This window comes from Streptomyces aurantiacus JA 4570, assembly GCF_000414115.1.
Lineage (GTDB): Bacteria > Actinomycetota > Actinomycetes > Streptomycetales > Streptomycetaceae > Streptomyces > Streptomyces aurantiacus_A.
This window is the reverse complement of sequence record NZ_AOPZ01000316.1, coordinates 1-57,671: the sequence shown is the minus strand read 5'-3', so window position 1 is coordinate 57,671 and position 57,671 is coordinate 1. Positions and strand designations below refer to the sequence as shown.

The following is a 57,671-nucleotide window of genomic DNA, read 5'->3' as shown; positions in this document are numbered from 1 at the left end:
CACGGGTACGTCCGGACGGCGCAGGGGGCGCGGGTCGTCCGGGTCACCCAGGAGACCGCCGGGCAGGCTCCCGGGCTCACCGCCCACGAGGTGCACGCCCGCCATGTGGGACGGCTGGTGGCCGGCGGGGAAATCCGCGACGACGACGCCGTCCCGCTCGGGGCGCTCGGACTCCTCGACCCCGACGCGCTGCGCACGCCGGTCGGGCGGATGTCGCAGGGGCAGCGGCGGCGCCTCGACCTGGCGCTGGCGCTGGCGGGACGGCCCGGCGTCATCCTGCTCGACGAGCCGACAAATCACCTGTCGTCGGTGCTGGTCGACGAGCTGACCGACGCGCTCCGCCGCACGAGCGCGGCCGTCGTCGTCGCCACGCACGACCGGCAGCTGCTGCGCGACCTCGCGGACTGGCCGCGGCTGGAGGTGGGTTGATGCCCGGATGACGACCGAATGACATCCGCATCACGCCCGGTAGGCGCCGGTGAGCGCCCACTTCTCCCCTCCCCTCCGCCCGTCTCATGGCCCTGGGAGGCGACGGGCCGCCGCCTCCCAGGCGCCCGCGTCCCGGCCGCGGGTCGGCTCGTAGCGCGTCAAGGGCTGTGTGCGTACGACGAGTTCGCGCATCGCGGCCCGGTCGTCGACGAGGCCCTGGGCGCGGGCCTGCACGAGGACGTTGCCGAGCGCGGCGGCCTCGGCCGGGCCGGCGACCACCGGCACCCCGCAGGCGTCGGCGGTCAGTTGGCACAGCAGGCGGTTGCGCGCCCCGCCGCCCACCACGTGCACGACGTCGACCGGGTGGTCGGCGAGCCGCTGGGCGTCCTCGACGGCGCGGCGATGGGCGAGGGCGAGCGAGTCGAGGATGCAGCGGGTGATCTCGGCGCGGGTCACCGGCGCGGGCTGCGCGGTGGCCCGGCATGCCTCGGCGATCCGTTCCGGCATCCGGCCCGGCGCCAGGAACACGGGGTCGGAGGCGTCCACGACCGACCGCAGGCCGGGCACGGCGGCCGCTTCCCGCAGCAGCCGCACGACGTCCGACTCGCCCCAGGAACGCATGCACTCCTGGACCAGCCACAGGCCCGTGATGTTGCGCAAATAGCGGACCGTCCCGTCGATGCCCAGTTCGTTGGTGAAGTTCGCGGCCCGGCTCCGCTCGGTCAGGACGGGCGCGTGGAGTTCGAGCCCCGCGAGGGACCAGGTGCCGGTGCAGATGTACGCGAAGCGCTCGCCCTCGGTCGCGGGGACGGCGGCCACGGCGGACGCGGTGTCGTGCGAGCCGACCGTCGTGACCGGTGTCTCGTGTCCCGTGAACTCGGCCGCGTGGGCCAGCAGTCGGCCTGCCGGGTCGCCGGGGCGACGCAGCGGGGCGAAGAGGGAGAGGTCGATGCCCAGGGCGCCGGCCACCGTGTGCGCCCAGGTGCCCGTGCGTGGGTCGATCAGCTGGGTGGTGGAGGCGTTCGTGAGCTCCGTGCCCTGCTCGCCGGTCAGCCAGTACGTGATGAGGTCGGGGATGAGCAACAGGCGTGCCGCTGCGGCGAGTTGCTCCGTACCTTGGGCGGCCAGGAGTTGGTAGAGGGTGTTGATGGGCGTGTCCTGGATGCCGGTCTCGGCGTACAGCCGCTCCGCGGGAACCGTCGCCCACGCCCTTTGCGCCATGCCGTCGGTGCGTGCGTCGCGGTAGTGGACCGGATTGCCGAGCAGCCGGCCGTCGCCGTCGAGCAGGCCGTAGTCGACGCCCCAGCCGTCGATGCCGATCGAGTCCACCCCGCCCGCCGCGCGCAGGCCGTCCAGGACGCCCGCGTACAGACCGAGCACGTCCCAGCGCAGTCCCTCCGCGAGGCGGACCGGACGGTTGGGGAAGCGGTGCGCCTCGGCGAGGCCGAGGGTGTCGGGGCCGACGCGGCCGACCATGACGCGTCCGCTGGACGCCCCCAGATCGACCGCGGCGAACGCCCCCGTACGCCCAGCCCGTCCGGCCCCTGCACGCCTCGCGCTCTCCATACCTCCCGTGCTACCCGCGTCTCCCGCCCACGAAGATCCCCGAGCCGCGCACCACGTTGACGATGTCGCCGCCCAGACCCTGTTCCGTGCCTCAAAACCCGGTGGAGTCCTCCGATCTTGCTGGTTAGGGTCGCGGGATGAGTACGCGTACCTTCCGTATCACCGTCCGCGGTGTCTTCGACCAGCTCAGCGCCGATCAGCGGGCCGAACTCCTCGCTCGCGCCGCGGAACACGACATCCTGCGCGCGGCCTTCACTCCTGAGGGGCACCTCAGCTACGACCTGGTCGCGCGGTCCGTCTTCACCTTCCGCTTCCTGGACTCGGGGGAGGCGGAGGAGGACATCCTGGAGGCGACGGAAAGCGCCGAAGAGGCGGCGAAGGCGTGGCTGGACGAGCGGGGCTACGGCTACAAGAACCTGCGGGCCCAGGCCGAGGACCTGTCCCAGGCACCGCTGGGCAAACGGCAGCGCCGCGCCGCCGCCCAGAAGAAGGTCTGATCCCACGGCGGCTGGGTGGCGATGGCGTGCGCCACGTCGGAGCGGCCGTGGGCGGTGAGGGCGTGCGGCAGCACGCTGGTGCCCAGGGCGCCCGTGGCGGCCTGATGGTTCCGGGGCGCCGCACTCCAACAACCGGTCAGCACCGCCTCACGGCGACCGACGGCGGCTGCGTACGAGCAGATACAGGAAGTACGGCGTGCCGATCACAGCCGTCATGAGGCCGGCGCCGAGCTGGGCCGGGGCGATCACCGTGCGGCCCACCAGGTCCGCCGTGCACACGAGGATGGCGCCGAGGAGCACGGCGACCGGCACCACCCTGGCGTGCTGCCGGCCCACGAGGGCGCGGGCCGCGTGCGGCGCCACCAGTCCGACGAAGCCGATCGTGCCCGCGGCGGCCACGGCGGTGGCGCTCAGCAGGACGCTGAGGACGAGGAAGCCCAGGCGTCCGCGGCCCAGGTCGAGGCCGAGCAGCCTCGGGGTGTCCTCGTCGAGCGACACGAGGTCGAGTTCGGTGCGCCGCATGACCGCGACGGCCAGGCCCACGGCGAGGACGACGGCGAGGGGCACCACGTCGGGCAGGGACCGCCCGTAGGTCGAGCCCGAGAGCCAGGTGAGCGCCTTCGTCGCGTTGAACGGGTCGGTGAGGATGATGAGCAGGCTGATGACGGCGGACGCCCCGGTGGCGACGCCGAAGCCGACGAGGACGAGCCGGTTCTGCTGGAACCCGCCCCTCGCGGCGAGGCCGAAGACGAGGACCGAGCTGACGGCGGCGCCCGCGAAGGCGCCCGCGGCCAGGCTCCACGACCCGACCGCGGGCACCGTCGTCACGAGCAGGACGGCACCGACCGCGGCACCGTTCGTCACGCCCAGGACACCTGGTTCGGCGAGGGGGTTGCGGGTCACGGCCTGGATGAGGGTCCCGGCGAGGGCGAGCGCCGCACCGGCGAGCAGGGCGGCGAGGACGCGGGGCACCCGGGTGTCGAGGACGAAGGTGAGGGTCTGACCGGCCCGCCCCTGTGCCCAGTTCACGACGTCGCCGAGCAGGAGTTTGCTGTCGCCGAGGAGCACGGCGGCGATCGTCACGCCGACGAGCACGACGGCCAGAACGGCCGTCGTGGTGACGAAGACGGCCCTGCTGCGGATGCGCAGCCGGTCGGCCTGGACGGCGCCGCCCGGGTCCCGGACCCTGGCGGCCATGACGATCAGGAAGAGGGCGCCGACCAGGCTGGTGACGACGCCGGTCGGCACGGCCACCGACCGGTCCGCCGACACTACGGCGCGCAGCAGTACGTCGGAGCCGAGCACGAGCGCCGCGCCGGTGAGGCCGGCGAGCGGCAGACTCGCCCGCGAGCGGGTGAACGCGCGGAACCTGCGGGCCAGGGGGCGCACGAGGGCCGGGGCGCACAGGCCGACGAAGCCGACGGGGCCGGCGAGGGTGACGGCGGCGGTGGAGAGCAGGGCGGCGAGCACGACGGCGGTGACGCGGGTCGCCCGGACGGGGACACCGACTCCGCGCGCGGCATCGTCGCCGAGCGCCAGGGCGTCGACCCTGCGCGCGAGCAGCACCAGGCCGACGAGGCCGACGGCGCAGATCGGAAGCATCTGCAGCACGCCGTCGAAGCCGTTCTGCGCGATGCTGCCCTGGTTCCACTTGTAGAGGCCGTCCGTCTGCTGGGGGAACAACAGGAGCAACCCCTCGGTGACGGCGGTGAGGCCGAGGGTGAGGGCGCTGCCGGCGAGGACGAGCCGGACCGTGCCGGCGCCCAGGCCGGACAGGCCGAGGACGACGGCCGCCGCCACGAGACCGCCGGCGAACGCGATGCCGGAGGAGGCGAGCAGCGGGAGCGAGATGCCGGAGGCCGCGGCGAGGCCGAGGGCGAAGTAGGAGCCCGCGTTGACGGCGAGGGTGTCGGGGGCGGCGAGGACGTTGCGGCTGACCGCCTGCAGGGCGGCGCCCGCGATGCCGAGTACGGCGCCGACGAGCAGCCCCGCGGTCATCCTCGGCAGCCGGGAGGCGATGACGACCGACGCGTCGGCCGGGTCGGCCCGGCCGGTGAGCGCCTTCCACACCTCCGGGGCGCCGACGGCGGCCGTGCCCTGCGTGATGTCCACGACCGCGAGCGCGGCGACGAGGAGGACCAGTGCGGCCGTCACCGCGACCGCGCCCGTGCGGGAGGCGGCTGTCGACGGACGAGCGGTGGGGGTGGTTGCGGTGACGGCCATGGCGCTACTTCTTCGTCAGGGCGTCGACGACGGAGTCGACGTACTGGTTCATCGACTCGGGGCCGCCGAACATCCAGATGCCGTCGGGCAGTCGGTGCACGTTGCCCTTCTTCACGAACGGCAGCGACGTCCACACCTTGTCCTTGGCCAGGACGCCGTTGAACGGGGTGCTGGTCTTGTCGCTCTTGTTGCCGATGTAGGCGAACTGCACGTCCTTGTCGAGCTTGGTGAGGCCCTCGACGTCGGTGGCGCCGAGGCCGTAGCTCTTGTCGCCCTTGACCTTCCAGGCGTTCTTCAGGCCGATCTTCTCGTTGACGGCGCCGATGAGGGAGCCGCTGGTGAACGGCCTGATGGAGACCTGGTTGGAGGTGACGTAGCCGTCGGCGAAGGCGTAGTCCGCGCCGCCGAGTCCGGCGTCGGCGAGCGCCTTCTTGCCCTCGGCGAGCTTGGCCTCGAAGTCCTTCTTGAGCTTCGCGGACCGCTTGGTGGTGCCGGTGGCCTTGGCGATGAGGTCGAGGTTCTCGGTCATCCGCCCGATCGGGTCCGCGGCGTCGGCGGGGCGGATCGCGAGGACCGGGGCGACCTTGCGCAGCTGCTTCACGGCGGCCGCGGGCAGGTCGGTGGTGGCGAGGATGAGGTCGGGCTTCAGGGACGCGACGGTGTCCATGCTCGGCTCGCCGCGCGTGCCGATGTCCTTGGGGTCGTTCTTCAGCGGGACGGCCTTGTCCCAGGTCTTGTAGCCCTTGACGTCGGCGACGCCGACCGGGTCGACGCCCAGCGATATCAGGCTCTCGACCTCGTTCCACTCGGTGCCGACGACCCTCTTGGCGGGACCGTTCAGTTTCACCTTCGCGCCCGTGGCGTCGGTGAGGGTGAGGGATTCGGCGCCCTTCTTCGCGTCGTCGTCGGAGGGCTCGGTGGTGCCGCAGGCGGACAGGGTGAGGGCCGCGGCGGTGGCGGCCGCCGCGGTGATCAGGAGGCGTCTCATGAGGTGGTGCTGAGCCTTTCGCTTCGCGAGTGGTGTCGGCCGATGGCGCGGGTGCGCAGATGGCCGGTGAGGGGGTCGGTTCCGACCTCGATACGGATGCCGTACGTGGCGGTCAGCCGCTGCGGTGTCAGTACGTCTTCGGGGTCGCCGTCCGCGACGACCCGTCCCGCGTCGAGCAGGACGATCCGGTCGGCCACGGCGGCGGCCTGGTCGAGGTCGTGCAGGACGGCGCCGACGGCGATCCCGTGGTCGTCGGCGAGATCCCGTATGAGGTCGAGGAGTTCGACCTGGTATCGGAGGTCCAGGTAGGTGGTCGGTTCGTCGAGCAGGAGCACGCCGGTCTCCTGGGCCAGGCAGCCGGCGAGCCAGACGCGCTGGAGCTGTCCTCCGGAGAGGTGCTCGGCGCCGCGTTCGGCGAGTTCGGCGACGCCCGTCATTTCGAGCGCGCGGTCCACCGCGGCCCGGCCGTCCGGGTCCGCTTTGCCCCAACGGCCCCGGTACGGGTAGCGGCCGAATTCCACCACGTCCCGCACGGTCAGCCCGCTGGGGGTGGGGCGCCCCTGGGTGAGCAGGGCGACGCGGCGCGAGAACGCGCGGGGGCTCAGGGCCAGGCCGTCGGTGTCGCCGTCGATGACGAGCGTGGCGGCCCTGGGCCGCTGCAGCCGCGCGAGCGTGCGCAGCAGCGTCGACTTCCCGCTGCCGTTCGGCCCCACCAGGACCGTCACGTCGCCCGGTCGCAGCGTCATCGAAGCGTCGTGTACGACATCGACGCCTTCGTACGCCACGGTGACACCCGTGGCCGACAGTTCATGACCCTGGGGGCGCGTGGCCGCGGCGGTCTCTTCACCTTCATGCACGCCGTGGAGGTTAGCCTAACCTTACCGAGCAGCGAAACGGGCCCCACATTATTTCCGCAAGGAGAAATCCAGCCAGTCTCACGAACCCCCCGTCCGAGCCACCCGTCGGACTCTGCCCCACCGCCATCGCCGACCACGACCAGCTTCGGCCGGACGCCTCCGCCCCTGCCGAGTCATTGTCAAGATCTTTGGGCGGTCCAGTCGCCATCCGGCGATCGAACCGCCCAAAGCAGGCCGGGCATGCTGTCGTGCGGCTAGCCGACCAACTCGCAGGCGGCCAGGGCAGTGCCCTCGATCCGGGCGCGGATCTTGGCGAAGGCGGTGTCGCGAGAGGTTGAGGTGTCGTCGGCGAAGGGCGAGAATCCGCAGTCGTCGCAGGTGCCGAGCCGGTCGGCGGGCAGATGGCGGGCAGCGGCCAGAACCCGGTCGCGGACCTGCGCAGGGGTCTCGACGCGCGGGTCGATCGGGTCGGTCACCCCGACGAACACGCGGGCCTGGCCGGGTAGATGATCGGCGAGGATACCGAGGACTTTGTCCGGCTCCGGCTCGCTGGCCAGCTGGACGTAGAAGTTTCCGGCCTTGAGCCGCAGCAGCGCGGGCAGCAGGCCGGCGTAGTCCACGTCGAGACTGTGGGTGGAGTCCTGGTCACCGCCGGGGCAGGTGTGGACGCCGATCCTGGCCTGCTCGGCGGCGGAGAAGCGTTCCAGGACACGGTTGTTGAGCGTGATGAACTGCTCCAGCAGGCCCCCTGACGGGTCCAGCTTCAGCGCGAGGCGGGCCTCGGTGAAGTCGAGCTGGACGCTGTGTGCGCCGGCGTCCAGGCAGCCTCGGATGTCGGCCTCGGCCTCGGCGGTGAGATCGTCCAAGAAGGCTTGGCGGGGATAGCCGTCGATGCCGTCCGCCGGATAGAGCAGGCTCAACGCCGAAGGGGCGATGACAGCTTGCTTCACAGGGACGGTCGCGTGCAGGCATGCGGCCCGCAGATATCGGTCGGCGTGCACGGCGTAGCGCAGCGGTCCGGCCGTCAGGCGGGGCAGCTGTCGCTGATGTCCGTCGGCGAAGGGAATGACGACGCCATCGGGTGCAAGGTGATCCAGCCCGGCGAGAGGGTACGTGACGAAGCTGGGCTTGGACTGTTCGCCGTCGGTGACCACCGGCGAGCCGAGCTCCTCCAGACGCCGGATGGTGTCACGGACCGCACGGTCTTGAGAGGCAGCCAGTTCCTCGTCGCCGATCCGGCCGGCTGCACGGGCCGCCACGGCGGCGAGCAGCTCAGGGGGGCGAGGGATGCTGCCGATGGGTTCGGTGGGAATCCCCACGGAGGCCGCGGTCACGGCTGGATCTCCAGCTGCGCCTGACCGCTGCTGCCTTGGAGGCCGGAGGTGAGGCATTGCGTGGGCAGCTGGTTGGGCAGCGCGGCAACCGTCCGCTGTGCCGAATGTCCCTCGCCGCGCCCTTCGGCGACCCGGCCCGACAGCCTGACGACGAGAACGCCGGCGACACGGAGCGTGGTGCTGCTGCTGTAGGTGATCAAAGACCGCTTGCCGTCGGCATACCGCACGTCTTCCGTGAGGCGGGAGTTGGTCAGGGCGACGCAGGATGCCTCCGGTGACACCCCCTCCAGCGAACCGGTGGCTGACATGGTCCGGCCGGGCGCGACGGTGCACTCGTACCGGGCCTCTGTGTGAACGCGGGTCTCGCGCGGCGTGAGGGTCAGGGGCGGGTTGTACGTGCTCTCACTGTGCCCCGTGCACAGGACACCCCCGCTGTGCCTGGCTGCATCGGCCTGACTGGCTGGAGCCTACGCCCACGTCGAGCCCATCAGAAACAGGGAGCTCAAGGCCATTGCCGCACCACGTCCACCGATCATGCGCCCTCCAGGTATCCGGATTCACTTCTGGCCCATGGCTGCCCATGACGGCCCTTGGCCGCCCCCGCGGCCCCCGGCTTGTCGTAGCGCGCCCTCCGCGCCCCTTCGTCTCGTGCGCCGAGAAGTGCGCGCTCGTGCATCACGTCACCGCAGGACAAGCAGTCGCGAGCGCCTGGAACCCGGGCGTATCGGGTATGGCTGGCAGAACGCGATCACAGATCCATGTGCGTGAACTTGGCAGAAGGAACATCGATGGACGACATCACTGCGAAGCGACTCGTCTTTGCCATGCTGGACGCGGACGGCGACGGGGTCATCTCGGCGGACGAATACTTCGCGCGCGCCGAGCGAGTGGCAGCGGCGACGGGGCGCACCAAGGACGACCCCCTGGTCATTGCCGCACGCACCGCCGGTGAGCGGGCGTGGGCGGCGATGGACGCGGACGGCGACGGAGGGGTGACCTTCGAGGAGTACGAAGCATGGGCCGGGGCCGATGCGTTCGACACCGTCTGCGAGCCCGTGCTCGGCGGACTGTTCGACCTCGCCGACACCGACAAGGACGGTGCCCTGGACCTGGCGGAGTTCACGACGCTGCGCACGGCGCTGGGGAACCCGGCCGGCAATATCAAGGCGGCGTTCGCCGTGCTGGACACCGACGGCGATGGACGGATCAGCCGGGACGAATACCTCGCCTCGGTCCGCGCCCACGTCAGCGGGGGACAGTCCCCCATGGGTGAAGCCCTCTACAGTCTCGGAACAGCCGAAGCGACATGAGGGCTGGGCCTCGGGTGCGTGCCCAGACACACGGCGCCGTGCCAATACTCGTTCTCGGGTCATACGCCGATGCCCCAGTTCGGCATGGTGGGCCGAACCAGGGAGAGCCTCCTGGCGGCGTCACCGACCAGAGGCCCGAGCTGTTCGAGCTTGTCAGGGAGGCGCCGGAAGACACCCCTCACCGGAGAAACGCGAAGACAGCGGTGTGAGGCCGAGCAACCCGGTCACCGCACGCGCGGTGAGCCCGTGCCATGCGGCCGCCCGCCGGAGCATGGCGTGGCCGCTGCCCCGCACTTCCACGAAGCTCGCGTGCGCGCCCGCGGTTCTGGCCCGGGCGCAGAAGTCGACGGACGCCTGCGGGTCGGTCACGCGGTCCCGGTCACCGTGGAGGAGTACGACGCGTCGGCCGTCGAGGTGCCGCACCGGATCCTCCGGAGGGCACCACGGGGCAAGCCCGACGACTCCCCGCACGCCGGGGGCCCCGCCCGCGCGCAGGGCGGCTCGGGCGCCCATCGAGTGGCCCACCAGGACGGTCGGCAGGTCACCCGCGATCTCGGCCAGTTCGCTCAACGCGGCCTCGGCGTCGCGGGCCGCGTCCGCGCGCTCCCCGTTCCAGCCGCGGCAGCGGTAGCGGACCCGCCCGATGAGCACGGCGTGCTCCGCCGTGGCGCGGCGGGCGGCCCGTTCGAAGGGGAGCATCCGGACGGCGGGGAGATTCCACGGGCCGGGCGCCGACGTGCCGTACTCGTGTCCGCCGTGCAGCAACAGCACAGCGGCACGCGCGCGGGGACCGGTCCCGGTGAGGCAATGGAACTCCTTGCGACTACGGACAATCTACAGGCCCCTCCCCCGGTGCACGCGGCTGCCCGTCGGAGGCGCTCCGGCGCCGGGGCCGGCCGTCTCAACTCCCGTACGTATTCATGGCCGTGGGGCTGCTGTTCGAGGAGTGGTCCGGCGCTGTACCGTCTGCCACGACCTTTGGTGGCGAGGATAGGAACGGCGTATGACCAGCCCCCTGGACAGAGTTGACACCTCTACGGCGCACTCCGCTCGCGTCTACGACTACATCCTGGGCGGCAAGGACCACTATCTCGTCGACGTCGAGGCGGGCGACGCCATGTGCCGGCACTGGCCGTCGCTGCCCGTGCACATGCGGGAGAACCGCCGGTTCATGCACCGCGCGGGGCGATTTCTGGCCGAGGAGAAGGGCGTTCGGCAGTTCCTCGACATCGGGACCGGGCTGCCGACCGCGCCGAACCTGCACGAGGTGGTGCAGAAGGCGGCACCGGAGTCGCACGTGGTCTACGTGGACAACGATCCCATCGTCCTCACCCACGCCCGCGCCCTGCTACAGAGCTCGCCCGAAGGCGCGACCGCCTACGTGGACGCCGACATGCACGATCCCGACGCCATCCTGGACAGCCCCGAATTCAGTGAACTGCTGGATCTGGACAAGCCGGTCGGCCTGATGATCATCGGCATGCTGCACTTCATCCTGCCGCCGGACGACCACCGTCTGGTGCGGCGCCTGCTCGATCCGCTCCCGTCGGGCAGCTTCCTGGCGATGACGATCGGCACCGCGGACTTCGCCCCGGAGGAGGTCGGCCAGGTCGCCGAGGAGTACGCGCGGCAGAACATGCCCATGGCGCTGCGCGACCTGCCGACCGCCACCTCGTTCTTCGACGGCCTTGAGCTGGTCGAGCCCGGCGTGGTCCAGGTCCACAAGTGGCGGCCGGGCGACGGGCAGCACGCCGTCGACGACCGGGCCATCGCGATGTACGGGGCGGTGGCGCGCAAGCCCTGACCCCGGCGCCGCACCACAGCACTTCCCTCCCCACACACTCTCGGTTCCGTACGGAGCCGAGGCCCCCCACAAGTGAAGTGAAGGGACAGCAATGCTGCATCACATACGGCTGGGAATAGCGAGTACCGCCGTCGCGGTCGCCCTGACCGCGGCACCGGCGGCGAACGCCCTGTCCGCGCCGGAACCGGCGACGGCGAAAGACACGTCGGCGGTAGTGACGCTCCGCTACGACGACAGCCGGGCCGCGGGCTGGGAGGCGGCGATCACGGCCGGTGTCGCCTCGTGGAACTCGAACGTCGAGAACGTCAAGCTGGTCGAGGCCGCGCCCGGCACCCGGGCCGAGATCCAGATCGTGGCCACCAGCGGCTGGCCGCAGGCCACCCTCGGCCCGGTCCGCCCGGGTGGCAGGGCTCAGGTCCAACTCGGCCAACAGGCGGTCACGCAAGGCCACGACAAGAACCGTATCGCCGCCCACGAACTCGGCCACAACCTGGGCCTGCCGGACACCAAGCCCGGCCCGTGCTCCCAGTTGATGTCGGGTTCCAGCGCGGGCACCAGCTGCAAGAACGCGGTGCCCGACGCGGCTGAGCAGGCCCGGGTCGAGCGCGCCTACGCGGGCGGCGCCGCACACGCCCCAGCCGACGGCCGCATGCTGGTGGACGCGCGATAGCCGCACGGAAGATCACAGCGCACGGTGCCTGACCGCGACACACGCGGTCAGGCACTCGCCCCAAGGCGTGTCCGGTGGGTCAGCCACCAGACCGTGAACGAGTCGGCTCCAGCTCCTTCCTCAGGAATTGCTCGAACCGTGACATGACCTGCCGAAGCGCGTCGAGGGAATGTGCCGCCTGGGCGTCCCACAGCCTGTCGGCGCTTCCGCCGACGAGTGGCGTTGAAGCGGTGGACTGCTGGAGTGCGTGGACGATATGACTGCTCGTCAGAACTCGCGTCAGCCAGGCTGCGGGAAGGGAGCGTTCCGCAGCGACGCCGCAGGCGAAGGAGCCCAACGACTTGCCGACCAGCAGGCGACAGGAGCCCTCTTCGGCGTCGATCGCTTCGACGGTCTGCCTCTCCACCCAGGTGACTTGATTACGGCCCGGGCGAAGTGGAGCAGTGGTCGGGCGGGTGAATAGCCGGTTCCTGGCAGCACGAGGGCCACGCGATCCCTGTTAGGCCACGCCCGGCGTCGGCGCCGTGTCGGCGTACGCGGCCAGGCCGTCGGCCATCCGCTGCATGAAGCGGGTCAGATACCAGCGCCAGAACGGCCCCGAGAGGGGAAGCTTCGGCTCGAAGGTGGCCGACCAGGTGATGTCGGTGCCGCCCTGCGGGGTTTCGGCCAGCTCGACGGTGCCCCGGTAGGAACGGAACGGGCCACCCGCGTTCTCGTAGCCGAACCGCCGGTCGGCGAGCAGCTCGACGATGTTCTCGCGGGCGGTCGCCCGTCCGGTACGGAACACGCGTACGTCGCCGACCTCCTGCGGGAGGTCGGGATCGCCTCCCCCTTCGATCTCGGCGGAGTCGATCGGCGACCACGAGGGCCAGGTGGCCGCGCGCAGGAGCACGGTGAACACGGCTTCGGGCTTCGCCGGTGAATGTGAGGTCACGGCATAGGTGTAGGGCACGCCGCCACGTTAGGACGGCGTGCCCGGGGCGGGACATGCGCGAAATTGCTCCCCTGTCGACGCGTTCTTGCGGAACACCGACGGCCGGACGCCGACATGCGCCAGGAAGACCGAGGAGAGACCTCCCGGGCTGGAGAAGCCGCAGCGTTCGGCGATCTGCCCGACGGTGAGGTCGGTACGGGCCAGCAGCCGCCGCGCCTGCTCGATCCGCAGCCGGGTCAGATACCGATGCGGTGTCTCGCCGGTGGCTTCGCGGAACACGCGGATGAAGTGGTAGACGCTCAAGTGCACTTCGGCGGCGATGTCGGCGAGCGTCAGCGGATGGGCCAGGCGGTCCCGCATGATCGCGATGCCTTGGCGTACCGCCGCGCGGTCGGGACCCGGCGGGCGGTGGTCGCGGCCCCGCGTCAGCAGATGGGTGGCGAGGAAGGCGGCCGCTGATTCCGCGTACACGTCTGTCGCGCCCTCCGCCCCCGGCAGGGCGCGCACGACGTGTTCGACGAGTGCGTCGCCCGCGCCCAGCCCGGCGGACAGCGCCTCGAAGTCCGGCGCGGGACCGCCGAGTTCCGCAGCGGCCCGCTCCACGGTCGCCCGCGGAATGTGCACCTGGACGCTGCTCATCGTCGTCGTCGAGCGGTAACTGCGCACGGTCGAGTGGCCGGGGACCATGAGCTCCAGACGGCCGGGGGCCCAGCGCCGACGCGTCGGCCTGCCGTCGGCGCGCGTCCGCATCTCCGCGGTCCCTCCCGTACAGAGGACGAGATGCAGATCGGACACTCCGGGAAGGTCGAGGTGCTCCACCTCCCGCGCATGGGTGAAGCTCTGCACCAGCAACGACCGCCAACCGGCGTCCTGCCAACTGCAGTACGTACGCCGCACGAACCGTGCCGTGTCGACATCGGCGTACGGAGCCAGATCGAAGTCGGACGTGTCGAACACGCCTCAAGTCTAGGTTCCCGGCGGCGCGTGCGGATCCGCGCGGCTGACCGTCCGGCACGCCCGCGCGGATGCCGAGTGCCGACGCGCCTCCGCCTCTACTCCCGGCAGAGGCAGAAGGGGTGCCCCGCGGGGTCGGCGAAGACACGGAAGCCGCGTTCGCCGTCCTGGTCGTCCAGGTCGAGTGCCTTCGCACCGAGGGCGAGGACCTCTTCCTGGGCGCGGTCCATGTCGGTGACGGTGAAGTCGAGGTGCAGTTGCTGCGAATCGGAGGACGCCTGGGGCCACTTGGGCGGCTGGTGGTCGGCGGCGCGCTGGAAGGAGATGCGGTGCCCGCCGGGGGCGTACAGGTCGTACCAGTCCTCGTCGTACTGCTTGATCTCGCCGCCCAGTACGGCCGCGTAGAAACGGGCCAGCGACTCCGGTTCCCGGCAGTCCAGGGCGACGAGGGTGTACGTCGCGATCGCCATCGGGCTCTCGCCTCCTATTCCGATCCTATTCCGAGGTGGTCCGGCTGTTCCGGAGGTGGTCCGGCTGTTCCGAGGTGCTCCGGCCGTCCTTTCGGCGGTGCACTGTTCGGTTGCCCCGATTTCTGCACCGTAAGGGGGCGGGGTGCGGCACGGTCGCCCGGTCAGGCGCTCCGCCGGTGCCTGCCGGACGCGGCCTTCTTCGCCGGGCCCTTCTTGGCCGGGCTCTTCTTAGCTGTGGTGTTCTTGGCTGTGGTCTTCTTCGCCGCGGACTGCTTGGCCGCGGACTGCTTGGCCGCGGTCTTCGTCGCCGCTGTCTTCTTTCCCGCGGTCTTCTTCGCAGCCGTCTTCCTGGCGGTCCGGTCGGGGCCGGTCTTCTTCGCCGCCCTCTTCTTCGGCTTCAGTTCGTGCACGTCCGCGTCGGACTCGCCACGCGTCTCGCGGGCCCGCTGCACGGACTGCTGGAGTGCGGCCATGAGGTCCACGACCTCGCCCGCCGGCGCTTCCTCCGTCTCCGCGCGAGGCGGCTTCTTGCCTTCCGCCTTCGCGTGGATGACCTCCTCCAGCGCCTGTGTGTAGCGGTCGGTGGCCCACTCCGCGCCCTCGATGCCTTCGTCGCGGGTCATGGAGTCGATGAGCTGCACGGCCTGGTCGATCTCGCCGTCGTCGACATCGATGTCCTTGGGGGCAAGGCTCTCCGGGGAACGGATCTCGTCGGGCCAGCGCATGGCGTGCAGCACGATGGCGTCGTCGCGGATGCGGAGCAGACCGAGCCGCTCCCGGCCGTGCCAGGCGAATTTCGCCACCGCCGCCTTCGCGTTCCGCTCCAGGGCCTTGCGCAGCAGCGTGTACGGCTTCTCGGCGACCTTGCGGTCCGGCTCGAGGTAGTAGCCCTCCCGGATCCGGATCGGATCAATGCTCTCATAGGGGACGAACGCGGCGATCTCGATCGCCTTGGCCGTCGGCAGCGGGATCTCACGGAGCTCCGCGTCGGACACCGCGACGAGGGTGTCGCCGGACACCTCGTACCCCTTGCCGATCTCGTCCTGGCTCACCTCCCGGTCCTCGATCTCGCACACCTTGCGGGTACGGATCCGCCCCATGTCTTCCAGGTGATATTGGTGAAAGCGAATGGAATGGTCCTCGGTGGCGGCGACCACCTTGATCGGAATCGTGACCAGGCCGAAGGTGATGGCGCCGGCCCATACGGGGCGGGGCATGACGAACCTCCCAGACAGCCCCGAGACCTCCAGGCTAGGAGTGTCTTCCCCGGTTCGCACACGCAGCGGCGAAGATCTTGCTCCGGCCCGTTCCGGACCGGCATCGCCGCCGCGTGCCCGGGGCGCAGCCGGCCCGGTGTCCTGCGCGCGCCTCGGGGCCGGTCACGCCGCCGCGTGAGCGGGGCCCCTCTCGCGTCCTCCGGGGTGGCGGTGGCGCCACACCCAGAACACGGCACTAGCCACCAGCGCCCAGGCGGCGAGGACGAGGTAGGGGAAGGCGTGCTGGTGGCCGTTGAAGTAGACCGCCGTGTGCTGGGCGTTGACCGAGGCGCCCGGTGGCAGCCACCGGCCGATGTGCCCGAGCACGGAGGGCAGCAGCGGCCAGGACACCGCTCCGCCCGAGGACGGATTGCCGAGGAGCACCATCAGGCCCCACGTAGGGATCATCGACCACCGTCCGACCAGGGTGTTGAACATCGTGAAGACCATGCCGGAGGCGAACATGGTCAGGCTCAGGATGAGCCAGGACTGGACGAAGGGAAGGTCGAGAGCGCCCAGCCACCAGTCGACCACCGCGGCGATCGCGAAGGCGCCCAGCAGGGCGTAGGCGAGGGTGAACGCGATGCGCTCGGCGGGGTTGAGCGCGCGGGCGTGCACGCTCAACTGGATGGCCCCCACGAAGCCGATGATCACGGCGGCCAGTGAGATGTAGAAGATCGCCAGACCGCGGGGGTCCCCGGGCTGCAGGGGGTTGAGGTCGTGGACGGTCACCGGGACTCCGACGGTGCGTCCGACCTTCGTCGCGGTCTCGGCCAGCAAGTCCGCCACGGAGGCGCCGGAAGCGCCGGAGACGTCGAGTGCCACGCGTTCGCCCGGGCGGACATCGAGGATCGCGAAGACCTCCTGCTGCTCGACCGCTTCGCGGGCGGCGGCCACGGTGTCGTAGCGGTGGATCTCGATCGAGGCGTCGAGGGCCTTCTCCATCCCCGTCAGGAACGCTTCGCCGCGCGTCGCGCGCTCTGCGCCCACCACCGCCGTCGGCACCTGCCGGGGGGTGGGATTGGCCATGGCGTACGTGTACGAGCCCGCGAAGAGCCCGGCGGCCGCGGCCAGGATGAACACCAGCACGGTGGCCGGCAGGAAGGGCGACTCCTTGAACGCTTCCCATCGCTCGGGCCAGCCGGCCCGTCTGCCGTGTTCTCCGTGCGGAGGGCGGGGGCGGGGCGCGTCCGCCGATGGAGAACTTTCGGGAATTTCGGGCATAACGTCAAGCTAGATCACGATCAGTCCCCCCTCCCCCACAACTGCTCCGGTCGGTGTAACGGAAACGGGCGCCCGACCCGCGGCAGAGGGCGCCTGCGACGCACGCCTAAGGTCGGTCCATGACTCACGCATGGCGTATAGGACTGGCAGTGGCCGGTGCCGCGGCGGCGGCCGTCGCCACGATGCTCGTGAACGCCGAACCGGCGGCCGCGGCAATGCCGTTCGGCTCGGTGGACCCCGGCACCGTGTCGCAGTTCAAGCTCAACCAAGTCGTTTCCGGAGGCGGCGCCAACGGCATGGACGCCGCCGTCGAGGCGGTGGAGAAGACCGGCGCCGTCAAGAACATCGACGTCAGCACGCTTCTCAAGACGGGCGGCAACACCGGTGTCGCCGGGCTCTGCCATGACACCGGCCTGTCCGCGAGCCTCAAGCCCGGCGGGTACTGCTGGAAGAAGCAGGACGACACGTCGAGCAGCTGGAACGCCACGGACGGCGGCTGGACACCCCAGGGCCTGTCCCTGCCGTACAGCGATACCGGGACGGCCCCCCCGACGGAAAGTGGAAGGGCATCCCCTCCTACGCCGCGACCTGGCATCACAGCACCGACATGGGCAACCCCGATCCGGCCAAGCGGCGCGGCGACGAGTACGCCCGGCTCACCCTGGTGAACGCGGCGAACGGCACGCCCAACTATCACAACCTGCTCCTGGTCCAGCCCGGCAAGGGCGCGGACGGCAAGGGCAACTTCCGCGTGGTTTCCGGCAATCACGTCGACGGCGTCGTCTGGTACGGCGATCGTGCCTTCGTCGCCAACGGGCGCTACCTCCAGGTCTACGACCTGAGGCACATCTGGAAGCTGAACAAGCAGGCGAAGGAGGTGGGCATTTCCGGCACCACCTCGTCGGGTCTGTGGCACAACTACGCCGTCCCGATGGTCGCGATGTACCAGACCACCACCGGCAACACGGCCTGCACCGTCACCCAGGGAACCACTCCCTGCCTCAACTCCCTCAGCCTCGACCGCACCGGCGGCCAGGACGCGCTCGTCTCGGCCGAGTACAAGAAGGACGCGGCGGGCGGCCGCGTCGTGCGCTGGCCGCTCGACGCCGCGACCAAGCTCCCGCGGGGCAATGCCTCGGCCGCGTACACCTCCCCGGTCTGGTCCATGCAGGGCGCGGCCACCGACGGCACCAACTGGTACATGGCGGGTACCTGCCCCACCGGGGCGGGCGGCGGCACCGCCGACGATCCGTACTCCTGCGTCCACAAGGCACAGGCCAACACCGCGCCGCACGTCATGACCGCCGCCCCCGTCTACACCCAGAACCTCAACTACTCCTGGTCCACGGACCGGCTCTGGGGCATCAACGAACGCATCAACACCGCTGCGGGCAAGCGCGTGGTCTTCTCGGTCGACACGCCCTGATCGGTCAGCACGCCCTGACGCGGCCGGCCGGATTCAGGTCAGGTCGTTCAACTCGGCCGTGAAGAGCAGCGCCGGGTCGAATCCCATCCCGGTGAAGTGGCCCGCGAGTTCGAGGGACAGGACGCCGTGCAGGCGGGTCCAGCAGGACAGGGCCCGGTGGAGGGTGGCGGACGGGGCGGGATGGCCGTCCGCCCACTTCCGGTGGTCCTCGAGGTGCGCGTCGAACGGCGTCTCGGGGCGTCCGTCCGAGGGCCGCGCGGCGTACGCGTCCAGCAGGGTCGTCATGATCTCGGACGCGATCGTGGTGACGTCGTCCGGGGCGTGGTAGCCCGGGACGGGGGTGCCGTAGACGAGGAAGTACCGCTGCGGGTCCTCGATCGCCCATCCGCGCAGCGCGTGCGCCAGCGCGGACACGTCGGCACCGGATTCCGCGGCCGCGCGGAAGGTGTCGGCCAGGCTCCGGTACGCGTCCCTGATGAGCGCGGTGATCAACTCGTCGCGGTTGGCGAAGTACCGGTAGAGCGCGGGTCCGCTCACGCCCATGGTCGGCAGCCTGCTCCGCGCGCACGACCGAGCGGTTCGCTGGGCGGCCGCGGCGCTCGCCGTCGCGTACGCGATCCCGCTGACCGTGTGGCTGACGCGGTCCGACGGGGCGCCGAGCCTGTCCAAGGACCTCCACCCGGCGTTCGTCGGGGTGATCGTCGCGGCGTCCGTCGTGCTCATCGTCGCCATCCGCCGGACCCGCAAGACAAGTTGCCCCAACATGGGTGGCGGGGTGAAGAACGCGCCCGTCCGGATCGGCGGGGCAGGGCAAAGAGGAGTACCCACTCCTTGCCACTTTCAACTTATAGCGCACAGGGGGGCTTGCGGCAAGGCCCCCTTCGTACCGCAGAATCACTGGCCAAAGCCAGTACCTGCGGGAATCGGAGATTCACGAAGTGCGTGTGTTGTTGTCGGTTTACAGATCGTGCGGTGACGTCGAGCCGCTGGTGGGCCTCGCGCCGCGGGCAGGGGCGCGCGGCGCCGAGGCGCGGGCATGCGTGCCGCCGAATGTCGCGGACGCGACCGACGCGACCTCGGATCGGAGCTGATGACATGAATCCCCTGGCCATCAGTGCGTTCGACCTTCCCGATCGCCTCTCTCCCAAGGCCGACCCGAAGCTGATCGACGCCGACGAGCGGCACTTCGCGGCCATCGCGGAGAGCCTCGAGCAGGCGATCGCCGAAGTGTCCGGCCGTCTCGACGCCCAGCGCAGGGCGCCCGGCGGCATCGGCCGGGAGGCGATGGACCGGGACACGGAGATCCACCGGCTGACCGGTCGCCTGCGCGCCTTGCGGCGCTTCGGGCTGGATCTGTGCCTCGGCCACATGGTCGGCGCGGACGACGCCGAGCCCGTGTACGTCGGACGAATCGGCCTCACCGACAGTACGGGGCGCCGGCTGCTGCTCGACTGGCGCTCGCCCGCGGCCGAGCCGTTCTTCGCGGCGACGCACGCCAACCCGATGGGGCTGGCGAGCCGCCGGCTGGCGAGCCGCCGCAGGTATCGCTGGACCCGCGGCCGGATCAGCGACTACTGGGACGAGGTGTTCACCTCGGACGGGCTGGAGGGGCACGCCGCGCTCGACGACCAGTCCGCCTTCATCGCAAGTCTCGGCGGCAACCGGTCGTCCCGGATGCGTGACGTGCTCGGCACCATCCAGTCCGACCAGGACGCCATCATCCGGGCGGGATCCCGCGGCACCCTCGTCGTCGACGGCGGTCCGGGCACGGGGAAGACCGTCGTCGCCCTGCACCGCGCCGCCTACCTCCTCTACTCCGACCCCCGCCTCGGCCACCGTCGTGGCGGCGTACTGTTCGTCGGTCCGCACCGGCCCTACCTGGACTACGTCGCCGACGTCCTCCCCAGCCTCGGGGAGGAGGGCGTGCAGACCTGCATCGTGCGGGACCTCGTCGCCGAGGGAGCCGAAGCACCGGCCGAGGCCGATCCGGAGGTGGCGCTGCTGAAGTCGTCCGCGAACATGGTGAAGGCGATCGAGCCGGCCGTCGGCATCTACGAAGAGCCGCCGACCAAGGGCATGACGGTCTCGACCCATTGGTCCGACGTCTGGCTCAGCGCCGACGACTGGGCGGCGGCGTTCGAAGCTCCGGAACCCGGCACTCCGCACAACGAAGCCCGTGAACAGGTCTGGGAGGAGCTGGTCACGATCCTGCTGGACAAGCACGAGGGCGGATACGACGGCGAAGAGGTACCGCCCGAGCTGTTCCGGAAGTCGCTGCGGCAGAACCGAGAGCTGGTCACGACCCTCAACCGGGCATGGCCGATGCTCGAAGCCACCGATCTCGTCGGGGACCTCTGGTCGGTCCCCGCCTACCTGCGCAAGTGCGCGCCCTGGCTCAACCGTGACGAGGTGCGGAAGCTGCAGCGCGCCGACGCCCAGGCGTGGACGGTGTCCGACCTGCCGCTCCTGGACGCGGCACGGCATCGGCTCGGCGATCCGGAGGCGGCCAGGAAGCAGCGTCGGCAGGCGGCCGTCCTCGACGCCCAGCGCGAGCGGATGGCGCAGGTCGTCGACAACCTGATCGACGCCGTGTCCACCTCGGGTGCCGACGGCGACGACGGCGAAGGGCTGGTGACGATGCTGCGCGGCCACGACGCCCAGGTCAGCCTGGTCGACGAGTCCGAACTGGCCACCGCCGACCCGGATCTGCTCGGCGGCCCGTTCGCGCACGTCATCGTGGACGAGGCTCAGGAACTGACCGACGCTGAGTGGCAGATGCTGCTGCTGCGCTGTCCGTCCCGCAGCTTCACCGTCGTCGGGGACCGCGCCCAGGCCCGGCACGGATTCACGGAGTCGTGGCAGGAGCGGCTCGCGCGGGTCGGGCTCGACCGGGTCGACGTGGCCCCGTTGAGCGTCAACTACCGGACGCCGGAAGAGGTCATGGCGGAGGCCGAGCGGGCCATCCGTGCGGCGCTGCCTGACGCCAATGTGCCGACGTCCATCCGCACCAGCGGCATCCCGGTCGTCCACGGATCCGTCGCGGAACGGGACTCGATCCTCGACGACTGGCTCGCCGCACACGCCGAGGGGGTCGCGTGCGTCATCGGCGATCCCGCGTTCCGCTCGACGCCCCGCGTCCGGTCGCTGACCCCGGAGCTGTCGAAGGGGCTCGAGTTCGACCTGGTCGTCCTGGTGGACCCGGACGCGTTCGGCGAGGGCATCGAGGGGGCGGTCGATCGCTATGTCGCGATGAGCCGGGCGACGCAGCAGCTCGTCATCCTCACGAGCTCCTGACGCCGGCCGGACGAACGCCTCCCGCCCGTCCGGCCCTCACCGGCCGGGTGGGAGGCGCTCCGAGGCCCCCCGCACCACCTGGTCGCCCAGTCGCTCGGTCAGTTGCCGTTCCCCAATACCTGGTGCAGCGCCTTCGCGAAGTCCTCCGGGGCGCCGTGCTGGCCGTACTCGCCGCCGAGGAATCCGCCGTGGTGACTGGGGAACACCGTCAGATCGACGCCGAGCCGGGTGGCGATCTGGGCCGCCGCCCGGGCGGCGAGCTCGCCTTCGGACTCCTGGCCGGCCGCGACGACGATGTGCGTGGAGGCGGCACGCAACGCGGCGAAGTCGGGCTGGTAGCCGGTGCAGGCCAGCAGGTTCTGGGCCAGCAGCGGGTCGTCACGCGAGCCGTCGTCCTGCGTCGGCAGTCCGAAGTCGGCGGGGTCGGGCGCGGGCTCGTCCGCCCAGTCGGCGGGGAACGGGCCTTTCCGGCTGGACACCGCGATGAACTTCGCCATCCCGGGGCCCACCCCGTCGCGCTGGTACGTGGCGTGGATGTCCGCGATGGCCGCCAGCGCCGCCTCACGGTCCTGGAGCACCTGGGCCGTCGGCGGTTCGTGCGCGACGAGGGTGCGCACCAGCTCGCCGTGCCGCTCCACCAGAGCGAGCAAGTTGACGGCTCCGCCGCTGCTCGCGAAGACGTCGACCGGCCCCGCTCCGAGGTCCTCGATCACCCGCCGCAGGTCGTCGGCGTGTTCCTGCGGTGTCAACTGCGTGGCGCCGTCGTGCCGTTGGCTGCGGCCGGTGCCACGCGGGTCGTACGTCACGACCGTGCGGTCGGTGAAGTGGGACGCCAGCGTGGCGAACCCGGCGGCGTCCATGGGCGAGCCGACCAGGAACAGGACGTTCTCACCCGTCGTGCCGCCGGTCCGGTCGCCTCGGATGTCGTAGCACAGGGTGGCCCCGGGCACGGTCAGTGTGCGGGTCTCTGCCTCGGCCATGGTGGTTCGCTCCTCGGTCGCATCGGTCATCGCGTTGTTGTGAAGTAAGACCGGCGGCGGCACCAGGAATCATCGCTCCGCGCCCAAGTCGTTGGCGGAGAGGCGGCTGTCGGGCATGTTTCAGTGATCGGCTGGGGTCGGTCGCCGTGGCCACGGTGCGGCGTACGTGATGCCGAGCGAGGCGGCAACAGGCGGCGTCGCGGCCATACTCCTTCGCTACCGGGCGCTGGAGCGCATGTCACCCGGTGATCCGACCGCAGTTGGTGCCGCTCCTGTCGGCTGACTCGCCCGCGATCACCCCGCCCCAGGAAACGCAGTAGCCCTTGGCCTCGAGGTAGACGGGCCCCGCGTACGACCGGTAGTAGCCGTCGTCATCGGCGTAGTCTCTGGTGTCGTCCCGCTGGACCCAGACGTACATGTGGACAGCAGGGCCCGGGGTGCTGCGGATCGTCACAGCACAGTTTTTTCCTGTCGCGGGGTTATAGGTCAGATAGGACGTCCCCGCCTTCCCGATGTTGATCTGGTTGACGATTTTGTAGCCGGTGCCGCATGCCTTGTTGTACGCGGCCGCGGGTGTGGGCGGGGCTGCGGCCGCCCCGGGGGCCATGGCTATGACACCGCCTGCGGCCAGCGTCACGGCGGCTCCTGCCAGCCGGATGTATCCCTTGCGTTCCATACGCCCTCCCTGAACTGGGTGCCAGTACACCGCCTGAGGCGCCGTCATGTTCTTTCGGCCGCTCCTCCGATGGTGCTCCTGCCTGCAGGGACACAGCCGAAGCCCGTGCCAGTTGCGCCCCCGCACTCCGCATCCCCGGCGCCAGCACGATTCGGCACCACGCCACACCGCGGCCCCTCTCGCCCTGCCGGACGGCGGGCCAGGCACTGCCTTCCGTCGACGCCTGGCCCACTGATCGGCGTACTCGTTTTGGCATGACCAGAAATGTCTAATTGCAGCCAAAGTTTACTGATTCGGTCTGTTTAAAGACATTTGATCATCGTATGGGGCGTGTGGCACGTCCCATCTCACCTACGTTGGAGACTGTCAGGCGGAGTATCTCTCCGCCTGAACAATCGAAGGAAGTAACACCATGCGCACCATGCGCACGACCACTGCCAGGACCTTCCTGATCGCCACGATCGCCGTAGCCGGTCTTACCGTGACGCCCGCTCTCGCCTCCGCCCAGCCGGGTACGGGCAGCGCCCGGGCGCACAGCGCCGCCGGGGCCCCCGGCAGTAACGGGGCCAACGGCGTTGGGGTCCTCGGTGGTATCGGTGGCCTCGGCGGCACCGGTGGTGCCGCGGGTGCCAACGGCAACGGAGGCAACGGAGGAGCCGGAGGCAATGCCAGCGGCGTCGCGAGTGTCGGCGGACTCGGCGGCACGGGCGGGGCCGGCGGCGCCAACGGCGACGGCGGCAACGGCGGCTTCGGTGGCGAGGCCAAGCTCGGCGGCACCGGCGGCAAGGGCGGCGTCGGCGGCGTCGGCAATGCCGGGGCCGGTATCAACGGCGGCAAGGGCGGCAACGGTGGCGCCGCCATCGTCAGTGGCGGCCACACGGGCGGAACGGGCGGCGCCGGTGGCGCAGCCAGCCCCGTGTGCCCCGGCAAGCCCGGCGGCAACGGAACCGCGGCCACGATGTTCGCGAACGGCACCACCGGCGCCACAGGCGCTGCCGGCAAGACCACTCTCCCCTGCTGAACATCCCGGTGAGCGGGTCCGCAGCGGCAAGAGGAGAAACACCAGCCCGGAACATCACACCCCGTCGCTGCTGAGTACCGTCAGGCAGTCAACGGAGTGCCGAAGCCCGGACAGCGCCCGGCTGAGACTTCTCAGCCGGGCGCTGTCCGTCGTACGCGGTCCATCCGCACACCGGCCCTTGCGACCACGGCCCCTCCAGTTGAGGCCAGAACTCCGCATAATCTCGAATTCCGGCCACCCTCCAGCCTGTTCCGGCCATGCGGGTAGCGCACGTTCTCCCCTGTTAGGGGCGGTGGGAGGATCGGGCTCCTTCGCCTCGGGGGAGAATGACCGGCGGGAGCGTTCATGGCTGATCCGATCACCAGCACTGCGGATCTGCTGGTCGTTCCGCATCTCGATCTGCACGTCGTACTCAATGACACCCCCAAGCTCAAGATCGATGTATTCCGCCGCGTCTTCACCGATCTCACCCCGAGCCCCTTCACGCTGATTTCAGAAATGAAGAACAGTGTGGTCGACTTCTTCGCCCCGCATCAGCCGACGGGGCACCGGCTCGACAACCGCCCTTCGGTGGACGCCGCGACCGGGATCGTCACGGCGACCGTGCCCGGGGTCTTTCTGTTCCAGATCACTGTCGGTGCCGGGGGTGGTGCGGGCTCTGTGGTGGGCAGGCTGCAGGTGCACGAGCGGATGCTCGACTGGTGGTTCGGGAACGACTCCCTCACGACGGCCCGCGATCTCACGCGCGCGCACGCGCAGCCGACGATCTACGCCAGGTTCAGTGAGCACCCGGCAGCCGGCACGGATGCCGTGGGCGACATCACCGGGCACGGATATGTTCCGCTGCGCTCGGCGAATTCCACGAAGGTCGATATCGACCCTCGGGGCAGGCTGCGGGGAAAGGAAGAGTCGGACGTACCGGTGGAGATCAGCGGTACGTTCCTCGGCAAGACCAATATCCTTCCGGTGCGGGTGGCCAACTTCGCCCGGCCCCGGTTCACGGTCCGCACCGTACGCCGCCAGGATCTTTCCCGTCCGGAAGAGAAGTCGAACGTGGTCTTCCTTTCGGAGGGATTCGGAGAGCAGGACAGGCAGCAGTTCGACGAGATTGTCGAGCGGACAGTGAAAGCGATGTTCGAGGCGCCCCGGCACGAGCCGTTCGGGCTGCTGCGCGACAGTTTCAATGTCTTCCAGTGCTTCGAACCGTCCCAGGAAGGGCGCCACCTCACCATCGGCAACCGTGTCGTGGACAAGCCGGGCACCGGCATCGACCTCACCCAGTGCCGTATTCCGCACCCGCATCCCCTGCCAGGGGCCCCGGCGAACAGCTACAACCTCCAGCAACTGATCGAGCGCGTGGGTCTGCCGATGCGCAACGAGAGCCGGCCCTTCAACGGGTTCAAGGCCCTCTGGAGCGGCCAGAGCCTGCCCGACTTCAACCCCGCCCAGGTGAACGACCTGCTGATCAAGACCTGGATGGCGCACCAGTCCGAGGGGTTCATGCAGGCCGCGGACACTCTGTACGGCTTCTACCTCGGCAGTCGGTGGGCGGACGGCAGCAGGATCGGCACCGTCGGCAACACGGCGGCGCCGCCGCCCGCGGCCGACAACCCGGCCGACCTCAATCTCAGGGGGTTCATCGCGCGGCTCTACGACTTCTACAAGGCCCCGCCCCTCCAGTCGTTGGGGCTCGACCCGCGCAGGCACGCACCCGAGCTGTACGCCACGTCAGGTACCACGAACGCCGGGAACTCGGTCCTGGCCTATCTCGACGGTCTGTTCACCGAGGACCTGCCGTCGCCCAACGTCGGAGCGGTCTGGACCCCGGACGACACCAAGTTCAAGCGGAGCCGGGGGCTGGTCGGGGTTCTCGTCCACGACACCCTGCTGGGCGGTCAGGCGCTCAACAACGGGACGATGATGGCCACGACCCTGGGTATGCGGGACCGGGTCGAGTTCACCACGGGGCTCGGGGATCCCCCGGGCCGCCCGATCATGCGGCGCGTTCCTCCCCGGCCCGTTCCTCCCAACAATCGCCACGGCGTCGTCGAGTTCGGCCACCTCATCAACACGGTGGTGCACGAGTTCGGCCACAACTTCGCCCTCGGCGACGAGTACGAGGACGTCGGGGGCGACGACGCGAACGCCACCGGATTCCCGCAGGACGTGAAGCTCGACAATCTGGCAAGCATCGGATTCCTGCGGATCCCCGCCACCCCGCCGGGCCGGCGGCTCGACGGCGCCAAGGTCAAGTGGTTCGTACTGCCACGGATGCGGGTGTCCGGCAGGCTTCTTGAGGACTCGAAAGCGATCCCCGCCGGTATCGAGATCACCGTGGGGACGACCGGATTCGACAAGTGGGTCAAGGCATGGGCCGACAACGCCACCGTCAGCCTGCAGAACTTCGCCGCGACCGAGTTCAACCTGCAACTCCCGCTCAAGACCGGCCCCGCGCAGGCGCTCAAGGGCCTGCCGTTCGCCGACAGGCCGGACGAGAGCCGCGGCACCTTCGTACTGCGGACGCCGGGCAGCGTAGGAGTGTTCGCCAAGAACTCACGGGTGTTCGTACCGCTGAAGGACAAGACGGGCAACGACGAGGTCATCGTCCCCAGGCCGGTCCTGGACTTCTTCAACAGCGCCGCCAACCCGCGCAACCACCTGCCGCTGAACCGTGACCCCGACACCACGCGGCCGAGCGGGCAGAAGGAGGCCGACACCGAACTGCCCGTCGCCATCCCGGGGTTCGCGCTGCCGCGCTACCCGTATCAGCTCGTCGGCATCTTCGAAGGCGGAAACCACTTCGCCGCCGGTTACTACCGGGCCTCCGGCGAGTGCAAGATGCGCGGCCAGGACAAGGAGCGACACGTCCACGACCACCGGGGCGAGTTCTGCTTCCTCTGCAAGTGGCTGATCGTCAACCTCGTCGACCCGGCCCAGCACGCCCTGCTCGACACGCGGCACTATCCGAGGGCGTGACATGGCTGAACAAGGAACCTTCGACAAGCTCGCCACCGAGGTCGGGCAGGCACTGCTGCCGCTGCGCGACGCGATCACCTCCCCTCAGGCATTCATCGGCCTCCTGCGGGAACTCGGCTGGGCCGTCGACGAACCCCCGGCACCCTTGCGCGCGCTCGGTACCAGCGTGGACACGCTGTACGACAGCCTGCGGCGGCTCCTTGGCGACGGCGGGCTCAACGAGGGTGCGCCCGGCGTCCGCGAGGCGGTGCCCGCCAAGCCCGAGGCCACCACCGCCGACGATGTCTCCGCCGACGAAGCGGCCCGGGTGCTCGCCGCCGTCCAGGGCCTCGTGACCGCGATCCGTGCCATCGCCGACGCGCCCGACTCGGCCATCCCGCCCGCCCTGCGCGCCGACGGGTTCCGCGAGCAGTTCCCCCGGCAGCTCCTCGACCACCTGGTCATCGCCTACCTCCGGCGCTTCCACCCGTCCGTGGGCTTCGGACTGCGCGCGCTCGGGATCGTCAAGGCGGTCTACGTGCCGCCCACGGGCGGCCGTCCCGCGCACACCCGCATGACACTCGACGTGACCGATCTCCCCAAGGTCCTCGACGATCCGTCGCTCGTGCTGAAGAACGCGTACGGCTGGGGCGAGCCCGGTTTCGACTTCGAGTCGCTGGCCGAACAGTTCGACAACCTCTTCATGGCCCTAGGCTTCGACGTGCGGATCGACACGCTGTCGGAAGGCGCGGAGACAGCCGTCCAGGGACCGCGCCCCCATCCCCTCGAACCGGCGGCCGAGGCGGTCAGTGTGATCGCCGTCGACCAAGCGGTGGGAGAGGAGGGCGACGCGCGGACGCGGGGTTCCGTACGGCTCGTACGGGTCCCGCCCACGACGGCCGACGGGGCGCCCGGCGTGGCACTCCTCCCGTCCTTCACCGGCGCGTTGGGGCTGCGATTCGAGGTCGCGCCCGGCCTCACCGTCACCGTACGCAGCAGTCTCGACCTCCAAGGTGGCGTGGCGCTCCTTGCCCGTCCTGGGCAGCCCCTCGACATGGTCTTCGGGTTCGAGTCGGGCGACGCGCCCGTGCACGCGGCGGGCGCGATCGAGGTGGCCGCCGAGGCGTCGGACGCGGGCAAGGAACCGGTGGTGCTCCTGGGCGAGCCGGGCGGCACCCGCCTTACGTTACGTACGGTCGGCGGCACGGGCGGCGTCCGGATCGACGGCGACGACGTGGACTTCTTCGCCGAACTCGACCTCAAGGGCCTGGAGTTCGTCCTCCAGCCCGGCGAGGACGCCGACGGCTTTCTCGGCGCAGTCCTCCCCGCCGACGGGTTCAGCGTCGGCGCCGACCTCGCGCTCGGCATCTCGCACCGCGACGGCTTCTTCTTCCGCGGCACCACCAATATGGACCTGCAGATCCCCGTCGGCCGGCGGATCGGGCCCGTCGAGATCCAGAGCCTCACGGTCTCCGCGGCGCCCTCCGGCGGGACCCTGCCGATCAGCATCGGCGCGACGTTCAAGGCTCAACTCGGCCCCGTCACCGCCGTGGTGGACCGGGTGGGGCTCACCGCGCTGTTCGAGGGGCGCCCGGGGCAGGACGGAAACCTCGGCCCCCTCGACGTCACGCTGGGTTTCAAGCCACCCCGCGGCGCGGGCCTTTCCATCGACGCGGGCCTCGTGCGCGGGGGCGGGTTCCTCGCCTTCGACCCCTCGCGCGGCGAGTACGCGGGCGCGATGGAGCTGGAGTTCGCCGACTTCCTGGCGCTCAAGGCCATCGGCCTCGTCAGCACCCGGATGCCGGACGGCTCCAAGGGCTTCTCGCTCCTCATCGTCCTCACCGCCGACTTCGGCGAGGGCATCCAGCTCGGCTACGGATTCACCCTGCTCGCGGTCGGCGGCCTGATCGGGCTGAACCGCGGCATGAACATCCAGGCGCTCGCGGAAGGCGTCCGCACGGGCTCCATCGAGTCCGTGATGTTCCCGCGCGACGTGATCGCCAACGCGCCGCGCATCCTCTCCGACCTGAACAGGTTCTTCCCGCCCGAGGAGGGCACCTTCCTCATCGGCCCCATGGCCAGGATCGGCTGGGCCACGCCGACCCTGGTGAGCATCTCGCTCGGGCTGATCATCGAGATCCCCGGCAACATCGCGGTCCTCGGTACGCTCCGCGCCACCCTGCCGAACCTGAAGCTGCCCCTGCTCGACCTCCGCGTCGACTTCTTCGGCGCGCTCGAACCGGGCAAGAACCGGCTGTGGTTCGAGGCCCGCCTGGTGGACTCGCGCGTCCTGACGATGACCCTCGACGGCGGCATGGGCGTCCTGGTGGCCTGGGGCGACAACCCCGACCTGGTGCTGACGGTCGGCGGCTTCCACCCCTCGTACAAAGCCCCGGCACTGCCCTTCGCCATACCCGAGCGGATCTCCCTGGACATCCTGCACCGGAACAAACAGCTCATCCGGATCTCCGGCTACTTCGCCATCACCAGCAACACCGTGCAGTTCGGCGCGGCGGCCGAACTCCGGCTCGGCTTCGGCGGGTTCGGCATCGAGGGGCACCTCGGTTTCGACGCGCTGTTCCAGTTCAACCCGTTCCGGTTCGCCATCGCCGTCAGCGCCGAGGTCTCGCTCAAGGCGTTCGGCGTCGGCGTGTTCAGCATCGACCTGCGCTTCCAGCTGGAGGGCCCGGCCCCCTGGCGGGCGCACGGCAAGGGCTCCATCGGCTTCCTGTTCTTCTCCATCTCCGCCAACTTCGACATCACCTGGGGCGAGAGCCTCATCACCACGCTGCCGCCCCTCCTGGTGCTGCCGCTGCTCGCGGCCGAACTCACCAAGACCGAGGGCTGGCAGACCCGGCTGCCCACCGGCAGCGGCAAGCCGCTGGTCAGCCTCCGGCAACTCCCACCGTCCGACGACCTGGTGCTGCACCCGCTGGGCACGCTGTCCGTGCAGCAGCGGGCGCTGCCGCTCAACGTGCGTCTCGACAAGGTCGGGGCGCGGCGTGCGAGCGACGGCAGGCGGTTCACCGTCGCGCCCGCGCCGGGCAGCGGTCTCGCGCGGGTCTCCGACACCGGCGACAAGTTCGCCATGGCCCAGTACCAGGACATGAGCGACGCGGCGAAACTGTCGAGTCCGGCGTACGAGACCCAGGACACCGGCCTCGAACTCACCGCCGCCACAGGCACCCTGGCCACCGCGCGGGTCGTCCGCCGAAGCGCCCGCTACGAACTGCACATCCTCGACAGCGCGCCCTCCGCGAACCAGGCGCGCGGCGCGGCCCTAGCTGACGGCCTGGGGACGGCGCCGCCCGCGCGGTTCTCCGCCGGGCGCTCCAAGCGGTTCCACAGCGTCAGCCCCGCCGTCTTCGACGGCCTGCTCCAGGGCAGCAGCACCAGCCGGTCCCCGCTGTCCCGGCACGAAGCGCTGCTGCGCCAGCCGTTCGCGACGGCCGAGACCGTGCGCGTCGCCGACCAGCGCTTCGTCGTCGCGTACGTACGCAGCAATATCCCCGCGCTGCCGCCGGGCTCACCCGGCCGCCGGGCATCCGTTGCGCCCGCGACGTTCCGCAGCCAGACCACGGCGGCCGACGCGCTCGTCGACTTCGTGGCCGCCGCCCCGGCGCTCGACGGGCTGCTGCACGTCATCCCCGTCGCCGAGGCGGCCGCCTCACCCGCCGCCCCCGGCACCTGGACGGAGGCAGGAACGCTGCCCGTCCCCGCAGCCCAGGTGGATGCGGTAGTCCTGGCCACCGGCAAGGCCCTGGTCGCAGGCGGCACCAGCCCGACGGGCACGGCACTCGCCGCGACCGCGCTGTTCGACCCGACCGCCGACGCCTGGTCAGAGGCGACCCCGCTGGCGACGGCGCGGCGCCTGCACACCGCCACCCGGCTCCTCGACGGCCGGGTGCTCGCGGCCGGCGGGCGGGGCACGGACGGGGCTCCCCTGGCCTCGGCCGAGGTGTACGACCCGGCCGCCGGAACCTGGACGGCGACGGGGCCGCTGGGTACGCCCAGGTTCGCGCACTCCGCGACCGCGCTGTCCGGCGGCCGGGTGCTGGCCGCCGGAGGCAGCGGAGCCCGGGGACAGCAGGGCTTCGGCGCGCTCCGATCCGCCGAGCTGTTCGACCCCCTGACGCGCGCCTGGGCCGCCACCGCGCCGATGAGCGACGCCCGTTCGGGCCACCAGGCCGTGCTCCTGCGCGACGGCCGGGTCCTCGTCACGGGCGGAGCGCTGCCCACCGGCTCCCCCGCCGACGCGCCCCTCGCGTACTGCGAGTTGTACGACGTGAGCAGCGGCACTTGGACCCCGACGGGAAGCCTGCGCACAGCCCGCAAGGGCCACCAGGCGACCCTGCTGCCCGACGGCCGGGTCCTCGTCACGGGCGGCGAGGCGGTCGTCGCGTCGGACGGCACGTTCAGCCCGCGCGCCCTCGACTCCGCCGAGCTGTACGACCCGGCCACCGGTACCTGGACGCCCGCCGCCGCCATGCCGGGTGGCCGCGCCCGGCACCGCGCGTTCCTCAGCCGCGCCGGAGACGTCCTGGTCATCGGCGGCACCACGGGCCCCGGGTTCACCGCCGGATTCCGGAACGTGACCGCGTACGACCCGGCGGCGGGCACCTGGACGACGCTCGCCGGGCTCACTCAGGGCAGGTGGTCCTTCGCCGTGGCCGAACTCGCCGACGACCGCGTCCTCGTGGCCGGGGGCATCGCCGCCGCCGGCGCCGCGGCCCCCGGCCCCGAGCCACTCCAACTCGCCGTCACGGCCGAGACCTTGATCCCTTGACCTGTCCCTGACCGCATCCGTGCCGGGCCGACCCGGCGAGGGAGTTCACGCCATGACCACCATCACCGCCCAGGCCACCGGATCATGGACGTCCGCGCCCGACCTGCCCGCGGCCGCCACCTGGTACGGGCAGCACGACGGCGCCGTGCTCCTCGCCGCCGGGAACGCCGTGCTCGTCGCGGGCGGCGCCGACAGCACCTCCGCCGCCGTCAACCACAGCGCCGTCCACGACGCCACCGCCGGGACCTGGCTCGCCGTCGGCGCCCTCAACACCCCCCGGCGGCTGCACACACTGACCCTTCTCACCGACGGCAAGGTCCTCGCCACCGGCGGCACCAGCGGCCCGGCGCCGAACGCTCCCGCGCTCGCGACGACCGAGCTGTACGACCCGGCGACCCGCGCCTGGACCGCCAGTGGCTCCATGGCGGGCCCCCGGGCGGGCCACAGTGCGGCTCTGCTCTCCGACGGCAAGGTGCTCGTCGCCGGGGGCACCACCGTCCGCTCCGCGCAGACCACCAAGGCCCTGCGCACGGCCGAGGTGTACGACCCCGCCACCGGAACCTGGTCCGCCGCGGGCGACATGACCGAGGCCCGCACCGGACACACCGCGGTTCCGCTGAGCGGCGGGGCCGTGCTGGTCTGCGGCGGCACGGCGCCGGTCGGCACGGCGGCGGAACCCGCGCTCGCCTTCTGCGAGCTGTACGACACGACCACGAAGAAGTGGACGCCGACGGGAAGTCTGCGCGCGGCCCGCAGCCACCACCAGGCCACGCCGCTCTCCGGGACGAAGGTCCTGATCACCGGCGGCGCGGCACCCGGAGCGCCGGGCGGCGGCCCGTTCGACCCGTTCAGTCAGCGCACCGCCGAGGTGTACGACCTGGCCTCCGGGACGTGGCAGGCGGCCGCCGACATGCCGTCCGGGCGGGCGTTGCATCGCGCGCTGCCGTTCGGCCAGGGCAAGGTCCTTGTCGTCGGCGGCGCCGCCGACGACAAGGACGAGGCCGGATACCGCAGCACCGTCCTCTACGACTCCGCCACCGACACCTGGACGGCGGCCGCCGGACTGGCCACGGGGCGCTGGGCCTTCGCCGCCGCCCCGCTGCCCGGCGGGAAGGTCCTCGTCACCGGGGGCACCACCCGCTCCGGCACGGCCGCCGCCGACCCCGCGGTGCCCGAACTGACCGTGCGTACCGAGATCTTCGCGGCCGGAGGCGCCTCGTGACCTCGAACGCGTACTCCTTCCTGCCGTGGCTGCGCGCGGGCATCGCCACCCGGATCACCGGGGACCCGGGCACGGCGGCCCGCGCCGCCCTCCCGGTCCGGCTGCGGATCTCCGGCGAGCCGCTCGCGGGCGGCCCCCTGATCCAGGACATCGAGCGCACGGTGCAGCTGTACGGTCCGGGCGACGTGACCGGCATCGACACCCGCGCGATCTCGCGCAGGGAACCGAGGCCCGGCACCACCAACTACGAGCCGAACCACCTCGCCCACATCGAGTTCTGCGACGAGGACTTCCCCTGGCGCTACAGCCCGGCCCCACCCGACGACGCCACCAAAAGGCTGGCCCCCTGGCTCGCCCTCGTCGTCCTCTCCACCGGGCCCGGGCCGAACGGCGCGGCACCGGAGTTCACCGAGAGCCCACAGGGAAGCGGGCCGCTGCCCGTGATCTCCGTGCGCTCCCCCGAGGCCACCCTGCCGAGGCCCGACCAGCTCGGCGCCTGGGCGCACGTGCACGTCAACGGTTCGCTCGTGGGGCCGGTCGCCTCGGACAGCACGGGACCCGCGCTCGCCGCACTCGGTGAGGTGCTGCGCACCAACGCCGACAACGCCTGCTCACGGCTGCTGTGCCCGCGCCGCCTGCGCCCGGACACGGCGTACGAGGCGTTCCTGGTGCCGGCGTTCGAGACCGGGCGCCTTGCCGGGCTCGGCCTCGAACCCGCGGGCTCGCCCGGCGCCCTGTACCTGAGCTGGGGCCCACCGTATCCAGGCCGGTCGGCCCCCGGGCACCTGCCCTACTACCACCGCTGGACGTTCACCACGGGAAGCACCGGCGACTTCGAGTCCCTCGTGAGGCTGCTGCGCCCGCAGCAGCCCGACCCGCGGGTCGGGCGCCGGGACATCGACGTGCACCGCTCGCCGGGGCTCGGCCTGCCCGGCATCGAAACGCCGGCCGGCCTCGGCGGCGTACTGCCGCTCGGCGGCGCTCTCAAGGTGCCGCAGCCGCCGGGCACCGAGCCGGACGAGGCGGAGAACTGGGACAACTTCCACGACCGGCCGCCGCCCGCGGCACCCTATCCGCACCCCTTCCAGCGGGCCCTGGCCGAGCTGGTCAACCTGGCCGACGACTACCAGCACCAGGCCCCCACGGAGGCCCACGCCGCGCTCGACGCGCCGCCGTCGCTCGCGGCAACGTCCGACCCCGTCCTCACCCCGGAGCTGTACGGCCGGTGGCACGCCCTCACCCCCCGGCTGCTGACCCGTCAGGACGGTACCCCCGTCCCCGCACCGGAGAACCGCAACTGGGTCCACCGGCTCAACCTCGACCCGCGTTTCCGGGCGGCCGCGCACTTCGGTGCGCAGGTCGTCCAGGCCCGCCAGGAAGAACTGATGGCCGCCGCCTGGGCCCAGGTCGGAGACGTACTGGCCGCCAACGCCAGAATCCGCGCGGCGCAACTGGCCCGCGAGGTGGGGCACGTGCTCCAGACCAAACACCTCGACCCGCCGGAGGGCACCACGGGGGTGGCACCGACCGCCGTCTCGTCGGGCCGTTCGCTTCGTCTGACCGCGCCCGCGCACTCACGGGTGACGGCCGCCGTGGCGGCGGCCGCCGCACTCGACGGGCAGGTGGAGAAGGTCGCGATCGGATTCCATGTGGCGGCCAGCCAGGTCGCGGGCGCTCCGCTCTCCGCGCCGATGCGGCGGATCACCCGGCCCGGCTCCCGGCTGATGCGGACCCTGCCCTTCACCGCGGAGCGGCCGCCCGACGCGCTCGTACCGCGCATGGACGTCCCTACCGGGCCGGTCACCGCCGCGGCGCCGAAGGCCACTCCCGAAGGGGTCGTGACGGCCGAGCGGCTCGCCCGCGAGCTGCACCCCGGCCCGCCGGGGGACCCGGTCGACAGCCTCCCGCGCAGCCCCGACTTCACGCTCCGCGAGCTGGGTGATCCGGTGGCGCCACGGCCCGGTGCCACCGACAGCCCGGAGGCGCTGCGCTTCAAGGGCGCCCTGCACGAGCTGTACCAGGGCTGGTCCGTCGCCACCTCGGTGGGCAGGGCCGACCGGCGCGGACGGCTCGACGTGGCCGTGACCATCAACTCCGTACTGACCGGTCTCCGCGCGGACACCACGGTGCCCAAGACCCTCCTCGGCTCGGTCGGACTGCCCGAGCGGCTGCGGCCGTTCGCCGACGGCTTCATCGAGGCCATGGCCTACCCGGTCTTCGACCTGCCCACCTACCAGGCGCTCCTGGACCAGTCCGTCGACACCTTCCTGCCCAACGTCGGACTGGTCCCGCAGAACTCCCTCACCCTGCTCGCCGACAACCGTGAATTCATTGAGTCCTATCTGGCCGGGCTCAACCACGAGATGGCCCGCGAGCTGCTCTGGCGGGAGTACCCCACCGACCAACGCGGCACTCCGTTCCGGCAGTTCTGGGACCCGCGCACAGCGCAGCCCCGCCTGGGCGAGACGCCCGAGCAGCGGCGCGAACGGTGCTACGACATCCCGCCGGTCCACACCTGGCCGACCACCGCGCGGCTCGGCCGGAACACCAACCCGCGCCCTGGCGGCGGCCCGCGCAAGGAGGACCTGGTCCTCGTCGTCCGGGGCGAACTGCTCAAGCGGTACCCGACAGCCGCCGTCTACGCGCAGCGGGCCCAGTGGCCACCCGGCCAGGACGGCCTGCCCGACCTCACCCAGGAACGGCTGCTCGTGGACCCGCCGGGGGCGGGCCTCCCGCCGGCTTCCGTCATACGGCTGCCCCTGTACGAGGCGAGGATCGAACCCGACATCACGCTCCTCGGCTTCGACCTGGACGCGGAGGAAGCACGCGGCGCGCCACCCGCCGACGCGGGCTGGTTCTTCGTCCTCAAGGAGCGCCCGGGCGACCCGAGGTTCGGGGTCGACGACGCGGCACCCGCTCCGGTCGAGGTGTGGAACGACCTGTCGTGGACGGATGTGGACCCGAGCGGACGCGGTTTCCTCGAACTCGATCCCCAAGTGTCCGTCTCCCTGGCCGGCTTCGACGGCTCCGAGGACGACCAGGAGAAGCGTGAACAGCGCGCGGAGGACGAGAACCTGCCGCTCTGGCACGCGGGACTCAGCTCCGCCGACCTCGCCTACATCCTCTTCCAGGTCCCGGTCCTGGTCGCCGTCCACGCTCAGGAAATGCTGGCATGAACACTCAGCTCAGTGATGACTTCCCCGTGCTCCTCGGCCCGGTGCGGATCGAGACGCGCTTCACCGAGGACGAACTCCTGATCCGGGTGTTCCCCGACGAGTGGGCCGTCGACAAGTTCGAACCCCGGCCCACCCAGGCCGAGATCGACGCGCTCGACGCGTACTGGACCGCGCGCTGGGCCGCCGCACGCGACCCGTCGGCGCTGCGGGCCGCCGGCCTTGAGCTGTCCACGCGCATCGCCCCCGGACGCGCCGCCTGGCTCCTCGGCCGGCGAGTCCCGGCCAACCTCGCCCAAGAACCCGGCGCTGTCCCCGTCGGCACGACGGTGCTCGTGGTCCGCAGCGCTCAGCCGGTGCCCACGGCCGACGTGCAGCCGACGGTGACCTACTGGACCTCCGTCTGGCGCGCGCACGGCGACCGGGGCGCGTTGCGCCGGGCCGACGCCGCGCTGCTCGCCGCCGTCGGCGCGACCCGGGCCATCGCCGTCCGGGCCCGTCGCCCCTCCGGCGTCGAGGCGGCGCCCGTCAGCACGGGCGACGCCGTACAGGTGGCGTTCCTGGTCCTGCCGCCGCCCGCCGCGGGGACCACGGCAGCCGAGTCGTGGACCCGGGCGGCCCGCGCCCGCCTGCTGCCCGACCGATTCCAGGTCCTCGGCTACGTCGGCGGGACGCAGGTGCTGTCCGCGACCGGGGCGCCCGTGCCGGACACACTCCCCGTGAGCCCCGACCCGACCGCCGCGGATCAGCTCTCCGTGGACCCGGTCACCGGCGCCCTGCACGTCCCGGACGAGCTGCGCTGGCTGACCGACTTCGACCGTGCCGTCCAGTCCGGCATGGGGCTGCGGGTTCCGTTGGACGACCGTACGCGCGGCGGGCTCGACCGGCTGCTCGTGTTCGGCCTGCGCGGGCAGCCCGACCCGGTGGCGTCAGCGCAGCAGCTCTCCGACCTGATCACGGGGCAGTTGCGCGGCCCCGACGGCTACGCCCTGCTGCCGCAGGGCACCCCGACGAACAACACCGAACGGCTGCCCGCAGGACCGAACGAGGACGACGAGGCGGAGTCCGCCCTGCGCCCCCCGATCGCACCGCCCGCCGCGCCCGCCGACTGGACCACCAGGACCGACGGCCAACGCTTCGCCGAACTCCTTGGGCTCCCGCCGTCCGTGCTGGTCGGCATGGCGCACGCCGACGGCACCGACCAGCGCGAGGCCCGCGCCGCCAACACCGCGCTGTGGCCCGCCACTTGGGGCTCGTACCTCCAGACGGCCCTGCACCCCGTACTTGACCGGGAGGCCGTACGACGGACCAGGGACTTCTTCCTCCGTTACGTCTCGGGGCGCGGACCCGTCCCGGCCGTGCGCATCGGCAGCCAGCCGTACGGCATCCTCGTCACCACCGCGTTCTCCCGCCTCAAGTGGCCCGACTCGGCCGTCCATCTGCGCGGCCTCGACCGCCTGCTCACGGCGGCCGCGCAGGACTGGCATGACGCGGCCGCCAAGGTCCCTTATCTCGGCGCCGGCACCGACGACCCCCACCAGCGCCTCCTGGACATCCTCGCGCTCCACCCCACCTCGGCCGAGTACCACCAGCGGTACGCGCAGAGCGTCGAGGACGTCTTCAACCGCGAGAACCTCGGCGGCCAGGGCGCGAACGTCCTGCCCGCACTCGACCGGCTGAACATGCCGGGGCCGCTGCGCGCGCTGCTGACCAGGCTCGGGCACCAGAACGGTGGCCCCGCGCACGACCCTGACCTGCTGCGCAGGCTGTTCGTCGACTTCCAGCAGCCGCTCCTCGCCCCGCTGGTCGACGACCGCCCGCTGTCCGAGACCGATCCCGTACGCGCCGGCACCTCTGACGACCGCAACTACCTGCACTGGCTCGCGGACAAGGCGGCCCACGACTTCGACGCGGTCCGCCTCGAAGCCGGCTTCACCGACGACAGGCCGCCCGCCGCACTGCTGTACCTGCTGCTGCGGCACGCGGTCCTGCTCGGCTGGGCCGACACGGCCCGCGACCTCGCCGTCGCCGCGGGCGTGGCCACCCCCGACGAACTCGCCGCCGACCCGCCCTTCGTGCACATACGGATACCGGGGCCGGGCCAGTCGCTGCCGAGCGAGAGCCGGTTCCGGCGGCTGTACTCGCCGGAGCGTGCCGTGACCGGTGACGCGGACCAGCTCCTGGTCGACTTCATCCCCGGCGTGCTCGGCAAGACACCCGCCACCGCCGAACTCTCCGAGCAGACCAAGGCCCTCGCCATCCTCGCCGACCTGCCCACCGCGCGCCTGGAACGACTCCTCGCCGAACACCTCGACCTCGCCACCTACCGGCTCGATGCCTGGCGCGTCGGCCTGGCCACGGCGCGCCTCGAGGAACTGCGGTTCGGCGCGAACGGCGGCACCGAGGCACGGCCCGGCCTGCACCTCGGTGCGTACGGCTGGCTCGAAGACCTCCGCCCCAGGGCCGCCCACCTCACGCCGGTCCAGCTGACCGGCGAGCTCGCGGAGATCTTCGGCGGACCCACGCCCCTCCTGCACGACCCCGAGAACGCGGGCTTCGTACACGCGCCCTCTCCGGGCCACGCCCGGACCGCCGCCGTCCTGCGCGCCGGATACACCGCCAACTCCAGTCCCGCCAACCCCGGCGCCTTCGCCGTCGACCTGAGCTCCGCACGGGTACGGACCGCGCTCGGCCTCCTCGACGGGCTGCGCCAGGGCCAGCCGCTGGGCGCGCTGCTCGGCTACCGCCTTGAACGCGGCCTGCACGACCGGCACGAAGAGGCGGAGGTCGACCGCTTCATCTCCGCGCTGCGCGAGCGGTTCCCGCTGCGCGCCGGAAAGATCCCGCAGACCGCGACCGACCCGTCCCGGCCGGTTCCCATCGAGCAGGTCGAGGCCCGCAACGTCGTGGACGGCCTCGCGCTCGTACGGCACGTGACCCGGACCGACGTCCCGGACAGCTACCCGTTCGGGCTCGACGGCGTGCTGCCGCCCGCCACCGCGGGCCAGGCCGCTGCGCTCACCAGCGAGGTCCGCGCGCTCCTGGACGTACACGACGCGCTCGCCGACCTCGCCGTCGCCGAGAGCGCCCACCAGGCCCTGGCCGGGAACACAGAGCGCGCCTCGGCGACACTCGACGCCTACGCCAAGGCCGGCTTCCCGCCCGAACCCTCCGTGGTCGAGACCCCGCGCAGCGGCAGCACCCTCACCCACCGCCTCGGCCTGCGGCTGCGCCCCGGCCTGCGTCCGGACAGCCGCACGGCGCCCCGGGCACAGGCCGAACCGGCCGTCGACGACTGGCTGGAGGGGCTGCTGCCCGACGCCGACGACATCGTCGCGCATGTCACCTGGGCCGACCCCGACGACGGCCGGCCGCAAAGTCACGACGTCGCCCTGGACGACCTCGGCCTCGCACCGATCGACCTGCTGTGGACAGTGCGTACGGCGGGTGCGGCGGCGATGACCGACCTGGAGGACCGGATCGTCGGCGCCGTGATCGACCGGGCCGGCCCACGACCGGACGCCGTGCTGACCATCCGCCACACCGAACGGGTCCACGACAAGATCACCTTCTTTGAACTCTCGCCGCTCATCGACGCGCTGCGCACCCTGCTCACCACCTCACGGCCACTGCGCGCCAGCGACCTGGTGCCCGCGGCGGGCACCGCGCCCGTCGACCGCGCCGCCGACGACGCGGTGTCCCTGCCCCGGGCCCGCCCGGCCGCCGTCCGCGCCTCCCTCGCCGCGCTCGACGAAGCCGCCGCCGACTACGTCCACGACCTGTCGCCCCTCTATCCCGACCCACCCGCGCCACCGTCCCGAGCCACGGTGCTCCGCACCATCGACGCGTTCCTCCACCGGTACGCCGAACTCGCCACCACAGCCGCCGGGTTCGGGATGGTACGCAGCGGCTGGGGCGAACTCGCCCAGTGGCGCAGGGGCGCCTACACCGACGTTCTCGCCGCCGTCGCCACCACGGCGGCCCGGATGACCCGGGCGCTGGCCGACGCCGACACACTCCTCGCGCAGTACGACGTGCTGCCGCCCGCCACCCCGGACGGCGAACGCTTCCGCATCCTCCAGCAGGCCGAACGCCTCCTCACCACGGCCCCGACCACTCCCCGCCCGGACCGGCCCGCGCGGCTGCGCACCCTCGTCGGCAACAGCCGCCGCGGCTTCCAGCGCCGGCTCCGCGATCTGGACGAGCAGGCGCACACCGACCGGGACACCCTCAGCGGGCTGCTCGCCCAGATCTCCGACCTGCTCCCGCTCACCGACATCGATCCGGCGGGACTCGACCTGACGGCCGTCGAGGACCGGACCGTCGCCTTCGGCCACGAACTGCTCGACCGGGCCCGCGCGCTGCGCACCGACATCGCGGCACGGCTCGCCGCGGCCGACGCCGCCCTCGCCACGTACGACCAGGCGGTGACCGGGCCCGACCGGGTCGCCGCGGGCATCGAGGCGCTCCAGGCGATGCTCGGGCCCGAAGTCCTGGCCGTACCCGAGTTCACGCCGCCCGCCGCGCTCGTCACCGAGTTGCGCCGGGCCCGGGACGACAGCGAGCGGCTCGTCCGGCACCTCACCCGGCCGCCGTTCAGCCGGGACTTCCCGCTCGACGACTGGGTCCACGGCCTCGCACGGGTCCGCGACATGCCCCGGCTGTGGGAGCGGGCCGTGCTGCTCAGCGGCGCGCTGCGGGACGAGGACGCCGACGACGAGGAACCCGGGCTCCATCCCCTCCAGCTCCCCCACCGTGCGGACGACCACTGGCTCGGCATGGAGTTCGCCCCCGGCACCACGCTCACCGAGGACCGGCTGCTCTTCACGGCGCACTACGCGCGCGGCGCCGACGACGACGCGCCGCACTGCGGCCTGCTGCTCGACGAGTGGACCGAGGTCGTCCCCGCCGAGCGCGAGACCACCGGGATCGCCGCCGATGTGGACCGGCCCGACTCCGAGCCGCCTCAGGCGATGCTTCTTGTCAGCCCACCGGAACGGAAGGGAACGTGGGACACCGACGACCTGGTGGCGGCGCTCCACGAAACGCTCGACCTGGCCAGGAGCCGCGCCGTGGAACCCACGCACCTCGAAGACACCCCGTACGCGCATCTGCTGCCCGCCACGCTCATGTCGGCGACCGCACAGCCCATCACCATCAGCACCGATCTCGCGACCGCCAACGCGCGCTGGAAGGCCGACCATGACTGAGCCACGCATCGCCGACCTCGCCGGCGCGCTGCGGGACCGCACGCACCCGGCCGTCGGGGTCTGGAACCGCCTTGAGGGACGGCCCCGCACCACCGACTTCGCGCGGGCGCTACGCGCCGAAGTACGCGACGCGCTGTGGATGCTGACCCGGCAGTGGCAGCTGGGCGAGTTCCGCGGCGACGACGCGGGCTCGCCCGTGACCGCCAAGTACGCCGTCACCACCAGCACGCCCAGCAGGATCCGTCCGGAGGGCGGGCCGCCCGAGCCGCTGCCCACCGACCGGCCGCTGGAGACGGTCGCCGAACGCCGGCCGTTGCCCTTCGCGTTCGGCGCCGAACGCATCTCCTACGACCTCCGGCTCGCGCTCGGCCGCCGCTGGCTGAAGCTGGTCACCGGCACATCCGTCTTCCGCGCACACCAAGTGCCCCGGCAGTACATCGAGCGTTACCCGGTCCCGCTGCCCGACCCGGGCGACGAGACCGACAGCGGCCTGGTCGCCCACCCCGAGGTGTGGGCCACCATGCAGGCCCTCGCCGGGCGCCGCATGGACGGCCATCTCCTCTACCGGCACCTCAAGGGCGGCGGCCGCGCCTCCGAAGGCATCGACCTCCCCCGCCCGCACCGCGCGGCCCTCGACGCGCTCGGCCCCCGCCTCACCGACTGGTTCGACGCGCTCATCGACCAGCCCGACGAGGCACACACCACCTGGCAGCCACGCGCGCTGGAACACTCCTTCGCCATCTCCGCCGCCGCACCGGAAGGAGGCGAACGGGTCCTCACGGCGGCCGAGTACTCCGGCGGCACGCTCGACTGGTACGCCTTCTCCGCCGACCCCGGCGGCTCACTCGGCGGCACGGACCCGCGGCCCGCACCCACCCCGCGCACCGTCTTCCCCACACCGGTCCGGTTCGCCGGTATGCCTCTGCCGCGCTGGTGGGCGCTGGAGGACGGACGTACCAACTTCGCCGCCGTCAACCCGGACAGCACCGACCTGGCCCGGCTGATCTTCCTCGAGTTCGCGCTGGTCTTCAGCAACGACTGGTACCAACTGCCTTGCGACGTGCCCGCCGGGACGCTTGCCACGGTCCGGGGCCTGGCGGTGACCGACGTCTTCGGACAGCGCCGGTGGATCACCCCGGCCGGCACCGGCGAGCGCCAGGACTGGCAGCGGTGGTCGATGTTCACCCTCGGAGCCGAGGGCGAGACGGGCCTGCTCCTGCCCCCCGGCACGCCGAAGACCGCCACCGGACCCGCGTTGGAGGACGTGGCGCTCGTCCGCGACGAGAACGCCAACCTCGTCTGGGGCATCGAGCAGACCGTCCAACTGGCCGGCGGCGCGGGCCGCAACGGCGACGAGGCCGCCGCGGAGACCCTCGCCCACCGCCTGCGGCTGCACCCTCCCGAGCCGCCGGACGACCCGCGCGCGCCCGTCGCGTACCGAATCGCCGGCTCGGTCCCGGAGAACTGGATCCCCTTCATCCCGGTCCGTGTGCCGGGCGACAGCCGGAGCGTCCAGCTCCAGCGCGCCGCCATGCCCAGCGCCGCCGACGGCACCCCGGTCCGGCCCCGTACTTCCCTGCTGCGCGAGGGACTTGACGCGGGACGTCCCTACTTCGTCAACGAGGAGGAGGTCCCACGCACCGGCACCCGCGTCACCGTCTCCTTCAACCGCACCCGGTGGCGGGACGGCCGCGTCGTCGTCTGGCTCACCGCACAGCGCGCCACCGGCCGCGGCGAACGCTCCAGCGGCCTCGGCTTCGACCTCCTGACCGACACAGGCCGATGAGAACCGGCCCGCCGGGCCCGGCGACACCCGGTTCGGCTGTCCTCATCGGGTCCGCCACTGGTGGTCGGGCAGGAAACGCACGTCGTACCGCTCGGGAACGCTCGCGAACCTGCCGGGTGCCGGAATGACCGGCTCGGAGGGCAGGCCGAGCTGCTCGGCAGGCGCGCCGAGGTTCTCGAAGAACCGCTCGAAGGTGCCGCCGGGGCCGGCGGCGACGCCGACGACCTGGCTGTGGTGGCGCTCCATGCGGTAGGCGTGCGGGCAGTTCTTGGGTACGAAGCCGAAGTCGCCGGGGGTGAGCAGCTTCTCCTGCTGGTTGCCCTCGGTGTCTTCGACGAACAGCCGGACGGCGCCGGCGGTGATGTAGAAGACCTCGTGGGTGTCGGGGTGCAGGTGGGCCGGGATGAGGTCGCCCTTGGGGCCTTCGACGGTGAAGAAGTTGAAGGTGTTCTCGGTCTGCTCGCCACCCGCGTAGATGGTGATCAGGTCACCGAACAGGTGGGCACGGTCCCCTTCGCCCTTCTCGATGAAGTAGGGCCTGCCCGGCTCGGCGGGGATGCGCGAGGCGCGCCGGTAGCGGGTGGCGTACTCGATGGTCATGACTCTCCTCGGATCGGCTTCCGCCAAGAATGTCAGGTAGCCTGACATGGAAAACTGCTGGTGGGCAACCCGTGGAGGTGAGCCCGGTACCCGCCCCAGCCGTCACGAGGAACAGATGCGATCCACCAGCCGTAACCTGCCCCAGCTGCTCGGTGACGCCCGACGCTGGTTCGAAGAAGGGCTGTTGGCAGCCCTCCAAGCGGGCGGCGCCACGCCGGTGTCCCCGACGCAGGCGCAGCTCTTCGCCGTACTGGACGACCAGGGCACCACCGTCTCGGAGCTGGCCAGGCGCATGGGCGTGACCCGACAGACCGCCCACCAGGCCGTGCACGGCCTGGTCGCCCTCGGACTGCTCGAACAGGTCCCCGACCCCGCCTCTGCCCGGCAGCGGCTGATCCGGCGCACCCCGGAAGGGGACCGCGCGCACCGCCAGGCCGGCGTCATCCTTGAACGACTGGAAGAGCAGCTCGCCGAGCGGATCGGCCGGGAGACAGTCGACGCCCTGCGGGCGACGCTGGAGGCGCAGTGGGGCCGGCCACCCTCCCCCCCGCCGCCGACATGACTGCTAGGCAGGGGCTCCTGTCGGGGTGGACAGGAGAGCACCCAGGGCGACGATGCCGACGAGCAGGGGAACTGGCAGAACACCGCCCCCACGAAGTCGATGCCGTCGATGCAGTACGCGGCCCCAAGAAACCAGGCCAGACCGCCGCGAACAGGTACCGGCCAATCCCCGGTGCTACACCGGGCCGTTGAGAGCCTGCCCTTGAGTCCCCGTCCCAGGCCCGTAGCCCGCGGGCTGTCCGTCAGCTCCGGCGCGCATCGTCGACGGACTGGCGCCCCGCGTGCCGCATCTCGCGGGGGCATACCCCGAAGCGCTGCCGGAATGCCGTGCTGAGCGCGCTGGGGGAGGAGAATCCCGACGCGTGGGCCAGCTCGGTGATCGTCATATGCCGGTATGCGGGTGCCCGCAGCCGGTCCCGTACCAACCGCAGCCGCTCCTCACGGATCAGCTCGCGAGGGGTGGTCCCGGCGTGCTGCAGGGCCAGCTGCACCTGGCGCCGCGACCAGCCCAGCGCCTGTGCCATGGTGGCGCAGTTCATCTCGGGGTCGGCCGCGTGCTCGCGGATGTACCGGCGGACCACCGTTGCCACCTCGGTCAGATGGCCCGGTGCGGTAGGGCGGTCGTCGCCTGCCGCGAGCATGCACAGCAGCTCGACCAGCCGGTCCGACACCGCGTCGAACTGGCCGCCGGTGAGGGTGTCGCGCTCCGCGTGCAGGCCGGTCAGTATGGTGCCCACCACCCGGCCCAGGCCGCAGGTCAGGTCGAGGCTCGCAGCGAGCGGCGACGACCGGTTCAATCGCCTGTGCACCTCCTGAGCGGGGATCGACATGATGAACGCCTGTGCGGAGGCGTCCTGCAGCATCTCGAACGGTGCGGTGAACGTGAGCAGGCATCCGGTGTCCGGCACCAGGCGCAGTTCCTGGCCGTCCTGACGAAACACCAGCTCTCCGGCGACCGGCACCAGCAAGCGGTAGTCCTCGTCCGGGTCGTGCCGCACCTGGCCCGCGGTCCGGGTGTACTCGACCGTGTCCGACCACCACTTGACGAGCTGATAGGTGCCTGTGCGCTGGCGGACCGTTCCCCCATGAAAGTCATCGGTGCGCGGGTACCTGTAGCTCATCCGGCTTTGATACGACGTCACGTGCTCGCTCCAGAAGTCGGCGCGCTCGCGCGACCTCACGTCCTCGGCCGTCCGCGAATCGACAACGTAAGTTCCCAAAACCATCGAAGACACCTTTCACCGCGGCCTTCTCGCAGCGTGCATATATCCATATCCGGTTCTCGTGCGCACGGCACGAGGCCGCCCGTCGGCGCCGCGAAGTTCAGGGAACGGCAGTGCGGTCCGGGCGGCACTCGACATATACGCGTCGAAACTCACACGCGTGCGCTGACCTCACGGTTGCGCACTACGCCAACTTCCTTACGCGCGCGTGCAATTCCAGCCCGTGAACCGGCCCTACGGTCGGGCACAGGGTCCGCCGTGCGTCAAGGCAGGCTCTGTGTAGAGACCCAAGTACTTGACTGGAATTCAAGGGACCAGATGGCAAGCGACAAGCTGATTCAGAACCTGCGTGGGCAGCACAGGACATCCCCTTCCGTCCCGAGCGGTCCAGCGGCCCGTAGCGCATTAAGACTGACGCTGGCCATAGGGGTTGCGGGAGCGGGCTTGGGAGTATGCGGCGCCGGGCCGGCAGTCGCGGACCCGGTATCGCTCGAACTGGGGTACACGTGCTCAGTTCCGGTGGTCCGGGAACGGTCGGGCACGGTAAAGATCGACTCGGATGTCCCGAAGTCGACTCCGGTCGGCAAGCCCACCTCCGAATTCGTCATCCGTGCGTCGGTGCCGGTGAACGCGGCTGACACGCGAGGGCTGCGCAGGGCCGGCATCAAGACCATCAAGGGCACAGTGGACGCGAAGTTCCGCGTGAGAGCGCCGGAGGGCGACACCAACCTCAACGTGCCCTTCCAGGTGGCCACGGCCAACGTTCCGGCGTCCGGACCGTTCTTGGTCAAGGCGACCGCCGCCGCGCCGAAGCGCACCTTCAGCCGACCGGGCAAGGCGAAGATCACCGTCGGTGACCTCGTCATGCACGTCACCGCGAGCGGCGTTCTGACGGTCAAGCTCGACGTGCCGTGCAGGCTGGGGGCCGGGCAGAACAACGTCGTGGCATCGTTCGACATCACTGGGACGGGAACTGGGACCGGAGCCGGGACGGGAACTGGAACCGGGCCGGGAACTACGACCGGCCCGGCCCCCTCCGAGACGGCTGGTGCGGGCACTTCCGGCACCACTGGGTCGCAGAACCCGAGCGAGGTCGCGAAGGCGGGCGCGCCCAAGGAAGGCTCCGCCGCGGACTCCGGCGACCTGGCTACGGCTGGCAGCCAGGGCACCACGAGGCTGATCCCGCTGGCTGCGGGAGCTGTTGTCCTGGGCACCATTTCCGTGGCCGCCGTCGTCCGCTTCCGCTCACGCGGCCGGTGACCAGGGCGAATCCTGAGATGGCACGTCACACGCGGTGGAGATGGTGGGCTCTGACGGTGGTGGCCGTGGGGGTGGCGGTCACCATAGCCGTTCGGGCGGGAACCGGGGAGGTGGACCCCGGCGGGCTGGCGGTCGGGCTGGCCGCCCTGATGCTGGCGACAGCGGGCCTGCGCCAGGCGGAGCGCTCCGAGGCACGGCAGGACACCGATTCCGCCGCACTCGCCGACGGCCTCGCCATCGGCATCAGGAAACGCGAGGAGCAAGCCCACCGGAGACTTCTCGGCGACGACATCCGCACCATCAATGTCGAGTTCACCTTCGTGCGCTCCCCCACCCGCCACACCGCCAACGCAAGAACCCACGGCACGTTGGAGGACGTCGCCACGTGCTACTGCGATCTCCGGTCCCGCCGCCTCGTCATCGCCGGCGCACCCGGAGCCGGGAAAACCGTACTCGCCGTCCATCTCATGCTGCTTCTCCTCAAGGCCCGAGAGGGGGGCGACCCCGTTCCCGTACGCCTGTCGTTGTCCACCTTCGACCCCGACCGGAACGATCTCGACGACTGGCTCACCGACCAACTCACCCGTACCTACCGGCTAGGCCCTGCCGCAGCAGCGGCCCTTGTCGACGCCCGGCTGATCCTCCCCGTGCTCGACGGGCTCGACGAAATGGACGCCCATGAGGCTCCCGGGAACGACTCCCGCGCCGCGGCCGCTCTGGAGGCCATGAACAAGTATCTGGATGGCACCACGAGGGGCCACCTCGTCCTCATCTGCCGCAGCACCGCCTACGACGCTCTCGAACGTGCGGGTATGTGGGCGGAGGACGCCGACCGCATCGAGATCGCCGACGTCAGCCCGGCCGCGGCCAAAGCGTTCATCGAGGCCCGCACCAAGAACCGGGCCCGCTGGAGACCCGTTCTGCACGAACTCCGCGACGCCCCGGCCGGTCCACTGGCTCTGAGCCTGTCCACACCCTGGCGGCTGACCGTAGCCCTCGCTGTTTACGACGAACGTCACCGCGGTGGCTGGGCCCGTGATCCCGCGGATCTCCTCGATCTCACCCTGCGGTCCTCCGAGCAGATCCGAGACCACCTGCTGGAACTGTTCATCCGCGCCGCTTCCTCGACAGGCGGCAAGGCAGCGCCCTACACCCAGCGGCAGATTCGCGCCTGGCTGACGGTCCTCGCCCGCTACCTGCACGCCAACACCACCGGCGCAGGCGAAGTGGCCGGGCGACGTATGTCGAGCACCGACCTCGTCCTCCATGAACTGTGGCCCCTCACCGGCCACCGCCGCGCCCGCATCGTCCATGTCCTGCTGACCATCGCGGTGTGGGCCATCGCTGACCTGCCTGCCGCCCTGCTCGATGACTGGAAGGTGTATGCGACGAACCTGACACTCCTGGCGGGGGGAAGTCTCCTCATCGGCATCCCTCCCTGGCCCATACCGTCCCGGCTGGGACGAGTGACTGCCGGAACCCCGGCTGGAAGACACCAGCTCGTGAGCGGGCTCGCGGGTGGGCTCTTCTGGGGAGGGCTCGTCGTCGCGGTCGACATCAGCGATGACGTCGGGCCGGTGATCGGGCTCGTATACGGGTTGACGGTAGGGCTCGCTGGTGGCGCGATGGTCGGAGTCGGACTGGCGGGCGTGCTCTCGGACACACCCGACGTTCGCAGGTCACACGGAAACACGTCGCCGCGCGGCGTAGTGCGGGACGACCTCGTGACCGGATTCGCTACCGGCCTCGTGGTCGGGCTCGGGTTCGTCCCCTTCTACTGGTTCGCCCTGGGCCCGGTGCTGGCGCTGGGGGCCGTACTCATCTACATGTTTCTGTTCGGTCTCGGCGGCGGTCGCGCCCTCGCACTCCTCTACCACCGCCTGTTCAGATGCGGTTGCCGGGGCGCGCTCGACTCGCTGTTCAGGCCCTGGCGTGTGTTCGGGCCCCTGCTCAGGACCGGTGCCGGCCCGGCACTCGGCGCCGCAGGTATCCGCTACATGGCTTTCCTGCTCTGCGCCCGCCGCTGGTGGTCCCGCCGACCACTTCCCTGGCGCCTCGGCCGTTTCCTCGACTGGTGCTGCGAAGCGGGTCTGATGCGCACCGCCGGGATCGCCTACCAGTTCCGCCACCGCGAGGTCCAAGAGTTCCTCACGCGCGACCGCATCCAGCACGCCCCGCCGAACCACCCCACTTCCGCGGAAGCAGTACGTCCCTGAGCTTGCCCTGTTCCACGTGCTCGGCGACAGCCGGATCGTCCAGCTCCAGCGCGCCGCTCCGAACGGACGAACAAACACTTAGCCGCAGCGAGAGTGCTGGTCAGGCGCGGAAAGCCGGCCGGGGGCGTCGTAGACGAGCGTGTAGCGCCAGAACAGGCGGCGGCGTATCCGGGCGCCGGGCAGTTCCTGTGCGGCCGCGGCCCGGATGACGCGCAGGGTCTCCTGCGGTTCGGCGGTGGGCGCCGTCATGTGTGAGGGCGGTGCGGCGGCGCGTGCCGGGTGCTTGGCCAGTCCCACGACCGGGTTCGCGAGCGCGGCCGGGAGAGAGGCGAGCCGGTCGGCGGGTCCGGCCTCCCGGTAACAGCCCACGACCACGAGGCGCCCGCCCGGGGCGAGAGAGCCGCGCAGTTCCCGCAGCGTGGGCACCAGCGGAAGGTGGTGCAGGACGGCGACGAAGGTGATGGCGTCCCAGCGCCGCTCCCGGGCGCGGCCCGCGAAGGTGGTCGGGACGATGGTGACCGCGGGGTCGTCGGCGAAGCGCGCCGCCGCGGCGCGGGCCGTCTCGGGGTCGGGTTCGAGCCCGGTGACGGTGGCGGCGCGACGGCGGAGCAGGGCGGCGAGATTCCCCGTGCCGCACCCGACGTCGAGGACGTCGCGGGCCCCGGACGCGGCCACCTGGTCGGCGGCCCAGGGGCCGTAGTGGTCGTTGTGACTCCACGGATGCCGCTGATTGAAGCGGTGGAGGTGGGACAGCGGCGCCATGGGACCACGGTAGCCGGACCCGCCGCCGCGCCTTCGGCGGAGCCGCCGGTCTAGTGGCTGCCGGTCAGCTCGCCGCTGAGCTTCTCGTGGATCCGGGCGCTCGGCTTGTTCAGGCCGATGATCTCGACGGTCTTGCCGCGCCGACCGTACTTGGTCTCGATCGCGTCGAGTGCGGCGACGGACGAGGCGTCCCAGATGTGAGCGGCGGTCAGGTCGATGACGACCGTGTCCGGGTCCCCCGCGTAGTCGAACTGGCCGACCAGGTCGTTGGAGGAGGCGAAGAAGAGTTCGCCCGTGACCGAGTAGACGACCTGGCTGCCGTCGGGGTCGGTGACCGAGGTGACGTGTGCCAGGTGGGCGACGCGCCTGGCGAAGATCACGATCGCGGTGACGGTACCGGCGACGACGCCGACGGCGAGGTTGTGGGTGGCGATCACGCACACGACGGTGACGACCATGACCGTGATCTCGCCGGCGGGCATCCGCTTCAGCGTCTTCGGCGCGATGGAGTGCCAGTCGAAGGTCGCGAACGACACCATCACCATCACGGCGACCAGAGCGGCCATGGGGATGTCGGAGACGACGGGGCCGCACACGATGCAGAGCACCATCAGGAACGCGCCCGCCAGGAAGGTGGACAGGCGGGTACGGGCGCCGGACACCCGTACGTTGATCATCGTCTGGCCGATCATGGCGCAGCCGCCCATGCCGCCGAAGAAGCCGGTGACGATGTTGGCGATGCCCTGGCCGATCGACTCGCGGGTCTTGGAGGAGTGGGTGTCGGTGATGTCGTCGACCAGCTTGGCCGTCATCAGCGACTCCATCAGGCCGACCAGCGCCATGGCGAGCGCGTAGGGAGCAATGGTGGTCAGCGTGTCCATGGTGAACGGCACGTCGGGCAGGCCCGGCGCGGGCAGGGCGGAGGGCAGGTCGCCCTTGTCGCCGACGGTCGGCACCGCGATCCCGGCCGCGACGGTGATCACGGTGAGGACGGCGATGGAGACGAGCGGGGCCGGGACCGCCGTGGTGATCCTGGGGAGGAACACCATGAGCGCGAGGCCGCCGATGAGCAGCGGATAGACGGGCCAGGGCACGTCGTGCATCTCGGGGACCTGGGTCAGGAAGATCAGGACGGCGAGGGCGTTGACGAAGCCGACCATCACGCTGCGCGGTACGAAGCGCATCAGCTTCGCGACGCCCAGCGCGCCGAGGACGATCTGGAAGACACCGGCGAGGATGACGGCGGCGACGAGGTGGCCGAGGCCGTGTTCGCGGTTGAGCGGCGCGATGACCAGGGCGACAGCGCCGGTCGCGGCGGAGATCATCGCACGGCGCCCGCCGACGATCGAGATCACCACGGCCATGGTGAAGGACGCGAACAGGCCGATCGCCGGATCGACCCCGGCGATGATCGAGAACGAGATCGCCTCGGGGATGAGCGCCAGGGCGACGACGAGACCGGCCAGGATCTCGGTGCGCCAGACCTTCGGGTCGGACAGCCAGTCGGGGCGCAGGCCGCGCAGCCGCGCGGCCGGGGTCAGTGCGGGCGTGGACAAGAAGCGCTACCTGTCGTGCTCGGGCACGCCTGGCGTGACCCTGGGCGTGCGAGGGGGCGGATGGCCGGGGCGGCATTCCGCGAAGCCCGTGTGCGGCGGGCTGAGGTCAGAAGGCGGGACGGAACCCCTCTTCCCGCTACCGAAGGCGAGGCGGGACGCCCCGGTACGGCAGTCGGTCACGGGAACGGTCCGTCCCGAACCGTGGGAGCCGCGACCGCGTGGGAGCCGGGACGGCTCGGGGTCTCCCCAGCGATCACCGTCGATCACCAGTGACCACTCACTCTACCGGGATGACCAGGCCCGTCTCCTCGTAGTGCCGGATGGTGCGCAGCGACGGCTCAGGCTGCTGGCCGCCACCGACCGTCTCGACTCCGGCGAGGTGCGCGGCCGCCTCACCCGGACCACTGCCCGCTGACGACACCACACGCCAACTGGCTCCGCCTGGCCCGGCGTTCGTCCGGCCGGGCGCTGGTGTTGACCCTTGGCCGACTCCGCGATTCCATCGCGTGTGCCCTCCGCGCAGGGCCGGGGCACGGGGAACAGGGGGCGGCCGCGGCCGTCCCGCGGCCAGAGAGGGAGCACTGATGAGAAGACCTTCGTTACTCGTCTCCATGACCGCCGTCCTGGCGGCGGCGCTCGGCTGTCTCGCCTCGCCCGCGGGGGCGGCGAACGACGACCGGGTTCCGCGCACCGAGCGGATCAGCGTGGCCCCCGACGGCACCGGCGGCAACTGGCATTCGGTGAAACCGGCGGTCAGCGCGAACGGGCGCGTCGTGGCCTTCCAGTCGTCGGCTACGAACCTGGTGCCCGGGACGGACGCCGCCAACAGCATCTTCTACCGGACGGCCCCGGGTGCGCCGTTGCGGCGTGTGGTGGTGCCGGGCGAGTCGACGTCGACGCCTCAACTGTCCCAGTCCGGGCGCCACTTGACCTTCGCCTCGTGGTCGGCCACGGCTCAGAGGTCCTCCGTGCACGTGATGGACCTGCGCACCGGGCGCATCGAACGCCTGGAGCCCCCGATGGGCGAGGGCTACAGGGTGTCGTACGGAACCGCCCCGATCAGCGCGAACGGGCGGTACGTCGCCTTCGTCGCCCGGCCCACCGAGGACGAACACGGCGCGTACGCCTGCCGCGTCATGCTCCTGGACCGCTGGACGGAGCGCGTGCGGCGGGTCAGCAGGCCCTCGGACGGGTCGAAGAACTTCCACCAGTGCGAGCAGCTCTCGATGAGCGCCGACGGCCGCAAGGTGGCCTATCTGGAGGGATACTCCGGGGAGAGCGACGACGACCAGGGCGACATCGTGGTGTACGACCGGGTGACCGGGAGGACGACGCAGGCCGATGTCACCCACGACGGTGCGCCGGCCGACCGGTCGGCGATCGCCCCGGTGCTGAGCGCCGACGGCTCCAAGGTCGGCTTCAACTCCGTGGCCACCAACCTGGTCCCGGGCACCGATCCCAACGGCGACTCCAGCACGTCGTGGAACGCCTTCGTCCGCGATCTGCGCACCGGCGCGCTCCGGCGGTACGACGGCCACTCCCCCACCGACCTCACCCTGGTGTCGGATCTGTCGGTGAACGGCGCGAAGCTGCTCCTGAACACGGCGGACGCGGAGCGCCGGACGCTGGGGCTGATCCTGCGCGATCTGCGCACCGGCCACGAGGAACTGCTGTCACCGGGCCAGGACGGCAAGCCCGTCACCGTGGGACGTGCGGCGCTGAGCGCCGACGAGACGACCGTCGTCTTCGACTCGTACCACCCCGGCCTGGTGCCCGACGACACGAATCTGATCGGAGACGTCTTCGTCCGCACCGTACGTTGAGCCGCCGTCGGCGGCCACAGGGACGGACGACGACGGCGTGCGGCTTCGAGGCCAGGCATTCGGTCCTTCGGGCCCAGGCATTCGGGCCTTCGGGGCCAGGCATTCCGGCCCAAGTAGCCGTACCATGAACCATCATCAAATACCTTGTGCCATAGGCAAGTTCCACGACTTCGACGGACTTCGGCAGGCATCGACGGGACGGAGCGTTCAGGTTGCCCAGCGTCCTGTTCATCCACGGTACGGGCGTGCGCGCGCCCGGATACACGGCCTCGCTCGACACCGTGCGCGAGGGCCTGGCCGCGGTGCGTCCCGACGTCACGGTGGCCGGGTGCGACTGGGGCTCCGCCCTTGGTTCGTATCTGCGCGCGGACGGCGCCTCCATCCCCGGCTACCGGCCCCGCAAACCGGTGCAGCGCCCGGCGGCCGAGGACGAGGAGCGGGCCCGGTGGGCTCTGCTGTATCTGGACCCGGACGCGGAGTTGGCGCTGTTCGCCCTCATTGAGCGGGAATCGGCCGGGAGCTTCGTCCCGGGAGCCGTGTCGCCGGGCGCGAAGCTGTGGACACGTGCCATGGCGCTCGCCGAGTCCGACGGTGTGCGGCGGACATGGGAGGCGGTCGGGCTTCGGGAACTGCTCGCGGAATCCCTGCGGGGAACTCAAGCCTCGGTGGAGTTCCGGCGGGCCTGCGACGCCGCGCGGGACGACCTGGGCGCCGGCAGCCTGGCGCGGCTCACCGGGCGGTCGCTCGTGGCCCGGGCGCTCGCGGGGCTGCCCGGCGGGCCGGGCTCTGTACCGGTGCCAGGACGGGACGCGATGGTGGACGCCGTCGTCGACGCGCTCGGCGGCGAGGCACGCGGTTTCGCGAGCGGCCTGGCACGGGCTCTCGGCGCGTCCGCGCGGCTGATGGAGCGGGCGGGTGGCTCGCGGTTCGTCGTCGGGCGGCGCGACGCGATCAGCGAGCGCTCACTGGGGTTCTCCGGCGACATCCTGAGCTATCTGGTGCGCGGCGAGGCCGTCCGTGCGTACGTCGCCGAAATGGCCCGGGAGTTGGCTCCCCCGGTGGTGCTCCTGGGGCACAGCCTGGGCGGCATCGTCGCCTTCGACCTGCTGGCGCGCGGGGTACGGACCGACCGCGCGGGCGACGCGACGGCGGCCGGTCACGCTCCGGGCGCCGCTCGGCCGGACGCGGCCGCGGTCCCCGCGCCGCCCGTCGCCGGGCCGTCCGTCGCCCGTCTCGTCACCGTCGGCTCGCAGGCTCCGCTGCTGTACGAGCTCGACGCGCTGCCGTCCCGCCCGTTCGGGACCGGCCTGCCGGCCGGGTTCCCGGAGTGGATCAACATTTACGACCCGCGCGATCTGCTGTCGTTCGTCGGGTCCGACGTCTTCGGCCCGCGGGTGCGCGACGTGGAGGTGGACAACGGACAGCCCGTATCGGCGGCCCACGGCGCGTACTGGGCGAACCGGCACCTGTACGAGGTCCTGGCGGAGGTGATTCCGCGGTGAACGGAGCATCGCCGCGCGGTGCGAAGGGGAACGCACGTGCCACAGCGGTCAACGAGAGTCCCGGCGGGGCGGGGGACCGGGCAGCCGGCGCGCCGGCCGGCGAAACAGCGCGTCCTGGCGGCGCTCGTCGAGGTGCTCGGCACCTCGATGGCCCTGGTGGACGCGCGGGGCCGTCAGCAGTGGGCACGCGAACTCACCGAAGAGTTCCCGGGGTTGGAGATCGCGGGCCTTCCCACCCCGCGCCAGGAGTTCGTGGAGGTGGTGCGGCACTGCAGCCGGATCGAGGACGGCCTCGAACGCCTGGCGGAGGTCACGGAGTTCCTGGCTCCCGCCCTGTCCAGCCGGCTCCGCCCGCTCCTGGACGAGTGGTACGCGACGGGCCTCTACGACGGCCGTGACTGGACCGCCCTGCGCTCCGGGCTCGAGTTCACCCTGCCCGAACTGCCCTCGCTGGTGGCCGAGGTGAGCGGCGACCGCGTCCGCATGCCCTCGTACTGCCACACCGCGTGGCACGCCTTCGTCCACCTCGCCGGGCACAACGCGCCGGTCGGCGGCCTCGAACCCAGCATGGTCCTGCTGGAGCACCTGATGCTGCGTACGGAGGCGGCGGGGATCGTCGGTGAGATCCGCGCGTGGAACGATCACTTCGCCGGCGTCTGGGAGCGCAAGGCCGGCAGAACCGGCCTCGACGCGCTGCGCGAGCGGCTGGCGGCCGAACGCAGGCCGCCCGGAGGCGACTTGGGGCCGACCGGTTTCGGGCCGTCAGGTGAACAACCGGCCCCACAGGGCGAGTTGTCCGGCATGGCCGATCCGGTCGAGCGGCCGGAGGGGACCGACCAGCAGGTCCCGGTCATCCGCATGTTCATCAAGATAGCCCCGGACCTGCGTCCTTCCGATCGGGAGACGGCGCGCCAGGGCCGGCGAGAAGCGCGCTACCGGATCTCCTCGCGGGTCCGTTACGCGGAGTCCGCCCGGCTCCACCACGAGGACTGCGATCCCGAGGACGCCGTACCGCGCAGCAGACTGCCTGTCGCGATGGCGGAGCTGCTGTCCACGACGGCCGAGCTGTGGCAGTCTCGGGACGAGAACGTGGTCCTGGAGTTCTTCCTCCCGGCCGAGTTGCTCACCGAACCAGTCGAGTGGTGGAACCGGGACCCTCAACTCAGCCATTCCAACCCGCTGTTGAGTAAGTATCCGTGGATATTCGCACACAGTCTGGAGCGCATGCAGCGGCGCGATCTGCACCACGCGTGGCGCAGGAGATGGGCGCGTTGGAAGGGCGATCCGGGGGGTGGTCGCATCCACTGGTGCGATCCGGGGGGACGGCCCGCGGCAGAACACCTCGAACTGCTGGATGCCAAGATCGGCAAGGAGGAGGGGGTGGTCTGCATGGTCCTCAGTGACTCTCCGCGGACCAGGAACGCCTTGGGGCTGCGCGAACTGCGCCTCGGCCTCGACCACGGGGTGCCCGTGATGATCTTCGAACGTGAGCATGCCGCGCCGGACGCCTTCAGGAGCATGGTCAAGGAGCTGTTGGCCGACGAGGGTCTGGCCAATCTTCCCGACCGTGCACGACAGTGGAAGGGCGATGCCGCGGCGGGATCCGCCCTCCACGGCACCGGCCCGCACGACAAGGCCGTGCTCAAGAATCTGGGCGTGGTCTGGGACGATCCGCAGCAGCTCCTCGACGGTGACGCGTGCGCTCCCGCCGCTTTCGTAGGGGGGACCGATTGAACGCGCAGGAGACGAACGGGCTGCCGTACCGCGGCACAGGACGGACGCTGCCCGATGTGCCCTACGAGGAGCGGAGCTGGCCCGAGGGCCCACGCTGGCGGAGATTCGGCGGCGGCCCCGTCCTGCCCGCGCCGCCGGACGACGACGAGGCCGACCGCAGGCTCGGCCCGGCCGAGGTGCCCCGGCGCGCCCCGGCGGACGAGGTCCGGCTCGTGAACGCCTCGATTCTGCTCCGCCGGCCCCTGCTGGTGACGGGGCGTCCGGGTGTCGGCAAATCGGCGCTCGCGTTCCGCATCGCCCGGGAGCTCTCCCTGGGCCGGGTGCTCCAGTGGCCCGTCACCAGCCGCACCACGCTGGCCTCGGGACTCTTCGAGTACGACGTGATCGGCCGGGCGCAGTCGGGGCAGGCTTGGTACGTGGCCCAGCAGCAGACAGCAACCGCCGGGGGCCCCGAGACCGCCCCGGGGCCCCAACCGCCCACGGACATCGGCGAGTTCGTCCAGCTGGGGCCCCTCGGAACGGCGATGCTCCCTTTCCGGCTGCCGCGCGTCCTGCTCATCGACGAGATGGACAAGGGCGACGCGGACCTCCCCAATGACCTCCTCACGCTCTTCGAGGACGGCTGGTACTCCGTACCACCACTCGTTCGAGTCAGGAACCAGAGCCCGGAAGTGACCGTCCACACCGCGGATCCGGGCGGCTTCGCTCCGATCAGGGAAGGGATCGTCCAAGCTCGGACATTTCCCATCGTCATCATGACGTCCAATGGGGAACGTGAGTTCCCGGAAGCCTTCCTTCGGCGGTGTCTGCGTTTGGACATGGCCGACCCCGATGCGGAAGGGTTGGCGGAACTGCTCTCCGCCCACTTCTCGGACCGACTCGGTGACATGCAGGCAAAGTTGATCCGCGACTTCAGGTCCCGCAGCGAACAGTCCGACGGCCTTGCTGCCGACATGCTGTTGAACGCCGCGCACCTCGCGACGTCCGGCTCCTACGCGTACGAGGAGTCCGACGACGCCGAATGGCAGGCGGTGCTCGGCGCCATCTGGCACCCGCTGAACGGTGATGGGACTGGGCGGAGTGACTGAGCACCCCGCCGCCTCCGAGGGCGGGGACGCGCGGATCTCGCGTCTCCCGGCGGATCACGAGCGCCTGGGCGTGGGCGCCCTGCGCTGGTGGGAAGTGGCCGACGCCCTCTGGCTCACCCGGTATCACCCCGAGCTCCTCACGGGTGACGAGGAGTCGGCGCCCGTGCGGGGCACCGGGCGGCAGGAGCAGCACCAGGGCCGCGCCACGGAGGCAGAGCCCGGGACGCAGGGAACCGATCACCCCCGCCACCCCGACACCGACACCGACGCCCCCCGGCCACCCACCGATCCCCCCGCCCCG

44 protein-coding genes (1 of these 44 running past the window's edge) are annotated in these 57,671 nt (G+C 71.3%); 23 read left to right on the top strand and 21 right to left on the bottom strand.

Translation table 11 applies throughout. From position 1 onward, the window contains the following. Nucleotides 1-429, top strand: partial view of an ABC-F family ATP-binding cassette domain-containing protein gene (locus STRAU_RS27645; protein WP_016643705.1) — the final stretch only. It extends 1,221 nt beyond the left edge of the window; only the last 429 of its 1,650 coding nucleotides appear in the window; its start codon lies off the left edge, out of view; its stop codon occupies nt 427-429. 84 nt (nt 430-513) lie between these two features. On the opposite strand, the gene STRAU_RS27640 is transcribed toward STRAU_RS27645, so the two are convergent. Next, nucleotides 514-1,995 (bottom strand): rhamnulokinase, encoded by a 1,482-nt coding sequence (locus STRAU_RS27640; protein WP_052029312.1) that lies wholly within the window; start codon nt 1,993-1,995, stop codon nt 514-516. 137 nt (nt 1,996-2,132) lie between these two features. On the opposite strand from STRAU_RS27640, the gene STRAU_RS27635 reads away from it, so the two are divergent. After that, nucleotides 2,133-2,492: a DUF6204 family protein gene (locus STRAU_RS27635; protein WP_016643703.1), complete on the top strand. Its 360-nt coding sequence runs from the start codon at nt 2,133-2,135 to the stop codon at nt 2,490-2,492. Between the two features lie 147 nt (nt 2,493-2,639). On the opposite strand, the gene STRAU_RS27630 is transcribed toward STRAU_RS27635, so the two are convergent. From STRAU_RS27630 to STRAU_RS27610, 5 genes are all read right to left on the bottom strand, one after another. Further along, nucleotides 2,640-4,715 carry an iron ABC transporter permease gene (locus STRAU_RS27630; protein ID WP_016643702.1) on the bottom strand — a complete coding sequence of 692 codons (2,076 nt, stop codon included), beginning with the start codon at nt 4,713-4,715 and terminating at the stop codon, nt 2,640-2,642. Between the two features lie 4 nt (nt 4,716-4,719). Next, nucleotides 4,720-5,703: an iron-siderophore ABC transporter substrate-binding protein gene (locus STRAU_RS27625; protein WP_016643701.1), complete on the bottom strand. Its 984-nt coding sequence runs from the start codon at nt 5,701-5,703 to the stop codon at nt 4,720-4,722. Continuing rightward, entirely contained in the window at nt 5,700-6,560 is an 861-nt protein-coding gene (locus tag STRAU_RS27620) for an ABC transporter ATP-binding protein (protein WP_016643700.1), read from the bottom strand. Before STRAU_RS27620 ends, STRAU_RS27625 begins: the two co-directional genes overlap by 4 nt. A gap of 254 nt (nt 6,561-6,814) precedes the next feature. Then, entirely contained in the window at nt 6,815-7,879 is a 1,065-nt protein-coding gene (locus STRAU_RS27615) for a cobalamin-independent methionine synthase II family protein (protein WP_037662322.1), read from the bottom strand. A gap of 11 nt (nt 7,880-7,890) precedes the next feature. After that, nucleotides 7,891-8,202 carry a hypothetical protein gene (locus STRAU_RS27610; RefSeq protein ID WP_016643698.1) on the bottom strand — a complete coding sequence of 104 codons (312 nt, stop codon included), beginning with the start codon at nt 8,200-8,202 and terminating at the stop codon, nt 7,891-7,893. A 480-nt stretch (nt 8,203-8,682) separates the two neighbouring features. Here STRAU_RS27610 and STRAU_RS27605 point away from each other — a divergent pair, with 480 nt between their 5' ends. Further along, entirely contained in the window at nt 8,683-9,204 is a 522-nt protein-coding gene (locus STRAU_RS27605; RefSeq protein WP_016643697.1) for an EF-hand domain-containing protein, read from the top strand. Nucleotides 9,205-9,357: 153 nt separating this feature from the next. On the opposite strand, the gene STRAU_RS27600 is transcribed toward STRAU_RS27605, so the two are convergent. Next, nucleotides 9,358-9,975 (bottom strand): alpha/beta fold hydrolase, encoded by a 618-nt coding sequence (locus STRAU_RS27600; protein ID WP_016643696.1) that lies wholly within the window; start codon nt 9,973-9,975, stop codon nt 9,358-9,360. Between the two features lie 232 nt (nt 9,976-10,207). On the opposite strand from STRAU_RS27600, the gene STRAU_RS27595 reads away from it, so the two are divergent. Then, complete coding sequence (locus STRAU_RS27595) at nt 10,208-11,008, top strand: SAM-dependent methyltransferase (RefSeq protein WP_016643695.1); 801 nt, start codon at nt 10,208-10,210, stop codon at nt 11,006-11,008. 91 nt (nt 11,009-11,099) lie between these two features. After that, nucleotides 11,100-11,678 (top strand): snapalysin family zinc-dependent metalloprotease, encoded by a 579-nt coding sequence (locus tag STRAU_RS27590; protein WP_016643694.1) that lies wholly within the window; start codon nt 11,100-11,102, stop codon nt 11,676-11,678. A 79-nt stretch (nt 11,679-11,757) separates the two neighbouring features. Here STRAU_RS27590 and STRAU_RS27585 read toward each other — a convergent pair whose 3' ends face one another. The 6 genes from STRAU_RS27585 to STRAU_RS27560 form a co-directional block, all read right to left on the bottom strand. Next, entirely contained in the window at nt 11,758-12,084 is a 327-nt protein-coding gene (locus STRAU_RS27585; protein ID WP_052029311.1) for a hypothetical protein, read from the bottom strand. 93 nt (nt 12,085-12,177) lie between these two features. Next, nucleotides 12,178-12,630 (bottom strand): SRPBCC family protein, encoded by a 453-nt coding sequence (locus STRAU_RS27580; protein ID WP_016643693.1) that lies wholly within the window; start codon nt 12,628-12,630, stop codon nt 12,178-12,180. Between the two features lie 9 nt (nt 12,631-12,639). Then, nucleotides 12,640-13,569, bottom strand: coding sequence for a helix-turn-helix domain-containing protein (locus tag STRAU_RS27575; protein ID WP_016643692.1), 930 nt, complete (start codon nt 13,567-13,569; stop codon nt 12,640-12,642). A gap of 95 nt (nt 13,570-13,664) precedes the next feature. Beyond that, nucleotides 13,665-14,036: a VOC family protein gene (locus STRAU_RS27570; RefSeq protein WP_016643691.1), complete on the bottom strand. Its 372-nt coding sequence runs from the start codon at nt 14,034-14,036 to the stop codon at nt 13,665-13,667. A 161-nt stretch (nt 14,037-14,197) separates the two neighbouring features. Further along, nucleotides 14,198-15,253, bottom strand: a complete 1,056-nt coding sequence (gene ku / locus STRAU_RS27565; RefSeq protein WP_016643690.1) for a non-homologous end joining protein Ku — start codon at nt 15,251-15,253, stop codon at nt 14,198-14,200. Nucleotides 15,254-15,415: 162 nt separating this feature from the next. Further along, on the bottom strand, nt 15,416-16,516 hold the full coding sequence (locus STRAU_RS27560) for an ABC-2 transporter permease (RefSeq protein ID WP_016643689.1): 1,101 nt from the start codon (nt 16,514-16,516) through the stop codon (nt 15,416-15,418). 119 nt (nt 16,517-16,635) lie between these two features. Here STRAU_RS27560 and STRAU_RS39245 point away from each other — a divergent pair, with 119 nt between their 5' ends. Both STRAU_RS39245 and STRAU_RS27555 read left to right on the top strand, forming a co-directional pair. Then, entirely contained in the window at nt 16,636-17,184 is a 549-nt protein-coding gene (locus STRAU_RS39245; protein WP_158692135.1) for a hypothetical protein, read from the top strand. After that, a complete protein-coding gene (locus STRAU_RS27555) occupies nt 17,124-17,942 on the top strand; it encodes a hypothetical protein (RefSeq protein ID WP_052029310.1) in 819 nt (272 codons plus the stop codon). The genes STRAU_RS39245 and STRAU_RS27555 overlap by 61 nt, the downstream gene beginning before the upstream one ends. A 33-nt stretch (nt 17,943-17,975) precedes the next feature. Here the strand turns inward: STRAU_RS27555 and STRAU_RS27550 are convergent, their stop codons facing one another. Then, nucleotides 17,976-18,674, bottom strand: coding sequence for a TetR-like C-terminal domain-containing protein (locus STRAU_RS27550; protein WP_016643685.1), 699 nt, complete (start codon nt 18,672-18,674; stop codon nt 17,976-17,978). A gap of 363 nt (nt 18,675-19,037) precedes the next feature. Here STRAU_RS27550 and helR point away from each other — a divergent pair, with 363 nt between their 5' ends. Continuing rightward, nucleotides 19,038-21,236: an RNA polymerase recycling motor ATPase HelR gene (helR, locus tag STRAU_RS27545; protein WP_016643686.1), complete on the top strand. Its 2,199-nt coding sequence runs from the start codon at nt 19,038-19,040 to the stop codon at nt 21,234-21,236. A gap of 98 nt (nt 21,237-21,334) precedes the next feature. Here the strand turns inward: helR and STRAU_RS27540 are convergent, their stop codons facing one another. Together STRAU_RS27540 and STRAU_RS27535 are read right to left on the bottom strand one after the other, a co-directional pair. Continuing rightward, the gene (locus tag STRAU_RS27540; protein WP_037662275.1) at nt 21,335-22,216 is read right to left on the bottom strand and encodes an alpha/beta fold hydrolase; all 882 of its coding nucleotides are present in this window, start codon (nt 22,214-22,216) and stop codon (nt 21,335-21,337) included. 238 nt (nt 22,217-22,454) lie between these two features. Continuing rightward, complete coding sequence (locus STRAU_RS27535; RefSeq protein ID WP_016643682.1) at nt 22,455-22,892, bottom strand: hypothetical protein; 438 nt, start codon at nt 22,890-22,892, stop codon at nt 22,455-22,457. Between the two features lie 412 nt (nt 22,893-23,304). Between STRAU_RS27535 and STRAU_RS42525 the strand changes: the two genes are divergently transcribed. The 7 genes from STRAU_RS42525 to STRAU_RS27500 all read left to right on the top strand — a co-directional run bounded on the left by STRAU_RS42525 (nt 23,305) and on the right by STRAU_RS27500 (nt 43,045). Continuing rightward, the gene (locus tag STRAU_RS42525; RefSeq protein WP_016643681.1) at nt 23,305-23,913 is read left to right on the top strand and encodes a hypothetical protein; all 609 of its coding nucleotides are present in this window, start codon (nt 23,305-23,307) and stop codon (nt 23,911-23,913) included. A gap of 345 nt (nt 23,914-24,258) precedes the next feature. Then, the gene (locus STRAU_RS27525; protein ID WP_016643680.1) at nt 24,259-26,889 is read left to right on the top strand and encodes a M64 family metallopeptidase; all 2,631 of its coding nucleotides are present in this window, start codon (nt 24,259-24,261) and stop codon (nt 26,887-26,889) included. 1 nt (nt 26,890) lies between these two features. After that, complete coding sequence (locus STRAU_RS27520; protein ID WP_016643679.1) at nt 26,891-31,654, top strand: kelch repeat-containing protein; 4,764 nt, start codon at nt 26,891-26,893, stop codon at nt 31,652-31,654. 52 nt (nt 31,655-31,706) lie between these two features. Further along, on the top strand, nt 31,707-32,876 hold the full coding sequence (locus tag STRAU_RS27515; RefSeq protein WP_016643678.1) for a Kelch repeat-containing protein: 1,170 nt from the start codon (nt 31,707-31,709) through the stop codon (nt 32,874-32,876). Further along, on the top strand, nt 32,873-36,052 hold the full coding sequence (locus tag STRAU_RS42520; RefSeq protein WP_016643677.1) for a hypothetical protein: 3,180 nt from the start codon (nt 32,873-32,875) through the stop codon (nt 36,050-36,052). Before STRAU_RS27515 ends, STRAU_RS42520 begins: the two co-directional genes overlap by 4 nt. Then, nucleotides 36,049-41,259, top strand: a complete 5,211-nt coding sequence (locus STRAU_RS27505) for a hypothetical protein (protein WP_016643676.1) — start codon at nt 36,049-36,051, stop codon at nt 41,257-41,259. The genes STRAU_RS42520 and STRAU_RS27505 overlap by 4 nt, the downstream gene beginning before the upstream one ends. Then, nucleotides 41,252-43,045: a hypothetical protein gene (locus STRAU_RS27500; RefSeq protein ID WP_016643675.1), complete on the top strand. Its 1,794-nt coding sequence runs from the start codon at nt 41,252-41,254 to the stop codon at nt 43,043-43,045. Before STRAU_RS27505 ends, STRAU_RS27500 begins: the two co-directional genes overlap by 8 nt. Before the next feature lie 42 nt (nt 43,046-43,087). Here STRAU_RS27500 and STRAU_RS27495 read toward each other — a convergent pair whose 3' ends face one another. Beyond that, on the bottom strand, nt 43,088-43,645 hold the full coding sequence (locus STRAU_RS27495; protein WP_016643674.1) for a quercetin 2,3-dioxygenase: 558 nt from the start codon (nt 43,643-43,645) through the stop codon (nt 43,088-43,090). A 115-nt stretch (nt 43,646-43,760) separates the two neighbouring features. On the opposite strand from STRAU_RS27495, the gene STRAU_RS27490 reads away from it, so the two are divergent. Continuing rightward, entirely contained in the window at nt 43,761-44,207 is a 447-nt protein-coding gene (locus tag STRAU_RS27490) for a MarR family winged helix-turn-helix transcriptional regulator (RefSeq protein WP_016643673.1), read from the top strand. A gap of 241 nt (nt 44,208-44,448) precedes the next feature. On the opposite strand, the gene STRAU_RS27485 is transcribed toward STRAU_RS27490, so the two are convergent. Next, nucleotides 44,449-45,432, bottom strand: a complete 984-nt coding sequence (locus tag STRAU_RS27485; protein WP_037662272.1) for an AraC family transcriptional regulator — start codon at nt 45,430-45,432, stop codon at nt 44,449-44,451. Nucleotides 45,433-45,747: 315 nt separating this feature from the next. Here STRAU_RS27485 and STRAU_RS39240 point away from each other — a divergent pair, with 315 nt between their 5' ends. Both STRAU_RS39240 and STRAU_RS27475 read left to right on the top strand, forming a co-directional pair. Further along, entirely contained in the window at nt 45,748-46,689 is a 942-nt protein-coding gene (locus STRAU_RS39240) for a DUF6801 domain-containing protein (protein WP_158692134.1), read from the top strand. Nucleotides 46,690-46,760: 71 nt separating this feature from the next. Further along, entirely contained in the window at nt 46,761-48,905 is a 2,145-nt protein-coding gene (locus STRAU_RS27475; protein WP_158692133.1) for an NACHT domain-containing protein, read from the top strand. A gap of 78 nt (nt 48,906-48,983) precedes the next feature. Here the strand turns inward: STRAU_RS27475 and STRAU_RS27470 are convergent, their stop codons facing one another. From STRAU_RS27470 to STRAU_RS42515, 3 genes are all read right to left on the bottom strand, one after another. Then, on the bottom strand, nt 48,984-49,667 hold the full coding sequence (locus STRAU_RS27470) for a class I SAM-dependent methyltransferase (protein ID WP_016643669.1): 684 nt from the start codon (nt 49,665-49,667) through the stop codon (nt 48,984-48,986). 50 nt (nt 49,668-49,717) lie between these two features. Then, nucleotides 49,718-51,208, bottom strand: a complete 1,491-nt coding sequence (locus tag STRAU_RS27465; protein WP_203227470.1) for a SulP family inorganic anion transporter — start codon at nt 51,206-51,208, stop codon at nt 49,718-49,720. Between the two features lie 292 nt (nt 51,209-51,500). Next, nucleotides 51,501-51,647: a MerR family transcriptional regulator gene (locus STRAU_RS42515; RefSeq protein ID WP_016643666.1), complete on the bottom strand. Its 147-nt coding sequence runs from the start codon at nt 51,645-51,647 to the stop codon at nt 51,501-51,503. A gap of 160 nt (nt 51,648-51,807) precedes the next feature. Here STRAU_RS42515 and STRAU_RS27460 point away from each other — a divergent pair, with 160 nt between their 5' ends. The 5 genes from STRAU_RS27460 to STRAU_RS27440 form a co-directional block, all read left to right on the top strand. Next, the gene (locus STRAU_RS27460; RefSeq protein WP_106968064.1) at nt 51,808-53,046 is read left to right on the top strand and encodes a TolB-like translocation protein; all 1,239 of its coding nucleotides are present in this window, start codon (nt 51,808-51,810) and stop codon (nt 53,044-53,046) included. Between the two features lie 212 nt (nt 53,047-53,258). After that, a complete protein-coding gene (locus STRAU_RS42510; RefSeq protein WP_016643664.1) occupies nt 53,259-54,548 on the top strand; it encodes a hypothetical protein in 1,290 nt (429 codons plus the stop codon). A 36-nt stretch (nt 54,549-54,584) separates the two neighbouring features. Further along, nucleotides 54,585-56,282 carry a VMAP-C domain-containing protein gene (locus STRAU_RS41745; RefSeq protein WP_259299996.1) on the top strand — a complete coding sequence of 566 codons (1,698 nt, stop codon included), beginning with the start codon at nt 54,585-54,587 and terminating at the stop codon, nt 56,280-56,282. Then, nucleotides 56,279-57,370 (top strand): AAA family ATPase, encoded by a 1,092-nt coding sequence (locus STRAU_RS41740; protein ID WP_016643662.1) that lies wholly within the window; start codon nt 56,279-56,281, stop codon nt 57,368-57,370. The genes STRAU_RS41745 and STRAU_RS41740 overlap by 4 nt, the downstream gene beginning before the upstream one ends. Next, nucleotides 57,363-57,671, top strand: a 309-nt coding sequence (locus STRAU_RS27440) for a hypothetical protein (RefSeq protein WP_158692132.1), incomplete at its 3' end; no start/stop codon positions are given. The genes STRAU_RS41740 and STRAU_RS27440, both read left to right, overlap by 8 nt.

Bases quoted from the DNA above. Each gene is read 5' to 3' on its own strand.
- STRAU_RS27640 (WP_052029312.1), bottom strand. From the start codon at position 1,995: ATGGAGAGCGCGAGGCGTGCAGGGGCCGGACGGGCTGGGCGTACGGGG.
- STRAU_RS27635 (WP_016643703.1), top strand. From the start codon at position 2,133: ATGAGTACGCGTACCTTCCGTATCACCGTCCGCGGTGTCTTCGACCAG.
- STRAU_RS27630 (WP_016643702.1), bottom strand. From the start codon at position 4,715: ATGGCCGTCACCGCAACCACCCCCACCGCTCGTCCGTCGACAGCCGCC.
- STRAU_RS27625 (WP_016643701.1), bottom strand. From the start codon at position 5,703: ATGAGACGCCTCCTGATCACCGCGGCGGCCGCCACCGCCGCGGCCCTC.
- STRAU_RS27610 (WP_016643698.1), bottom strand. From the start codon at position 8,202: ATGTCAGCCACCGGTTCGCTGGAGGGGGTGTCACCGGAGGCATCCTGC.
- STRAU_RS27605 (WP_016643697.1), top strand. From the start codon at position 8,683: ATGGACGACATCACTGCGAAGCGACTCGTCTTTGCCATGCTGGACGCG.
- STRAU_RS27595 (WP_016643695.1), top strand. From the start codon at position 10,208: ATGACCAGCCCCCTGGACAGAGTTGACACCTCTACGGCGCACTCCGCT.
- STRAU_RS27590 (WP_016643694.1), top strand. From the start codon at position 11,100: ATGCTGCATCACATACGGCTGGGAATAGCGAGTACCGCCGTCGCGGTC.
- STRAU_RS27570 (WP_016643691.1), bottom strand. From the start codon at position 14,036: ATGGCGATCGCGACGTACACCCTCGTCGCCCTGGACTGCCGGGAACCG.
- ku (WP_016643690.1), bottom strand. From the start codon at position 15,253: ATGCCCCGCCCCGTATGGGCCGGCGCCATCACCTTCGGCCTGGTCACG.
- STRAU_RS27560 (WP_016643689.1), bottom strand. From the start codon at position 16,516: ATGCCCGAAATTCCCGAAAGTTCTCCATCGGCGGACGCGCCCCGCCCC.
- STRAU_RS39245 (WP_158692135.1), top strand. From the start codon at position 16,636: ATGACTCACGCATGGCGTATAGGACTGGCAGTGGCCGGTGCCGCGGCG.
- STRAU_RS27555 (WP_052029310.1), top strand. From the start codon at position 17,124: ATGGGCAACCCCGATCCGGCCAAGCGGCGCGGCGACGAGTACGCCCGG.
- STRAU_RS27550 (WP_016643685.1), bottom strand. From the start codon at position 18,674: ATGGCGACGATGAGCACGACGGACGCCGCGACGATCACCCCGACGAAC.
- helR (WP_016643686.1), top strand. From the start codon at position 19,038: ATGAATCCCCTGGCCATCAGTGCGTTCGACCTTCCCGATCGCCTCTCT.
- STRAU_RS27540 (WP_037662275.1), bottom strand. From the start codon at position 22,216: ATGGCCGAGGCAGAGACCCGCACACTGACCGTGCCCGGGGCCACCCTG.
- STRAU_RS27535 (WP_016643682.1), bottom strand. From the start codon at position 22,892: ATGGAACGCAAGGGATACATCCGGCTGGCAGGAGCCGCCGTGACGCTG.
- STRAU_RS42525 (WP_016643681.1), top strand. From the start codon at position 23,305: ATGCGCACCATGCGCACGACCACTGCCAGGACCTTCCTGATCGCCACG.
- STRAU_RS27525 (WP_016643680.1), top strand. From the start codon at position 24,259: ATGGCTGATCCGATCACCAGCACTGCGGATCTGCTGGTCGTTCCGCAT.
- STRAU_RS27520 (WP_016643679.1), top strand. From the start codon at position 26,891: ATGGCTGAACAAGGAACCTTCGACAAGCTCGCCACCGAGGTCGGGCAG.
- STRAU_RS27515 (WP_016643678.1), top strand. From the start codon at position 31,707: ATGACCACCATCACCGCCCAGGCCACCGGATCATGGACGTCCGCGCCC.
- STRAU_RS27505 (WP_016643676.1), top strand. From the start codon at position 36,049: ATGAACACTCAGCTCAGTGATGACTTCCCCGTGCTCCTCGGCCCGGTG.
- STRAU_RS27500 (WP_016643675.1), top strand. From the start codon at position 41,252: ATGACTGAGCCACGCATCGCCGACCTCGCCGGCGCGCTGCGGGACCGC.
- STRAU_RS27495 (WP_016643674.1), bottom strand. From the start codon at position 43,645: ATGACCATCGAGTACGCCACCCGCTACCGGCGCGCCTCGCGCATCCCC.
- STRAU_RS27490 (WP_016643673.1), top strand. From the start codon at position 43,761: ATGCGATCCACCAGCCGTAACCTGCCCCAGCTGCTCGGTGACGCCCGA.
- STRAU_RS27485 (WP_037662272.1), bottom strand. From the start codon at position 45,432: ATGGTTTTGGGAACTTACGTTGTCGATTCGCGGACGGCCGAGGACGTG.
- STRAU_RS39240 (WP_158692134.1), top strand. From the start codon at position 45,748: ATGGCAAGCGACAAGCTGATTCAGAACCTGCGTGGGCAGCACAGGACA.
- STRAU_RS27470 (WP_016643669.1), bottom strand. From the start codon at position 49,667: ATGGCGCCGCTGTCCCACCTCCACCGCTTCAATCAGCGGCATCCGTGG.
- STRAU_RS27460 (WP_106968064.1), top strand. From the start codon at position 51,808: ATGAGAAGACCTTCGTTACTCGTCTCCATGACCGCCGTCCTGGCGGCG.